This window comes from Streptomyces sp. NPDC058864 (assembly GCF_042742985.1).
GTDB lineage: Bacteria > Actinomycetota > Actinomycetes > Streptomycetales > Streptomycetaceae > Actinacidiphila.
The window spans coordinates 29,751-75,565 of the sequence record NZ_JBHYMQ010000037.1; the positions used below are offsets into that span (position 1 = coordinate 29,751).

Genomic DNA, 45,815 nt, shown 5'->3' on the forward strand with positions numbered 1-45,815 from the left:
GGCGCACGGTCGGTCCCACCCTGGGCGCGGGGGGCGGGCCCGGCGGCGGCGGGGGCGCGGGCCACGGGCCCGGGGGGGGCGCGGGGGTTGTGCTAGCCGGGGTCCCCCCCGGTGGGGGCCCGGCGGGGGGGGGGGGCGGGCCGGGCCGCGCCGGGTGGGGGGGGGGCCCCCGGCCCGGGCCGGACGGACTCCCACGCCAGGGGCCCATGCTTCCCGGCCACCGCGCCGTGGCACAATCCACCCGGTATCCGCGGTGCGACTGGAGTGCGATGAACCCCCGTACGTCTCCCGGCCGACGGCGGTCCTCCGCTGCGGCTGAGTGGGCGCTCGCCGTCGCCATGACGGCCGTCGCGTGGTCGCCGTCGATCGGTGGGGCTCTCGTGTGGGGGGCGTTGGTGCTGTTCCTGTCGTGGGGCCTGTGGCCGGGGGCCGGGCTGCTGGCGCTCTGGGTGCTGTCCGGCCTGATGCGAACGGCCGGCCGGGCGCCGCTGCCGGGCCGCGCGGTGCGGCCCGGCGATCAGCCCGAGTTGACGGCGCTCGTCAAGGACGTCGCCGAGCGGATCGGATTCCGTGCGCCCCTTCTGGTCAGGATCGTCCCGGAGCCGAACGCGGCGCTGGGACCGGCGAGGGTCTCCGGCGTCCGCAGCCACGTGCTGCTGCTCGGGCTCCCCCTGCTGCGGACGATGACCAGCGCGCAGCTGACGGCCGTCGTCGCCCACGAACTGGCGCACGAGCGGGAGGTGGGCGACCGGCGCACCGTGTGGCTGACGCGGGCGAGGGCGGCCCTGCAGGAGCGGCTCGACGGCCGGCTCGGCCTGCTGACGCCCCTGGTGGCGCCGCTGCTGCGGGCCTCCGGGCAGCGGGCCTGGGAGACGGAACTCGCCGCCGACGCCGTATCCGTCCGGATCGCGGGTGTGGTGGCGGTCCGCGGTGCGCTGGAGCGTACGAGCCTGCTCGACGAGGCGTTCCACGGGCTCGGCGAGCGGTGGTTCGCGGAACTCGCGGAGGACGACAGCTACCCCGAGGACTTCTACGCCGCCTTCGATGCCGTCCTGCGCGACCCGCACGTGGCGCGGCGCTCCGCCCGCCTGGCGTCCGAGGCCGCCGACCCGTACGGGCTGGCGAGCCATCCCCCGATCGCGCGGCGGCTGGCCGCGCTGCCGGACGCCGGCGACGAGGGGCCGGACGGGACGGAGCCGGTGACGCTGTACGGCACCGAGGCGCTGGAGCGCTGGTGCGTCCGCGAGCTGGCCGGGTTGCGGGGACACGACGGCGCCGGCGATCCGCCGGGAGCGCCGCGCCCGGTGCGCCTGCTCGGACCGGACGGCCGCCGGGCTCCCGGTACGGCGGACGACGGTGGCCCGCTCCGCGAGGCGACGGGTGCCGGCTCGGCGGCCGAGGCGGTCATGGGCGCGCTGGACGCCGTGGCCGAGGGCGACTGGCCCCGCCTGGCCCGCCGCATCGAGCCGGGACTGCGGTGGGTACCGCGCGCCGAACGCCCCTCCGCCGCGCGCGCCGTGCTCGTCGGATCCATGGCGGTGGCCCTGTCCGCGGTCCTGCGCGGGTCCGGTTGGCGGCTCGCGGGACGCTGGATGGACACCGTGGTCACCGCGCCGGACGGAACGGTCCTGGACCTCCGCGACATGCTGGCCGCCACGGTGGACGGCGGCGACCCCGGCGCCGTACGGGTGCTGCTGCGGTCCGCGGCGCCCACCGGGGTGGCGGCGTGAGGCGCCCCGGGCCCGCGCTGCGCGTCGCCCTGCTGGGCACGGCCGCCGCCGTGGTGGGGTTCCTGCTGCTCGGTGCCTGGCTCGGCCTCCACGCCCGTGCGTACACCCACGCCCGTGACCGGGCCACCGCCGTCGCCGACGGACTCGTGATCGAGGACGGCATCGGCGCATCGGAGGACATCCGCGTGCGGTGGACCGACCGCGCCGGGCGGGCGCACGTACAGCGCTTCGAGGTCTACGCCACCGGTCGCTACGCCCGCGGACACCGGTTCCCCGTCGCGTACGCCCCCGGACAGGCGGACCCGCGCGGCTTCCCGGCCGACCCGGGCGAGACGGCGACCGAGGACGACCTCCTGGTACCGGTCGCCTTCGCAGGCCTGATCGCTGCCTTCTTCTGCGGTGCCTGGGCCGTACGGGGGCTGCGCTTCCGCCGGGCGACCCGGTCTCCCGGTCGGCCGATGACCGCAACCGTGCTCCACGGCGCACGGTTGCGCGCCGTGGCCTGGCAGCCGGACACCACCTGGCTCGCGCTGTCGGACGCCGGTGCTCCGGAACCGGTGGTGCTCTGGCAGCGGGTGATGTGGCATCCGGCCCTCGGCGATCTGCCGGGTCCCGTAGGGGTGACCCTCCGCGGCGGCGGCCGCCGCCCGGCTGTGGCCGAACTGCCGGACGGCACGCGCCCCGTGCCGCTGGGCCGGCCGCGCCGGCGGGCGCCGCGCCATGTGCTTCTCGACGAGCACATGACCGTCCGCGCCGATCTGCGGGACGCGTTCGTCCTTCCGCCGGGTGCCGGGGCGCCGGCCGGCCGCCGCTGGTGGCGGCCGGGCGCGGCGGCCGCGGTGCTGGGTGCGGCCGCGGGCGCCGCGGCGAGCCTCCCGCTGGCCGGTGGCACCCCCGTCGCGGCGGTCGGGTTCGCGCTGAGCGGGGCGGCCCTGGTCCTCGCCGCATGGGCCCTGTTCGCCCCGCAGCCCTGAGGGGCGGGCACCGCGCGTCGGTCACGCGGCCAGGTACGCCCGCCAGCCGCCGTACTCCGTGATGTCCCGGGCGCCCGCCGGCGCGGCCGGCTCGCACAGGAAGCCCGGGACGGTGGTGCCGTCCACGAGACGGACGGGGCCGAGGGCCATCGGGTGGGGGAGCGCGGCGAGGAGCCGGCCGAGGCCCTCGGCGGGGAGCTCCCACACCTCGCACTCCACGGTCGCGCCCTGGTCCGGGGGCACGCGGACCAGGCCGGGCTTGGGCGGCGTCGTCGGCAGGGCGTACAGCCGGTACTCGGCGGCGGTCGTGGTCGTACGGAGCAACCGGGCGCCCAGGGAGCGCAGTTCGCCGTTGAGCGGCTGGCCGGACAGATGGGCCCCGACGACCGTGAAGGGGACGGTGGGGCGCAGCAGGCCCGCGATGGCGCTCTGGCGCTCCTCGGTGCGGGCCCGGCCCAGCAGCATCACCCCGAACGGCAGGCCGCCGACCTCGCCGGCGGGGACCGCGACCCCGCACATGTCCAGGAGGTTCGCGGAGTTGGTGAATCGGCCCAGGCGGGCGTTGGCCCCGACCGGGTCGGCGGCGACCTCCGCGAGAGTGGGGTGCCCGGGGGCCGTCGGCAGCAGCAGCGCGTCGGCGTCGCCGAGTGCGGCCATGGCACGGTCCGTGAGCTCGGCCAGCCGCTCGCGGTCGGCGAGGAGGCGGTGCGCGGGGACGTCGCGGGCGGCGGTGATGATGCCTGCGACGGTCGGGTCCAGGTCCGCGCTCCCGGTGTGTTCGTCGATGAATCCGCCCACGGCGGTGTAGCGCTCCGCCACGAACGCGCCCTCGTAGAGCAGCGCTGCCGCGGCGGAGAACGGCGTCAGGTCCACGGGGCGCAACTCCACGCCCGCGGCCGCCAGGCGTCCGGCCGTCCACGAGAACGCCTCCGCCCATCCCGGGTCGAGCTCGCCGAGCTGCTCCAGGGGCGGCACCGCCACGCGCCACGGCCCCGGGCGGCGGGCGGGCGGCGCTGCCTGCGGCACGTCGGCGACGACGCCCAGCGCCCGCTCCGCCTCCGGGAGCGTGCGGGCGAACACCGTGACGCAGTCCAGGCTCGCGCAGGCGGGCACCACACCCTGCGTCGGCACCAGCCCCCGGGTCGGCTTGATCCCCACGATCCCGTTGAACGCGGCGGGCACCCGCCCCGATCCCGCCGTGTCCGTGCCGAGGGCGATGTCCACGATCCCGAGCGCCACGGCGACGGCCGAGCCCGAACTCGAACCGCCGCTGACCCGTGCCGGGTCGTGCGCGTTGCGCACTGCCCCGTACGGGCTCCTGGTGCCCACCAGGCCCGTCGCGAACTGGTCCAGGTTCGTCGTCCCGATCACCACCGCGCCCGCGGCGCGCAGGCGCGCCACGGCAGGTGCGTCGGCGTCCGGTTCGTACGCGTACGCCGGGCACCCGGCGGTGGTGGGCAGCCCCGAGACGTCGATGTTGCCCTTGACGGCGACCACCGTCCCGGCGAGCGGCAGCGGGTCCGCGGCGTCGAGGGCGGCGGCCTCCGCCTCCACGTCCGCCTGCGGCCGCAGCGTGATCCACACCTCGGGGCGGTCCACCTCGGCAATGCGCGCGTAGGCGGCCCGGACCCGGTCGAGGGCGGGAGTGCCGGAGGGGGTCGGAGTGGGCATGTGTCGGTTCTCCTTTACGGGTGTCTTCCCGGCCCGCCACCCCCTACCCGGGACGGTGGCGGGATCAGGGGGGTGGGTGGCCGGGGCGAGGTGGGTGCGGCGGATGCGGTGCGGCGGATGGCGGTGGGGCGGACACCGGAGTCGGGCGCCGCGGGGGCGGGCTACACCGGGCGCAGCGTGACCAGCACGGTGCCGGCGTCGATCTGGTCCCCCGGGGTGACCAGGACCGCGTCCACGACGCCGTCCACGGGGGCCTCGACCAGGGACTCCATCTTCATCGCCTCCAGCGCCAGCAGTCGCTGCCCGGCCCGTACCCGGTCACCCGGACGGACCGCGACCTGCCACACCGACGCCGGGAACTGCGCCTCGACCGCGCTGCCGCCCTCGGGCACCGCGACACCGGCCGTGTCCGCGCCGACCGCCGGGGACACGGCCGCCTCCGCGCGGGCGAACTCCCCGGCCGCCTCCCACGCGTCCCGCTCGGCGGCGAACGCGGCCGCCTGGCGGGTCCGGAAGGCGGCGATGGAGGCGGCGTTGGCGTCGAGGAAGCGCTGGTGTTCGGCAAGGGCGAACTCACCCTCCTCCACCTGCAGTTCCAGACGCCCCGCGGCCATGTCGGCCCGCATCTCCAGCAGTTCCCCGGCCTCGACCGGATACCACCTGATCCGGTCGAAGAACCGCAGCAGCCACGGCCGCGGCCCGGCCGTCGCGCCCCGCCCCCAGACCTGGACGGTGCGGCCCACGAACTGGTAGCCGCCGGGCCCCTCCATGCCGTACACACACAGGTAGGCGCCACCGATGCCGACGGAGTTCTCCGCGGTCCAGGTCCGTGCCGGGTTGTACTTCGTGGTCACCAGCCGGTGCCGCGGGTCGAGCGGGGTCGCGACGGGCGCGCCCAGGTAGACGTCGCCGAGCCCCAGCACCAGGTACTCCGCGTCGAAGACGGTGCGCCGGACGTCCTCCACCGTCTCCAGCCCGTTGACCCGGCGGATGAACTCGATGTTCCAGGGGCACCAGGGCGCGTCGTCCCGTACCCCCGCCATGTAGCGGGCGATGGCCTCGCGCGTGGCGGGGTCGTCCCAGGACAGCGGCAGGTGGACGGTGCGGCTGGGCACCACCAGCCGCTCGGCGGGCGGCAGCTGGCCCTCCGCCTCGCGCACGCAGTCCAGCAGCTTGGCCGTGGACAGCACGTCCGGGTCGACGTGCACCTGGAGCGAGCGGATGCCCGGTGTGAGGTCGACGACCCCCGGCAGTCCGGCGGCGGCCAGGTGCTCCGCGAGGGCGTGGACGCGCATCCGCAGGGCGAGGTCGAGCTGCATCGGCCCGTACTCGATCAGCAGGTTGTCGTCGCCGCTGCGCCGGTACGTCACCGACGGGCGGCCCTCGCCCTCGGTAAGGCGTCCGAGGACGCCGCCGTCGCCGAGCACGGGCCGCGAGGCGCGCGGAGCGCGAGCGGGGGAGTGCCGCAGGGCGGCCGCCGTGTCCTCGGTGACCGGCACGAACCGTACGGTGTCGCCAGGACGGAGCTGCCCCAGCTTCCAGCGCTGGCCGGTGACGACGGTCGCCGGGCACACGAAGCCGCCCAGCGAGGGCCCGTCCGGGCCGAGCAGCACGGGCATGTCACCGGTGTAGTCGACGGCGCCGACCGCGTACGGGGTGTCGTGGATGTTGGACGGGTGCAGCCCCGCCTCGCCGCCGTCGGCGCGGGCCCAGCGCGGTTTGGGCCCGACCAGGCGGACGCCGGTCCGCGCCGAGTTGAAGTGCACCTTCCACCGCGCGGCGTAGAAGTCGCGGATGTCGTCCTCGGTGAAGAACTCGGGCGCGGCGTGCGGCCCTTCGACGGCGGCGACGTCCCACGCGGTGGTGAAGGCCGGCCGCCGGTCCGCGGGCACGGGCGCGCCGCCGCAGGTCCCGCCCCCGTGGAGCACGTCCCCGGCGCGCAGCGCCCGGCCGCCGTGACCGCCGAACCGCCCGAGGGTGAAGGTGGCCGCGCTGCCCAGGTACGCGGGGACGTCGAGGCCGCCGTCGCCGAACAGCACGTACGTCCGCAGCCCCGGGCCCTGCGGAGCCGGTACGTCCAGCTCCCCGCCGGCCGGCACGGTGACCGGCTCCCACTGCGGCACCGGCCGTCCGTCCACGGTCACGGCGACGGGCGCGCCGGTGACGCAGACGGTCGTGGCGTGCGTGAAGCGCAGCCGCGGGCCGAGCAGGGTGCACTCCAGGCCGGGGGCGCCCTCGTCGTTGCCGAGCGCCTCGTTGCCGAGCCGGAACGACAGGTCGTCCATGGGCCCGCAGGGCGGCACACCGACGTGCCAGAGCCCGGTGCGCCCGGGCCAGTCCTGGACGGTGGTCAGCGTGCCCGGCCGCAGCACCTCGACGCGCGGCGTCGGGTCGGCGACGCCCTCCAGGGTCGCGGTGGTGTGCGCGGCCGCGCGCAGCGCGGGCTCGGCGACGGCGGCGCGCAGCAGACCGAGGTTGGTCTCGATGCCGCCCACCCGGGTCGCGGTGAGCGCGCGGGCGAGCCGGTCGAGGGCGTCCTCGCGGTCGGTGCCGTGCGCGACGACCTTGGCGAGCATCGGGTCGTACGCGGTGGTCACCTCGGTCCCGGTCTCCACCCAGGCGTCCACGCGGACGCCCTCGGGGAACGCGACCTCGGTCAGCACGCCCGCGCCGGGCCGGTGCCCGCGGCTGGGGTCCTCGGCGTAGACGCGGGCCTCCACGGCGTGGCCGCGCGGCGGGCCCGGCTCGGTGACCACGCCGGTGTCGCCCTGCGCGAGGCGCAGCATCCACTCCACGAGGTCGACGCCGTACACCTCCTCCGTGACCGGGTGCTCCACCTGCAGGCGGGTGTTGACCTCCAGGAAGTACGCCTCGTCGCGGGCGGCGTCGTACACGTACTCCACCGTCCCCGCCGAGCGGTAGCCGACGGAGGCGCACAGGGCGCGGGCGCCGTCCGCGAGCCGGAGGCGCACCGCGTCGGGCAGACCGGGTGCGGGGGCCTCCTCCAGGACCTTCTGGTTGCGGCGCTGCAGGGAGCAGTCGCGGTCGCCGAAGTCGACGACCCGGCCCCGCCCGTCGCCGAAGACCTGCACCTCGACGTGGCGGGCCCGCTCCACCAGGCGTTCGAGGAACACGCCCGCGGAGGAGAAGGAGGCCGCGGCCACGCGCCGCACGCTCTCCCAGGCCTCGGTGAGTTCGGCGGCGGAGCGGCAGGCCCGCATGCCGATGCCGCCGCCTCCGCCGGTGGCCTTGAGCATCACCGGGTAGCCGAGGGCCCGCGCCGCCTCCAGGGCGGAGCCGAGGTCCGCCAGCAGTCCGGTGCCCGGCAGCAGCGGCACCCCGGCGGCCTCGGCGGCGGCGCGGGCGGTGTGCTTGGTGCCGAAGAGCGCCAGCTGCTCCGGCGTCGGCCCGACGAAGACCAGGCCGGCGGCCTCGCAGCGGCGCGCGAAGTCCGCGTCCTCGGAGAGGAACCCGTAGCCGGGGTGGACCGCCCCGGCGCCCGTGACGCGTGCGGCCTCCAGGACGGCGTCCACGTCCAGGTAGCTGGCCTTGGCCGCGGCCGGGCCGAGCCGCACGGCGTGGTCGGCGAGGCGTACGTGCGGGGCGGAGCGGTCGGGGTCGGAGAAGACGGCGACCGTGCGCAGGCCCATGCGCCGGGCGGTGCGGATGACGCGGACGGCGATCTCGCCGCGGTTGGCGACGAGGAGGGTGTCGAAGGCGGCGTGGGTCACGGCGCCGGTCATGAGCGGCCCCCGGAGACCGTCATCTCGACCGGGGTCGGGTCGAAGCCGTTGCAGGGGTTGTTGACCTGCGGGCAGTTGGAGACCAGGACGAGGACGTCGGTCTCGGCCCGCAGCACGATCCGGAGCCCGGGGGCGGAGATGCCGTCGACGATGCCGAGGGTGCCGTCGGGCTCGACGGGCACGTTCATGTACCAGTTGACGTTGCTCACCAGGTCGCGCTTGCCGAGGCCGTACCGCGCGCCCTCGGCGAGGAAGTTCTCCACGCAGGCGTGCTGCGACCAGGTGTGGTGGCCGTAGCGCAGGGTGTTGGACTCCTTGGAGCAGGCGCCGCCGATGGTGTCGTGGCGGCCGCAGGTGTCCTCCACGACGGTCATCAGCGGGGTGTGCTCGTTGGACAGCAGCACGCTGCCCGTGGTCAGGAAGATGCCGCCCTGGGCCTGGAGGGTGTCCGGCGCGCTGTAGCGGACGGCCGTGTTGTGGGCGTCGTACACCAGGAAGTCCACGGCCTGGTTGCCGCCGAGGTCGGTGACGGTCAGGTGCTCCCCGGCGCGGACCACCGCGGACCAGGGCGCGCGGGCGGGGACGACGGTGGTCTCGCTGGTCACTGCAGCCCCCGGGCGGTGAGGTGGTCGGCGGTGTTGAGGAAGGCGCGGCGGCCCTCGGGGGTGGCGTCCCACAACGGGTCCCCGGGCGCGGTGGCCGCGGCGCGCCAGGCCAGCACCTCAACTGGCGTGCAGACGTACTCCGGCCGCGGGTCCAGCGGGTGCGGCACGTTCGCGATCAGCACGGTCAGCGGCTGCTCGGCACGCAGGGTGACGGACGCCCCGGGGCCCGCGGAGCCGGTGAACTCCAGCTTCCCGTCGGCGACGACGCGGACGCCCTGGAAGAAGGAGACGGACGGCGGCAGGTCGCGCGGCTCCAGGCCGTTCTTCAGCGCCGCCAGCTTCAGCAGCTCGCGGCCGGCGGGAGAGGGTCCGTGCGCCGAACCGTCCCCGTACAGGCCGGTGTTGCGGACGGCGGTCGAGGTGCCGCAGAGGGCGTCGTGCCGGCCACCGGTGTCGGCCACGAGCGAGGCGAGCACCCGGCCCTGGTCGGACAGCAGCAGGTGACCCGCGCCGAGGTAGGCGTTCCACAGCACCTTCACCGTGTCGGCGGTGTTGAGCCGCTCCCAGGGGCGGTCGGCGACGTACAGCAGCAGGTGGGCGCAGGCGTCGCCCGCCAGGTCGGTGAGCCGCAGTTCGGTGCCGCGGGCCAGCACCTTGTGCGTGTAGGTGCCCCCCGCCACGGTCTCCGCCCAGACCAGGTCCGGCGGCTCGATACCGGACGGCGGCTGCGGCCAGTCCGCGGCGGGCAGCACGGGCATGGCGTCCGCCCGCGTCCCCTCCTGCGCGCGGGCGTGGTCCCGGGCTCCGTGAGGCGTCCCTGTCGGCACGGCGTTCCACCTCCAATTTCTGTCGTGCGACAGAAATTAGGGGGCGGTGGATTCGGCGCCGTTGCCCGTGCGTTTCCCGGCGGTTACCGGGTGCTCACGCCCGCTCGGCGGGTGATCCCGGGGCCCCGGACCGGAACCGGGGAGCCGGGCGCCTGTGCGAGGATCGGGGAGTGAGCACCACGGGACGGCGCGTCGGGCGGCCACGCGCGCAGGCGCGGCCGGACAGCGGACTGACCGCCCGCGAGGAACTCCTCGCCGCCGCGTCCGAACTGTTCAGCACGCGGGGCTACGCGGCCACCACGACCCGCGCCGTCACCGAGCGCGCCGGGATGCGGCAGGCGTCGATGTACCACTACTTCGGCGGCAAGGAGGACCTCCTCGCCGCCCTCCTGGAGGGCACCGTCCGCCCGTCCCTGGACCTCGCGCACGCGCTCGTCGCCCGCACGGACGCCCCCGCCGAGGCCCGGCTGTGGGCGCTGTGCCGGGCGGACGTCGCCCTGCTGTGCGGGGGGCCGCACAACCTCGGCGCGCTGTACCTGCTCCCCGAGGTCAGCGCCGAGCGCTTCGCCGCTTTCCGCGCCGTCCGGGACGAACTGAAGGCCGCCTACGCCGCCCTGCTGGCCGCGACGGCGCCGGGCGCCGCGCTCCCCGCCGCCGATCTCGCGGTCCGCGCCGACCTCGTCTTCGGTCTCATCGAGGGCGTCATCCTCATCCGGCGCGACAGCCCGATCCCCGACGCGTCGGCCTTCGCCTCCGCGACCGCCGACGCGGCGCTGCGCGTCGCCGGCTGCCCGGACGGCGGCCTGGCCGCCCTGCACCGCGAGGGCGAGGCCCTGCTGGCGGTGTGACGCGCCCCCGGGAGGTCGGTCCCCGGTGAGCCGTCGTGCGGGTCGTGCGGGTCGACGCGGGTGCAGAGGCTGCGGCTGTTCGAGGCGAAGGTCGGGCGGGTCCACCGTCGAAGGCCGGCCTCGGGCGGCCGCCGAGGACCGCAAGTGCCTTCTGTGCGGCCGCTGTGGCCGCTCCTGCCGGTGGCCGTCGCCGGCGCCGTGTCGGGCCGGCGGGGGCACCGGGGTGCTCACGTCCCCGGCAACTGCTCCTGCTCGACGTCGAATCGCCCGATCCGTGGTGCCGTGTCGAGTCCGTGTTTCCGCCGGCAGCCGCGGCCCCGGCCCCACAGCCGGGCGTCGTGCGCGGTGAGGGGCCGGTGGCAGTCGGCGCAGAGGACGACGGGGCGCTCCTGCGGTGGCTGCCCGTCGGGGGACAGGCCGGGCAGGGGCGACGGCTCGGGTGCGGGTACGGCCATGCGGCCAGTGTGGCAGCGCCGGGCGCCGGCCGTTGTCGGAGGCCGGTGCCACACTGGTGCCGCACGCCCCTCCCCGAGGTCGAGACGGGGAGGGGCGTCGTGCTGTCGAACTGCCGGTACTACGAGGTCGGTTCCGGCACGGTCTCCGTGAGGCGGGCGTTCTCCGCCGGGCGCTCCGGACGCGCCCTCAGCAGCCGCCACGCGACCCCCGCGCCTACGCTGCTCAGCAGGAACAGCACGGTGAACCACTGGAAGTACCAGTGCCCGCCCGCCGGGTCGTAGACCGCGGCCCGCGGCCAGGCGAGGTTGACGGTCATGGCCAGCCCGTAGAGCAGGGCCAGCGCGTTGACGGGCAGGCCCCAGCGGCCGAGGGAGAACAGCGGCCGGCCGCGCTCGTCCGTCCCGCCCGCCCCGAAGCGGTCGCCGCGCAGGCGGCGCAGCAGCATCGGGCCGGTGACCATGGCGTAGGCCAGGTACAGCATGGCGATGCAGGTGGTGCCGATGGCCAGGAAGGCGTCCGGGGAGAGGAGGTTGAGCAGGCACAGCGCGGCCGCCGCGACGCCGACGACGAGCGCGGGCGCGACGGGCATGCCGGTACGGGGCGAGACCCGGGACAGGCGGGCGGAGAACGGGAGGACGCCGTCGCGGGCCATGGAGAAGAGCATGCGGGTGCCGGCGGTCTGGATGGCGAGCGTGGCCACCGCGATGGCGACGGCGACGTCGGCGAGCAGGGCCTTCCCGACGCCCGCGCCGAGGCTGCTGGTGAGGACGTAGCTCAGGCCCTCCGTCGCGAGCCGCCCGTCGGTGAGGCTCGGGGCGGCGAGCAGTCCGCCGAGCAGGAGCAGTCCGCCGAGAGCGCCGGCCGCGGCGAGGGCGCTGAGGATGGTGCGCGGGGCGGTGCGGCGCGGCGCGCGGGTCTCCTCGCTCATCTCGCCGGCGCTGTCGAAGCCGATGAGGACGTACGCGGCGGTGAAGGAGCCGACGAGGAGCGCGCCGACGGCGCCGCCCTGGCCGCCGGTGTGCAGGGTGACGCCCGGGCCGCGCTCGGCGTGCGTGAACAGCAGGACGACGATGAGGCCCGCGCCGATGATCTCCGCGGTGACGCCGACGCGGTTGACGGCCGACATGACCCGGTTGTCGAGGGTGTTGACCACGGTCGTGAGGGCCAGCAGCACCACGCCGAGCAGCGCCGCGTTGGCCGCCCCGGTCGCGGTGGTGGGCGCCGGATCGCCGCCGAGGACCTGGAAACCCGACCAGATCGCTGGCAGGACGACCTGCAGGGCGAGCGCGGCGGCGGCCACCACCACCACCTGGCCGATCACCATGATCCACCCGGCGAACCAGCCCCACGTGGGTGTGCTGAGCCGGGTCGACCACTGATAGATCGCCCCGGACAGCGGGTACCGGGCGGCGAGTTCGGCGAAGCAGGCGGCGACCAGCAGTTGCCCGGCGAGTACCGCGGGCCAGGTCCAGAAGAAGGCGGCGCCGCCGAAGGAGAAGCCGAAGGCGAAGAACTGGAAGACGGTCGTCAGGACGGAGATGAAGGAGAAGCCCGCGGCGAAGGAGGCGTAGCGGCCCATGCTGCGGTGCAGTTCCTGGCGGTAGCCGAAGCCGGCGAGGGTGCCGTCGTCGGAGGCCGGCGGGGGCGGCGGGGGAGCGGAGGGCGCGGACGGTGCGGTGGTGGTCATGGCGGACCCCTGTCGCTGGATTCCTGTCGGGTGACAGAAATTAGAGGTGGTCCATTTCGCCCCCGTGTCACGTTCATGTCCGCGACGCTCCAAGGTGCTCACCGCCGCCGACGTCCCGGACGCCGGGCGCGGGCCGTTCGGCGGCGGTGGACCGCCTCGAGCGGGGCGGCGTGCTCACCCGTGGCGGCGCGCTGCCGCTGGTCGCGGTGGCCGCGGTCCGTCTGTCGGCCCGCGCCTTCCGCTCGTACCGGGAGTCCGTCCGGGGCCGGGCCGGAACGACGACGAGGCGTGACCCCGCCGCGGGGTCACGCCTCGTGCGTACGCAGCCGAGCTCAGGAGGCGAGTGCCCGCGGGGGCGTCTCCTGCTCCTCCTCGATGCGGCGGTTCCACTCCGGCTTGGAGGCCTGCCAGCCGTCCTCGTCGTGACCGGTGCGCCAGTAGCCCGAGATCGACAGCCGCTCGCGCGGTACGCCGAGTTCGACCCGCAGCAGACGACGGAGCCGCTTCACGAAGGCCGCCTCCCCGTGGACGAAGGCATGCACGTCGCCCGGCGGGAACTCCAGGCTTTCCACGAGCGGGACCAGGGCCTCTCCCACCCGGCCGGAGCCGCGGTGCACCCAGACGACCTCGGCGTCACCGGGCGTGGAGAGCTTCTGCTCCTCCTCCGGGCCGGAGACCTCGACGAACACCCGGGCCGGAGCGCCCTCGGGCAGCCGCTCCAAGGAGGCGGCGATCGCCGGCAGAGCGCTCTCGTCGCCCACGAACAGATGCCAGTCGGCGGCGGGGTCGGGAGCGTAGGCACCGCCGGGGCCGAGGAAGAGCACCTCCTCGCCGGGCTGGACGCGCGCGGCCCACGGGCCGGCCAGGCCCTCGTCGCCGTGGAGGACGAAGTCGACGGTCAGCTCGCGCGCCTCCGCGTTCCACCGGCGCACCGTGTACGTCCGGATGCGCGGCCACTGGTCGCGGGGGAAGTCGGCGCGGATCCGCTGGATGTCGAACGGCTCGGGGTAGCGCACGCCCTCGGCCGGGAAGAGCAGCTTGATGTAGTGGTCGCTGTACTCGCCCACGGGGAAGCCCGTGAGACCCTCGCCGCCGAGCACCACGCGGATCATGTGCGGGGTCAGCCGTTCCACGTGCTGCACCCGCGCGCGGTTGAGCTGCGGCTTCCTGCGCACCGGACGGTCTGCCATGAGCACACTCCTCGCATCAAGTTAGGCAAGCCTAACCCATCTGTGCCGTCCTGCGCAGCCCGGTCCCGGAAAGATCACGAGATCTTCGAAGGCCGGTTCCGATCCGTCGTTCTGCGATTTCGATGGGACGGACGCGATCAGACGCTACCCGGGGGGCCGCCGCACATGGGTTCCGACACCGCCACCACCGTCACCTGGGCCTGGTACCTGCTGTCCCGCAACCCGGGGGCGCGCGAGGCGCTGACCGGGGAACTGGACCGGGTGCTCGGCGGCCGCACCCCCGGCCTCGACGACTACGCGCGGCTGCGCCGGACCGAGGCCGTCGTGAAGGAGACCCGGCGCATGCGGCCCACGGTCTGGCTCGACCTGGCCGTCGCCGAGGAGGGCGCCACCCTCGGCGGGGAGCCCGTCCCGCCCGGCACCCAGGTCTGGATCAGCCCCTGGGCCACCCACCGCGATCCGCGCAGGTGGCCGGAGCCGGAGGAGTCCCGCCCCGAGCGCCGGCTGGACGGGGCTCCAGAGGCGATCAACGACCACACCTGGTTCCCGTTCGGCGGGGGCACCCGGGCCTGCCTCGGGGCGCGCTTCACCATGGTCGAGGCGGTGATCGTGCCGGCCACCCTCGGCAGCCGCTTCCACCTCGACACCGGCGACGAGGAGATCCACCCGACCGTCGGCCCCACCCTCCGGCCCGACCGCGACGTGCTCGCCGTCACCCGGCCCGTTCCGGCCCCAGCACGCTGAGCAGGCGCTGCAGCGAGCCGCCCAGCCCCCAGCGCTCGGCCAGCGCCGCCAGTTCCCCGGGCCGGCGCGGCTCACGCGGCAGCTCCGGGGTGAACTCCGGCAGCGGCACGTCCGAGGCCACCCGGACGACCTTCGGAGCGACGGCCACGTAATCCCCCGCCTCCTGCAGCCGCTTGCGCTGCGCCGGGGTGACCTTCGAGGCGGGGTCGTGGGCGGCGGCCATGATCCCCGCCAGGTCGCCGTACGCCTCCAGCAGCTTCGCCGCCGTCTTCTCCCCGATGCCCGGCACGCCCGGCAGGCCGTCGCTCGGGTCCCCGCGCAGCAGCGCCAGGTCCGCGTAACCGGGGCCGTCCACACCGTACTTGGCGCGCAGCCAGGCCTCGTCCACCACGTCGAGCGAGCCGACGCCCTTGACCGGGTACAGCACCCGCACCCCGCGGGCGTCGTCCACCAGCTGGAACAGGTCGCGGTCGCCCGTGACGATGTCCACCGGACCCTGCGCCAGACCCGTCAGGGTGCCGATCACGTCGTCCGCCTCGTACCCGGCGACGCCCACCCGGGCGATGCCCAGTGCGTCCAGCACCGCCTCGATCACCGGGACCTGGGGTGAGAGGGTGTCCGGGACCTCCTCGACGTCCGAGCCGCCGGGCACCTCCTCGGCGACGCGGTGCGCCTTGTACGAGGGGATCAGGTCCACCCGCCACTGCGGCCGCCAGTCCGCGTCCATGCAGGCCACCAGGTCGTCGGGGGAGTGGTCGGCGACCAGGCGGGCGATGAAGTCCAGCAGCCCGCGCACGGCGTTGACCGGCGTGCCGTCCGGCGCGCGCACCGAGTCGGGCACGCCGAAGTACGCGCGGAAGTAGAGGCTGGCGGTGTCCAGGAGCATCAGGCGTCGAGTCACATGCCGATGATGCCGCACGCCGCCGACACCCCGGCCGCCGTGACCTCCGTCACGGAACGGTTTGCTCCGCTCGGGCCGGGGCAGCCGCCGACCCGGAGCGGGACAGGAGCGCTCCACGACCAGCGTGCGGGGGCAGCCGGTCGTCCTCCCTACGACACGTGAGGTGTATGTGTACAGGCTGCAGGCAGAGCATCTGTACAAGGTGTTCGGTGCCGACCCCGAGGACGGCGTGCGCCGTCTGGAGGCCGGAGCCGGACGCGACGAGCTGCGCGCGAGCGGTACGACCGCCGCGGTGATCGACGCGAGCTTCGACGTCCGCGAGGGCGAGATCTTCGTCGTCATGGGCCTGTCCGGATCGGGCAAGTCCACCCTGCTGCGCACGCTCAACGGGCTCAATCCGCCCACCGCGGGACGGGTGCTCTTCGACGGCCGCGACCTCACCGCACTCAGCCCCCGCGAACTGCGCCGCGTGCGCTCGCACGGCATCAGCATGGTCTTCCAGCACTTCGCCCTCTTCCCGCACCGTAGCGTGCTCCAGAACGCCGCCTACGGCCTGGAGGTGCAGGGCGTCGCCCGCAAGGAGCGCGAGGAGCGTGCCGCGCACGCCCTGGAACTCACCGGCCTGTCCGGCTGGGGCGACTCCTGGCCCGACGAGCTCTCCGGCGGCATGCAGCAGCGCGTTGGCCTGGCCCGCGCGCTCGCGACCGACGCCGACGTGCTCCTGATGGACGAGTCCTTCAGCGCCCTGGACCCGCTGATCCGCCGCGACATGCAGGACCAGCTGCTCGAACTGCAGCGCAGCCTGAAGAAGACCATCGTCTTCATCACCCACGACCTCAACGAGGCCATGCGCCTGGGCGACCGCGTCGCCGTCATGCGCGACGGGCGCATCGTGCAGATCGGCACCCCCGAGGACATCCTGCTGCGCCCCGCCGACGAGTACGTCAGCTCCTTCGTGCACGACGTCGACCGCTCCCGCGTGCTGACCGCCGGCACCGTCATGGAGCCGCCGCAGCGCCCCGACGCGGGCGACTGCCGCTGCGACACGGTCACTCCGCGCACCCCGCTCGCCGACGTCCTGCCGGTCAGCGCGCGCGTCCCGCACCCCGTGGCCGTCCGCGACGAGGCCGGCTACGTGGTCGGCGTCATCGCCAAGGACCGGCTGCTGGCCGCGCTCGGCGACCACGACGGCCCGGCGACGCCCTGCACCGACGGCACGGCCCCGGCCGTGGACCCCGCACCCGCGAAGGGCGCCGCGCCCAGGGTGCCGGGCCGGCCGCGGAAGGAGGCGGCGCGTGCCTAGGCTGCCCCTCGGCGACTGGACCGACAGCGCCGTCACCTATCTGCGCGACCACTTCGGCCCGCTCTTCGACGTCATCAGCGCCGTCGTCTCCGGCATGTACGACGGCCTGGACGCCGTGCTGCGGGCCCCCGCGCCACTGCTGCTCGCCGGCATCCTCGCGATCCTCGCGCTGTGGCTGCGCGGACTGACCGCGGGCGTGCTCGCCTTCGCGGGCCTGGCCGTCGTCGTCTCCGTGCAGCAGTGGGACGAGGCCATGGACACCCTGTCCCTGGTGCTCGTCGCCACCGTGATCACCATCGTGCTCGCCGTGCCGCTCGGCATCTGGTCGGCGCGCAACCGCACCGTCTCCGCCGCCCTGCGCCCGGTGCTGGACTTCATGCAGACGATGCCCGCCTTCGTCTACCTGATCCCCGGCATCTTCTTCTTCGGCGTCGGCCAGGTGCCCGGCATCATCGCCACCATCGTCTTCTCCCTGCCGCCGGGCGTGCGCATGACCGAACTCGGCATCCGGCAGGTCGACGAGGAGCTCGTCGAGGCCGCGGAGGCCTTCGGCACCGCCCCGCGCAGCACCCTGATGCGGGTGCAACTGCCGCTCGCGCTCCCCACGATCATGGCGGGCGTCAACCAGGTGATCATGCTGGCACTGTCCATGGTCGTCATCTCCGGCATGGTCGGCGGCGGCGGTCTCGGCGCCTCCGTGTTCACCGCCATCAGCCAGGTCGACATCGGCCTCGGCTTCGAGGCCGGCCTGTCCGTGGTCATCCTCGCCATGTACCTCGACCGCGTCACCGGCGCCCTCGGCACCCGCGTCTCCCCGCTGGGCCGGCGCGCCATGGCCGCGGCCGCCTCCCCGCGCGGCCTGCAGCTGTGGAAGTACCGCCCGCAGACCTCCGTCGCCGTCGTCGGCATCGTCGCCCTCGCCCTGGTCGCCGGCGGAATGGGCGTCTTCGCCGGCGGCGACGAGGGCACCGCCGTCCCCGAGGCCGACGATGTCGGCAAGGGCCGCCGGGTCGACATCGGCTACATCCCCTGGGACGAGGGCATCGCCTCCACCTACCTCTGGAAGGAACTGCTGGAGCGGCGCGGGTACGAGCCGAAGGTCACCCAGTACGACGTCGGCGCCCTGTACACCGGCATGTCCGCGGGGCGCGTCGACTTCGAGACCGACTCCTGGCTGCCCGTCACGCACCGGTCGTACTGGGAGAAGTACAAGAACGAGCTGGACGACTACGGCTCCTGGTACGGCCCCACCTCACTCGAACTGACGGTGCCCTCCTACGTCAAGGGCATCGACTCACTGGCCGACCTCAAGGGCAGGGGCAAGCAGTTCGGCGGCCGGATCATCGGCATCGAGCCCGGCGCCGGGATGATGAAGATGCTCAACGACACGGTGCTGGAGAAGTACGGGCTGGAGGGCGAGTACAAGGTCACCACGGGCTCGACGGCGAGCATGCTCGCCCAGCTCGACCGCTCCATCAAGGCCAAGGAGCCCGTCGTCGTGACCCTGTGGTCCCCGCACTGGGCCTACAGCGAACACAGCCTGAAGAAACTGAAGGACCCGCTCGGCGCCTGGGGCAAGGGCGACGGCATCCACACCCTCGCCCGCAACGGCTTCGCCGGCGACGAGCCGAAGGTCGCGAAGTGGCTGGCGGACTTCAAGCTGAGCGAGAAGGAGCTCACCGGCCTGGAAGGAGCCGTCCACAAGGCCGGCCACGGCCACGAGCAGGACGGCGTCCGCGACTGGCTCGACGCCCACCCCGGCGTCACGGACCGGCTCGCCCCGGTCGGCTGACCGGCATCCCGGCCCCGGACGGCGCGGCACCGGCACTTCCCCTCCCTCGTGCCGGAGCCGCGCCGTCCGGCCCTCCCCGCCCGGCGCGGATGGATACGGTGGGCACATGACCCGTCGCGACTCCGGCCCCGCACGGCGTGTGGTCTCCCTCGTCCCCTCGCTCACCGAGGCGGTGGCGACCACGGCGCCCGCCCTGCTCGTCGGCGCGACCGACTGGTGCAACCAGCCGGCCGACCTGCGCGTCACGCGGGTCCGGGGAACGAAGAACCCCGACATCGCGGAGATCGTCCGGCTCGCTCCAGACCTGGTGATCGCCAACGAGGAGGAGAACCGCGCCCCCGACCTCGACGCGCTGCGCGCGGCCGGGCTGACGGTGCTGGTCACCGAGGTGCGCAGCCTTCCGCAGGCCTTCCGGGAACTGCACCGCGTGGTCGTCGAGGCCTGCGGGCTGCCGCGCCCGGCCTGGCTCGACGCCGCGGAGAAGGCCTGGGCGTCGCTGCCGCCCGCCACCCCCCTCCGCAGGGCCGTCGTCCCCGTCTGGCGCCGCCCCTGGATGGTGCTCGGCCGGGACACCTTCGCCGGCGACCTGCTGGCCCGGCTGGGCGTCGAGAACGTTTACGGGAACCACCAGGAGCGCTACCCCCGGGTGCCCATCGGCGAGCTCACCGGCAGCGGGGCGGACCTCGTCGTGCTCCCGGACGAGCCGTACCGGTTCACGGCGGACGACGGGCCCGAGGCGTTCCCGGACATACCCGCGGCCCTGGTCAGCGGCCGCCACCTCACCTGGTACGGCCCGTCCCTCGCCGAGGCGCCGGCCGTGCTCGCCGCCGCCCTCGCCCCGCCGGCCCCGGCCGGGCCGGCCCCCGCCCGGCGCGGCGGCTGAGCCCGGTGGCCCGCGCCGTGGACGCCCCCGGCGCACGCGGGGCCCGTGGCCGTCGCGTGCGCCGGGGAGGAACCGGGGTCAGCCGCGCGACACGGCCGTGAAGACCGTGCGGCCGGATCCGACCCGGTAGAGCGCCCGGCCGTCCTGGACGCCCAGGTACGTGGCGTGGCTGCCCGCCGCCGTGTAACGGCCGCCCGCAACCACGGGCAGCGCGACCGTCGCCGTCACGTTGACCGGCACCTCGACCGTCGTGTCCACCCCGTGCCGGTTCCGCCGCCAGTCGACGCCGACCGTGCCGCGCTCGGTCCACTGGCTGCCCGAGGCGTGGCTCACGCCCGAATCCGCCGGGGCGATCCGCACCGACGCGCCGCCCGGGCTGGTCACCGTGAGGCCGAGCACGCTCTCCAGCACCCCGACGACACCCGCGCCGCCCCAGCCGTGCGACATGCTCTCGCTGCTGCTCTGCGAGACCTGGCCGGGCGCGCAGTCACTGCTCGCGCACCCCGGAGTCCACTGCTCCCACAGGAAGGTGCCGCCCTCGGCCAGGACCTGCGCGGGCCCGTCGGCGGAGGGATCGGTGAGGATCCGCACCAGCGTGTCCGGGCGGTCGACGACGCGCAGCGCCTCCAGCAGGGTCCGCAGCGTCATCGGCCCCTGCCGCATCCCCTGGCGGGTCAGCTCCGCGCCCAGCGCGGCGTACTCGCCGGGCTCCGCGACGCCGTAGGCGACCGGGAAGCTCTGCGCGTGCTCGCTCTGATGCGCGATCAGGGTGCCGTCCGAGGACAGACCGTCCGACCACAGGCCGGTGCCGCCGTCCCGCAACCGCTCCCGCATCGCCGCCGTCAGCTGCTCCGCGCGGTCGTCGTAGACGTCCCGGGTGGAGTGGTCGCCGAGCGCGTCGGCGGCCTCGGCGACCGACCGCATCGCGCCGACGCCCAGGGCGTTGACGACGGTGCGGTTCACGTTGCCGTCGGTGACGTAGCCGTACCGCATCGGGGAGGGCCAGTCGATGATGCCGTGCAGGTAGGCGCCGCTGCCGCCGGGCAGGTCGGCGACCAGGCCGCGGTCGTCCACCGCCGCGGAGATGTAGTCGGCGACGTTGCGCATCACGGGCAGAGCCCGGGCGAGCAGTTCGCGGTCGCCCGTCGTGCGGTAGTAGCGCATCACCCACTCGGGGAACATCTCGGTGTAGTCGGGGATGTCCCGCTTGGCGTCGCCGTTGGGGTAGACGGAGTTCAGGGCGCCGTTGGGCCAGTAGCGCGCCTGGGAGTTCATGAAGGACACGATGGCCTGGCGGGTCAGGCTGCGTTCGCCCGACGCCGCCATCGTCGCGAAGGACTCGTCGACGGTGTCGCCGAGGAACTGGCCCTTCTCACGGGTCGGGGTGTCCAGGAAGACGTTCTGCGCGGACTGCAGCGCGGAACGCTGCATCAGGGAGAAGACCCGGTCCAGGGTGCCGTCGCTGCTGCGGAACGTGGCGGGGTGCGCCGCGTCGGTGTTCTGGACGACGGCGGTGACGTCCCGCGTGGTCAGCTTCTCGCCCGGGTCGCTGATCTGCAGGTAGCGCCAGCCCCAGTAGGTGAAGGCCCGGGCGGTCTGGGGTCCGTCCTTCTCGGTGTAGTAGAAGCGCATGTTGCTGCCCTGGGTGTCCAGGCCCGAGGTTCCCGCGCGGGAGTTCTCCACCCAGCTCGCGGCGGCGTGGTCCTTGCCCAGGGGGCGGTCCAGGGTCACCGTCGTGCCGTCCACCGCGTTCACGGTGCGGGTCTCGGGGTGTCCGGCGCCGTACCCCGTCGCGGGGGCGTCGACGACGATCTCGTCGCCCGCGTGGACGTTCGCCGTGTTCGCCAGCGTCACCGAGGCGTCCCCGGCGCGCACGGCGGCGCTCAGCGTGGAGTTGCTGCGGCGGTAGCTCGTGGTGAACGTCAGCTGCCGGCCGGCGGTGCCGGCGCGCAGCCGTACCGAGGGCACCGCGGCGTACACCTTGCCGAAGTCGGCGAGGACGGTGCCGTCGGGCAGGTGCAGCAGCGACACCGGGTGGACGGTCCGCTGCGTGAGGTGGGCCTCCAGCGCCGACAGGTGGGTGAAGGCGCACGGGGACGAACCACCCTCGTACGGCGCGCAGTTGTCCGGGTTCGGCCGCGGGTGGGCGCCGACGACGGTGGCGGCGGCCCAGCCGGAGTCGTCGTAGCCGGGGGTGTTCCAGCCGGTCGGCTCGACCGTGGCGTCGTAGTACTCCACCCGGTCGCCGGCGTCGCCGTTGCGGTACGTCAGGGTGTCGACCCGCTGCGGCTCGTAGCGGTGCACCTTCCAGGTGCCGTCGGAGACGGCCACGTCACGGGTGCCGTCCGCGTGCTCGACCACCACCTTGACCAGCAGCCCGGAGGGGCCCTCGGGGGCGTTCGGGCCGTTGGCCCGGCCCTGGCACTTGCAGGACCAGTAGTGCGTCAGCACGCCCACGGCCAGGTCGCGGCCCGCCTTGACGCCCTTGACGGCGGCGACGTCGTAGAAGCCCTCGCCGGCGTACTCGTAGGACGAACTGCGCTGCACGGTCTCGCCGTTGACGTCGAGCTGCCAGTCGCCGGAGGCCGCGACGTACACCCGGGCGCCGACCACGGGGCTGCCCGCCGACACCGGGACGACCTTGCGGGCCGCCGTCCATTCGTTGCTCGCGTCGTTCCCGGTGGCGGGACGGCGGATCCACTGGGCGCCGGACCAGTCCCCGTCCGTCAGGCCCGTGCCGAAGGACGCGCCGGCCGAGTAGGGGGAGGCCGCGCCGGCGCGGTCCCAGGTCCGCACCTTCCACTGGTAGACCGTCCCCGGTGCCAGGGCGGGACCGCCGTACGGCACCCAGGACTGCTCGGACCCGTGGACCTTGCCGCTGTCCCACAGCGCGCGGCCGCCGGGGACCCGCACGACGACCTGGTAGGCGGTCTGGACCTCGTCGGAGTCGCCGTCCCGGGGCAGCCACCCGAAGCGCGGCGAGCCGTCGAGGGCGAGCGGTTCCGTGCGGTCGTCCACCGTCAGGCCCGTCGGCGCGTCCGGGGCGTGGTTGCGGGCGGGCGCGTGGTCGGCGAAGGCCTGGGGCGTCGCCGCGGCCAGCGTCAGGCCGAGAGCGAAGGCGAGGACGGTGAGTCGACGTCGTTTCATGGGCACCTCTGAGTGGGGTTTAAACGTTTCAATCCGCGTGCGTAGACTATTGATACGTTTCAATCCTGTGAACGGGGAGCCTATGGAGGCCCCTGGTGCGCTGTCAACGCCTCCGGCGCGGAGCGCCGTTGAACCCGGGACGCGTTCGGCTGCGGGCCGGTTGTCCGTGTGCGGGCCGTTTGTGGTTGCGGTTTGGTTTTTCCCCGCCCGCCCGCCCGTTGCCCCGGGGACGGTTGGTGCGGGTCTCGCCGGGTTTCGTGGGTGGGCCGGGGGCGGCGCCTCCGGGGTGGGCATTCTGTACCGCATATTTATGTGCATGGCGGGCAATCCGGATCGGTGCCGCTCTGCCGCACAACAAATACACGTCAGCGTTCAGAACGCCCACCCCTACGACCCCACCCCCCTCCGTATCACCGGCGACCAACGCCCGGTGGGGGGATGAAGCGGTCCGGGGTGACCTCGGATTGCCTCTTCACCCCCACTGGCGTCAGTCGCCTACTCAACAGGAGGGGGTGTGGCGGGGTGCGCCCATGGGGGTCCCCCCGGCCGAAGGCTGGGGGAGACGAGCGGTGATGCCGGTGACGCAACGGCCCGGCGAATCCGCGAGCGCTGAGGACGTGCGCCGGCGCGCCACCGACCCACAGACGGACACAGCGAGACCCGCACTGACCGACCGGGACCACGGGCGGGCGGCGGGGAAACCGCCCGCCGCAGGCGCAACGGACCCGCACACGAAAACAACCCGCACACGGACAACCGCCCCGCACGGACAAAACCCGTTGGCCCCCGCGGGCGCAGCCCGCGATCCTCGGGAGATGACACGCGCCCCCTGGACCTCCCTCCCCCGCGGCCTCGCCACCGCCGTGGAGGCACGCCTGCGCGCCCCCGTGGCCCGCGCCGACGACCAGACGGGCGGATTCTCCCCGGGCGTGGCGGCCCGCCTCACCCTCACCGACGGCCGCCGCGCCTTCGTGAAGGCCGTCGGCCCGGAGCAGAATCCGGATTCCCCGCACATCCACCGGGCCGAGGCCCGGATCGCCGCGGACCTGCCCCGGGACATCCCGGCACCGCGTCTGCTGCACTCCTTCGAGCAGGACGGCTGGGTCGTCCTGGCCTTCGAGGACGTGCCCGGCCGCACCCCGGCCAGCCCCTGGGACGCGGAGGAACTGCGCCGCGTCATGGACGCGCTGGCCGGCCTGGCCGTCCGGCTGACGCCGAGTCCGGTCGCCGCGCCCCCGGCCGCCGAACGCCTCGCGGGCAGCTTCGGCTGCTGGGCGGAGCTGGCCGCGGACCGGGACGCCGGGACGGACGACCTGAGCGGCCTCGATCCCTGGGCGGCGGCGCATCTGGACGACCTCGCCGCCCTGGAGTCGGGCTGGCCGCAGGCGCTGGCCGGCGACACGCTGGCCCACGGCGATCTGCGGGCGGACAACATCCTGCTGACCCCGCACGGCCGGGTCGTGTTCGTGGACTGGCCGTGGGCCTGCACGTCCACCCCGTGGTTCGACCTGCTCTGCATGCTGCCGAGCATCGCGATGCAGGGCGGTCCCGAGCCGGACGGCCTCTTCGCCGCCCACCCGCCGGCGCGTGACGCGCACCCCGAGGCGGTGGACGCGGCGCTGGCGGCGCTCACCGGGATGTTCCTGGTCCACGCCCGCCGGCCGGCGCCTCCGGGGCTGCCCACGCTGCGCGCCTTCCAGCGCGCGCAGGGGGAGGCGGCCCTGTCGTGGCTGCGCACCAGGCTGCGTCCTACGCTGCACGCATGAGCGACCTCCACTTCCGTCCCGTCACCCGCACCGACATCCCCGCCGTCGTCGCGATGTTCGCCGACGACGGCCTCGGCCGGGGCCGGGAGACCCCGGACGACCTGGAGCCGTACTACGCGGCGTACGAACGCGTCGCAGCCGACCCCGGGCAGCACGTGGTCGTCGCGGAGCGGGACGGCGCGCTCGTCGGGGTGCTGCAACTGTCGGTGATACCGGGGCTGTCACGGCGCGGCACGACGCGCTCGGTCATCGAGGCGGTACGGGTGCACCGCGACGCCCGCGGCGGCGGTCTGGGGACGCTGATGATCGAGTGGGCGGTCGAGGAGTCCCGCCGTCTGGGGTGCACGCTGGTGCAGCTCACCTCGGACCGGGCCCGCGCCGACGCGCACCGCTTCTACGAGCGGCTCGGCTTCACCGCCTCGCACGTCGGCTTCAAGATGCAGCTCTGACCGCCGCGGCGACCAGCGCCCGCATCACCCGCTCGTCCTCGTCCATCTCCGGGTGCCACTGCACGCCCAGCACGAAGCGCTCGCCCGGCAGCTCGACGGCCTCCGGGGTGCCGTCCTCGGCGTGGGCGGCGACCACCAGGCCGCGGCCGAGGGCGTCCACCGCCTGGTGGTGGTACGTGGGGACGGTCATGGCCTCCGGCACCGCCTCCGCGTAGCGCGTGCCGGGGACGGGCTTGACGGTGTGGCCGCCGAACACGCCCACCCGGGGGCCGCGGTGGCCGTCGATGTGCTGGGTGAGCGTGCCGCCGAGGGCGACGTTGAGCAGTTGCATCCCCCGGCAGATGCCCAGCAGGGGCAACCCGGCGGCGAGGGCGGCGTCGATGAGGGCGATTTCCCAGGCGTCGCGCTCCCGCGCGGGCGGGTCGGTGCGCGGGTCGGGCTCGGCGCCGTAGCGCGCGGGTTCGACGTCCGGGCCGCCGGAGACCACCAGGGCGTCCAGCCGGGCCACGGCGTCCGCGGCGTGGGCCGGGTCGTCCGGCGGGAGCAGCGCGGCGAGGCCGCCGGAACGCCGTACGAGCAGCGGATACCCCGCGGGGATCAGGGCGGAGGGCAGGTCCCAGCCGCCCCAGCGGGCCGAGTCGACCCAGTAGGTGCTGACACCGATCAGCGGACGGGCCACGGGAGCCTCCCTGCGACGCGCGGATTTCTTCTTGCACCGTACCCAACTGGGCCCCGGGCCCGTACTTTTGGATCACCTGTCGGCCGGTAGGAGAGGTGATCACCCGTGGTGCACCGAACAGCCCCGCTCAGCACCGACGACCTGCGACGTCGCGTCGACTCCGGAGAGATCGACACGGTGGTCGTCGCCTTCACCGACATGCAGGGGCGCCTCCAGGGCAAGCGCTTCGCCGCCCGGCACTTCCTCGACGACGTCCTGGAGCACGGCACCGAGGGGTGCAACTACCTGCTCGCCGTCGACGCCGACATGAACACGGTGGACGGCTACGCCCTGTCCTCCTGGGAGCGGGGTTACGGCGACTTCGCCATGCACCCCGACCTCGGCACCCTGCGGATCACCCCCTGGGACGCCGCCACCGCGCTCGTCATCGCCGACCTGCGGCTGCTCGACCACGGTTCCACCCCGGTCGCCCCCTCGCCCCGGCAGATCCTGCGCCGCCAGACCGAGCGCCTCGCCGAGCGCGGCTGGTCCGCGTACGCGGGCACCGAGCTGGAGTTCATCGTCTTCAAGGACAGCTACGAGCAGGCCTGGACGAACGGCTACCGCGACCTGACCCCCGCCAACCAGTACAACGTCGACTACTCCCTGCTCGGCACCGGCCGCGTGGAGCCGCTGCTGCGCCGCATCCGCAACGAGATGGGCGCCGCCGGGATGCGCGTGGAGTCCGCCAAGGGCGAGTGCAACCTCGGCCAGCACGAGATCGCCTTCCGCTACGACAAGGCCCTGGTCACCTGCGACCAGCACAGCGTCTACAAGACCGGCGCCAAGTCGATCGCCGCGCAGGAGGGCTACTCCCTCACCTTCATGGCGAAGTACAACGAACGCGAGGGCAACTCCTGCCACATCCACCTCTCGCTGCGCGACGAGGAGGGGCAGCCGGTCTTCGCGGGCGACGAGCCGGGCGGCATGTCGGAGACGATGCGGCACTTCCTGGCCGGGCAGCTCGCCGCGCTGCGCGACTTCTCGCTGCTGTACGCGCCGAACATCAATTCCTACAAGCGGTTCCGCCCCGGTTCCTTCGCCCCCACCGCCGTCGCCTGGGGCCCCGACAACCGCACCTGCGCCCTGCGCGTGGTCGGGCACTCCCCGTCGGCGCTGCGCCTGGAGAACCGGGTGCCGGGCGGCGACGTCAACCCCTACCTCGCCGTCGCCGGGATGATCGCCGCCGGGCTGCACGGCGTCGAGCAGAAGCTCACCCTGCCCGAACCCGTCACGGGCAATGCCTACGCCAGCGACGGCGCGGCGCACGTGCCGGCCACGCTGCGCGAGGCCGCCGAGCTGTGGGAGGCCAGCCCGATCGCCCGCGCTGCCTTCGGCGACGAGGTCGTCGAGCACTACCTGAACATGGCCCGCGTCGAACAGGACGCGTACGACACCGCCGTGACCGACTGGGAGCGCTACCGCTCCTTCGAACGCATGTGAGGCAGCGAGTGCCCGAAGCACCCGAACCGCTCGAAGCGCTGGACGTGCTGAACCCGGCCACCGAGGAGGTGATCGCCACCGTCCCCGCGGCGGGCCGGGAGGACGTCGACGCGGCCGTCGTCCGTGCGGCCCGCGCCCAGACGGGCTGGGCGGCCCTGGCCCCGGCCGACCGGGCGCGGCTGCTGCGCCGTTTCGCGTCCGCCGTGGACGCCCACGCCGGTGAACTGGCCGCCCTGGAGGTGCGCGAGGCCGGGCACGCCGCCGGCAACGCCCGCTGGGAGGCCGGCAACGTCCGCGACCTGCTCGACTACGCGGCGGGCGGCGTCGAACGGCTCAGCGGCCGGCAGATCCCGGTGCCCGGCGGCATCGACGTCACCTTCCTGGAACCGCTCGGCGTCGTCGGCGTCATCGCGCCCTGGAACTTCCCCATGCCCATCGCCGCCTGGGGGACCGCCCCGGCGCTCGCGGCGGGCAACGCGGTGATCCTCAAGCCCGCCGAGACCACCCCGCTGACCGCGCTGCGGCTGGCGGACCTGGCGCTGGAGGCGGGACTGCCGGAGCACCTCTTCCAGGTGCTGCCGGGCGAGGGACCGGTCGCGGGGGCGGCCCTGGTCGAGCACCCGGGCGTCGCGAAGATCGTCTTCACCGGATCGACCCGCGTCGGCAAGCAGATCATGGCCACCTGCGCCGGCACGCTCAAGCGGGTCACCCTGGAGCTCGGCGGCAAGTCGCCCAACATCGTCTTCGCCGACGCGGACCTGGAGAAGGCCGCGGCGACCGCCCCGATGGCCTTCCTCGACAACGCCGGGCAGGACTGCTGCGCCCGCACCCGGATCCTGGTCCAGCGCCAGGCGTACGACCGCTTCATGGAGCTGCTGGAGCCCGCCGTCCTGGCCGTCGGCGTCGGTGACCCCGCCGATCCCGCGACCGACATGGGCCCGCTCATCTCCGCCGTGCAGCGCGACCGGGTCCGCGCCTACGTGGCCCCCGACGCCCCCGTCGCGATCCGCGGCACGGCACCGGAGGGCAAGGGCTTCTGGTACCCGCCGACCGTGCTGACCCCCGCCGACCCGGCGGGGCGCGTCGCGGTGGAGGAGGTCTTCGGCCCGGTCGCCGTCGTGCTGCCCTTCGAGGACGAGGCCGACGCGCTGCGCCTGGCCAACGCCACCCCGTACGGCCTGTCGGGCTCGATCTGGACCCGCGACGTCGGCCGCGCGCTGCGGCTGGCCCGGGGCACCGCCGCCGGCAACCTGTCGGTCAACTCCCACAGCTCGGTGCGCTACTGGACACCGTTCGGCGGGTTCAAGCAGTCGGGGCTCGGGCGCGAGCTCGGCCCGGACGCGCTGGCCGCCTTCACCGAGACCAAGAACGTCTTCATCAGCACGGAGGAGTGATCCCGGCAATGACGCAAGCAGAAGCAGTGGTGTGCCGCCGCCTGGTGGGCCGGACGGCGGTGGTCACCGGCGCCGGCAGCGGCATCGGTCTCGCCTCGGCCCGCCGGCTCGCCTCCGAGGGCGCGCACGTGGTGTGCGCCGACATCGACGAGGCCGCGGGCAAGGCGGCCGCCGAGGAGACCGGCGGGCTGTTCGTCGAGGCCGACGTGACCGACGCCGAACAGGTGGAGGCGCTGTTCCGGACGGCGTACGACACCTATGGCTCGGTCGACGTCGCCTTCAACAACGCGGGCATCTCGCCCCCGGACGACGACTCGATCCTCACCACCGGCATCGACGCCTGGCGCCGCGTCCAGGAGGTCAACCTGACCTCGGTGTACCTGTGCTGCAAGGCGGCCCTGCCCTATATGCAGCGCCAGGGCAAGGGCTCGATCATCAACACCGCGAGCTTCGTGGCCGTCATGGGCGCGGCGACCTCGCAGATCTCGTACACCGCGTCCAAGGGCGGCGTGCTGGCGATGTCCCGCGAGCTGGGCGTGCAGTTCGCCCGGGAGGGCATCCGCGTCAACGCGCTGTGCCCGGGGCCGGTCAACACCCCGCTGCTGCGGGAGCTGTTCGCCAAGGACCCGGAGCGCGCCGCGCGGCGCCTGGTGCACATTCCGGTGGGCCGTTTCGCGGAGGCGGAGGAGATCGCCGCCGCCGTGGCCTTCCTGGCCAGCGACGACGCCTCGTTCATCACGGGGGCGGAGTTCCTGGTGGACGGCGGCATCGCGGGCGCGTACGTGACCCCTCTGTGACCGGATGACTGACGGGAATCTTAAGGCCCGGGCCTTAGGGTGACGCCGTGACCATGACGACCCCGCCCGGCTGGTACCCAGAACCCGGGCAGACAGGCAACGGGCCCGCTCTGGAGCGCTGGTGGGACGGGACCGAGTGGACCGAGTACACCCGCACCGCTCCACCCCCCGCCCCGGCGTTCGGCGCCGCGGCGGGGGCGCCGGGCTACCCGCAGTACCCCGGCGCCTTCCCCACCGCTCCCCGCAAGCGGCGCGGCGGTCTGATAGCGATCGCCGTCGTCGCCGCGGTCGTGGTGGCCGGCGCGGTGGTCGGAGGAGTCGTCGCCCTCGGCAGGGGCGGCGGCGGCAGCGCGGACTCCGCCCGGCCCGCCCCCTCCCTCTCAGCCCCCGGGCAGGGCCCGGAGGGCGACGACGCCGGCCCGGACGGCGGTGGCCCGGGCGGCGGTGGCCCGGACGATGGCGCGCCGAACCTGCCCAAGAGCGAGCCCGGCTTCGCCCTGGACGCCGTCGACGGCGTCAGCCTGCCCGTGCCCGACGGCTGGACCGGCGCCACCAGCCGGTACGGGCTCGCGGAGCTCACCGTGGGCGAGTACGCCTGCCCCGGCGACACCTCCAGCACCTGCCTGCGCGGCGGTGTCTTCTCCATGCCCGCCTCGTCGGTGAAGCTGAAGTCCACCACCGCCGAGGCCGCGGCCAAGGAGGACATCTCCGGCAACGCCGAGGGTGCCTACGGCGGCAAGATCTACGGCGACATCACCTCGCACACGCAGCTGCTGTCGCAGAAGGTCACGGTCGCCGGCGAACAGGGCTACCTGGTGCGCTGGAAGGTCGTCACGGAGAAGGGCGACGACGGCTACGTCCAGTCGCTGGTGTTCCCCTCGCCGTCGGACCCCGACAGGCTCGTCCTGGTCCGCTACGGCTTCGACATCAACCCCAAGGCGCCCGGCCTCGCCGTGATGGACGAGATCACCAAGGGCATCAAGGCCTCGGGCTCCGGTGGCGGCACCGGCGTGTGACCCCCGTCCCCGCAGGCGGGCGCCCCGGTCCGGTCCGTCCGGCCGGGGCGTCCGCGCGTCACAGGAACGTCCTGCCCTCGCCGCGGTAGGTCGGCACCGCCCGCACCACCCGGTCGCCCTCGACCAGTTGCAGCGTGTCGAAGCGCTCGCACAGCTCGCCCGCCTTGGCGTGCCGGAACCACACCTTGTCGCCGATCAGCAGGTCGTCGGCGGCCGTACCGATCAGCGGCGTCTGCACCTCGCCGGGCCCCTCCTGGGGGTCGTAGCGCAGCCCCTGCGGCAGGTGGGGGACGGGCAGCCGGTCCCGGCCCGCCGCGCCCGAGGCCGGATATCCGCCGCCGAGGACGGTGACGACGCCGACGCCCGGGCGCCGCACCACGGGCTGCGCGAACAGCGCCGCCGGACGGCCCCGGAAGGACGTGTAGTTGTCGAACAGCCGCGGCACGTACAGGCCCGACCCGGCGGCGATCTCCGTCACCGCGTCCTCGGCGGCCGTGCTCTGCACGCTGCCCGTCCCGCCGCCGTTGACGAACTCCAGCCCGGGCGCCACCTCCCGCACCGCCCGCACGACCTCCGCGCGCCGCGCCGCCAGCTCCCGGCGCGCCGCGGCCTGCATCATCCGCACCGCGCGCGAACGCAGCGGCCGGCCGCTGACCGAGTCGCCGACGCCGGCCACATGGCCCTCGTACGCCATGATCCCCACCAGCCTGAAGCCGGGCCGCCGGGACACCTCGCGGGCCAGCGCGGCCATCTGCTCCGGTTGGTGCAGCGGGGAGCGCAGTGCCCCGATGCGGAGCCGGCCCCCCAGCATCCTCAGCGAGGTGTCCAGCTCCAGGCAGACCCGGACGATCTCGGAGCCGCCCGCCCGTGAGGAGTCGATGAGGTCGAGCTGCGCCACGTCGTCGACCATGACGGTCACCGCGGCGGCCAGCTTCGGGTCCGCGGCCAGCTCCGCGTAGCAGGAACGATCCGCCGACGGATACGCCAGCAGGACGTCGTCGAAGCCCGAACGCGCCAGCCACAGCGACTCGGCGAGGGTGAACGACATGATCCCCTCGAAGCCGTCCCGCTCCAGCACCCGTTCCAGGAGCGCGCGGCAGCGGACCGACTTGGACGCCACCCGGATCGGCTTGCCGCCCGCCCTGCGGACCAGGTCGTCCGCGTTGGTGTCGAACGCCTCCAGGTCCACGATCGCCACCGGCGCGTCGAGGTGGGCGGTGGCCCGGTCGTACCGGGCGCGAGCTGCTCCGCGATCAGACATGCGCGAAGCTTGCCAGAATGGCCCTACCGAGCGGTAGGGGCAAGTGATCCGTACTGAAGCGTCCAGACGTCGCCGCGCCCAGTAGAGTGACGCCGCAGTCCATCGCGTGAACGGGCCGTCCGCCGTGCGGCCGTGAGGGGGCACCGGGTGAGCGCCGGTTTCGACAACGGGGGAGCGAGCCCCCGGCCGAGCTGGTCCCCTCCGCGCCCGATACCGCCGCCCCACGGCACCGCCCCGTCCGCCCCGCACACCTCCGCCCCCGCCCACTGGGCCGCCACCTCCGCCCCCGGCCGGGCAGCCGCGCCCTGGGCCGCCTCGGGTCCCGCCGGCGGGGAGCCGGAGGGCGGCCTGCCCCAGGAGCTGTACGGCACGGCCCCCGTACCGGCGCCCCCGTATCCGCGCCCCGCGGGCGAGCGGGGCCCCGTCGGCGTCGCCTATCCCACCGGGCCCGTACCGCCCCCGCCGCCCGCCGCCGTTCCCGGTGTGCCGCCCGCGCCCGTGCCCGTGCACCCCCCGGCCGCGGCCTGGTCCTCGCCCGTACCGCCCTCCGCGCCGCCGCCGTACCCGCCCCGGCCGCCGCACGCCCCCGCGCACGCCGCCCAGGCGCGGCCCCGCACGGCCGCCGCCGCGCTATGCCTGGTGCTGGGCCTCGGCCTCCTCGGCGGCGCGGGCGCCGGCCTGTGGATCAACCACGACCCGGCCGCACCCACACCTACGGCGGCGGAGGCGAGCAAGCGCGACTTCGCCCTCGCCCGCGGCCTGTGGCACAGCACCCCCGTCGACACGCTCTTCCCGCCCACCCTGCACGGCAGGGGCCTCGGTCCGGGCGGCGCCGAGCGCACCTGGACGCGGATCGGCGTGGCACCGGCGAGCGACTGCCAGGAGGCCTTCGACCCGCTGCTGGCGAAGGTGCTGCGCCCCGCCGGCTGCGTGAAGCTGCTGCGCGCCACCTACACCGACGCCACGTCGAGCGCGGTGACCACGGTGGGACTGCTCGTCACCAAGGCCGATGCCCCCGCGATGCGCAAGCTGCACGACCGCTGGACGACCGAACGCCTCGGCTCGCGGGGCGATCTGATGCCCCGTCCGGTCGCCTTCCCCGGCACCGTCTCGGACGGCTTCGGCGATCGCCAGCGCGCCAGCTGGACCGTCACGGTCGCCGCCGACCTGCCCGTCGTCGTGTACGCGGTGAGCGGCTTCGCCGACGGCCGCGAGGTCGCCGTCCCGCAGCCCGCCGCCTCGGCCGTCACCACGGGCGCCACGGCCGCGCCCGCCCAGGCCGGTCTGGGCCACGAGGCCGACGCACTGGCCGACGCCGTCGGCAGCCGGGCCCGCAGTGCCGCGCGCTCGCTGACCGCCACCCCGACGGGAGGTTCCGGATGAGGCGACTGGCCACCGGGATGGCCGCCGCGGCCCTCGTGCTGCTGCCCGTCGTCCCGGCCCACGCCGACGCCGTACGCGACGCGGACTGGGCGCTGGACGCACTGCACGCGCAGGAGGCCTGGCAGCGGACGAAGGGTGCGGGCGTCACCGTCGCCGTCCTCGACACGGGCGTGGACGGCACCCACCCGGACCTGTCCGGGCGGGTCCTCGAGGGCAAGGACATGGTCGGCTTCGGGGCCCGTCGCGGCGACAGCGCCTGGGCCCGGCACGGCACCGGCATGGCCGGGATCATCGCCGGGCACGGCCACGGCCCCGGCGGTTCCGACGGGGTGCTGGGCATCGCCCCGGAGGCCAGGATCCTGCCGGTGCGGGTGATCCTGGAGGACAAGGACCCGCAGCGGAAGAAGGCCCGCACCACCCGAGGCAGCGCCCTCGCCGACGGCATCCGCTGGGCGGCCGACCACGGCGCCGACGTCATCAACCTCTCCCTCGGCGACGACAGCCGAACCGCCCACCCCGAGGCGCAGGAGGACGACGCGATCCAGTACGCCCTGCGCAAGGGCGTGGTCGTCGTCGCCTCCGCGGGCAACGGCGGCGAGCAGGGCAACCGGGCCTCCTACCCCGCGGCGTACCCGGGCGTCATCGCGGTGGCCGCCGTGGACCGCTACGGCTCCCGCGCCGCGTTCTCCACCCGCCGCTGGTACGCGGCGGTCGCCGCGCCCGGCGTCGACGTCGTGATCGCGGACCCCAACCGCCGCTACTACGAAGGCTGGGGCACCAGCACCGCCTCCGCCTACGTTTCGGGCACGGCCGCGCTCGTCCGCTCCGCCTACCCCCGGCTCAGCCCCGCGCAGGTGAAGCGACTGCTGGAGGACACCGCCCGGAGCACCCCGGCGGGCGGCCGCGACGACGCCGTCGGGTACGGCCTGGTGGACCCGGCGGCCGCGCTGAAGGCGGCGGCGAAGCTCAAGCCCGAGGGCACCGTGCCGAGCGTCGTCCCCTCCACGCGCAAGTACTTCGGCGCCGGTCCCGACGCGGCGAAGGCGGCCGCGGCCGCCGACGGGGACGCCCTGGGCGACGGCATCGCCGCGGCCTTCGCGGTCGCCGGCACCGGACTGCTCGCGGCGGCCGCGCTGTTGTGGCTGCGGCCCCGGCTCACGAACTCCCGGAACGGCCGCCGGCGCGGCTGAACGCGGCCACCGCCGCCCGCGCGGCCCGCTCCACCAGCGTGATGCCCGAGGCCTGCGTCGTACTGCCGCGGGAGACCACGGCGACCAGGTACGTCCGGCCGCCCGCCCGGACCCGCCCGATGCTGTTGACGTCCCACAGCCCGGTCGTACTCCGCTGCAGCCAGCCGTTCTTGACCTCGTAGGAGCCGTCGGCGGCGGTCGGCACGCCCCAGGCCTGCGCGGCCGTGACCCGGCCCATCAGCCGCCGCACGTACGCGCGGGACGCCGCGTCGAGGGCGCCGTCGGAGCCGAACACCCGTTGCAGCAGCGTGAGCTGGTCGGCCGCCGTGGTCCGGGTCAGTCCCCACAGCATTCCGCTGCCGGCCGTGGTCGAGGTGAGCCCGAGGCGGCGGTTGGCGGCTTCCAGCCCGGGGCCCCGGCCTATCGCCCGCCACAGCGCGGTGGCCGCCGCGTTGTCGCTGTCCTCGATCATCACCTCGGCCCGGGCCTCCTCCTGCGCCGTCAGATCGCGTCCCGCGTCCTGGGCCTGGAGCAGCAGCGCCGCCAGGATGTCGACCTTGACGATGCTCGCCGTGTCGTACAGCCCGTCCCCGTGCACCGCCCTGGCGCCCGAGGCGGTGTCCAGGACCGCCACCGAGTAGCGCGCCCGCGGGTCCCCGGACACGTCCCGCAGCGCCGTCGCCAGCACCTCGCTCCACACCACCCGGGGCTCCTCGCTCACCTTCACGATCGCCACGTTCGCCGCCCGGCCGGGCCCGGCCGCGGTCATCACCGCCGTCCGCGGCGGCGCCGCCGCCCCGTACGTCACCGTGCCGAGCACGGCGCACGCCAGCAGCGCTGTCGCCGTCACACCGCGCACGATGCCGCGCGGCGCGCGGGGGACACGGTCGGTGACGCCCGTACGGCCGGGACGCCGTGCGGCGGGGTTCTCGGTGGCCATGCCCAGGGAAGCTAGGGACGGAAACTGCGCGGTCCGTGAGAGGCGGATGAAGGGGGCGTAAGAAATCCCCGCCCGGCGCCCCCGATACCCTCGGGAGGTGGCTCTCAAGAACATCCCCGACCCCGGCTTCTCCGACGACGACGGCACCGCCGACCTCCGGCTCGCGGCGGCGCTCGCCGCGTACGACGCCGACCCGTCGGCCGAGCCCGAGGTGCTGGCGGCCCTCCCGGGCGCGCGCTTCCTGGTGCCGGTGGTGGCGCTGCTGGGGGAGGTCGAGGAGGGCCCGGACGGGCTGCGCCGCGAGAAGACCAGCGACATGGCGGTGCCCACCATCCAGGCGGCCGACGGGCGCAGGGCGCTCCCGGCGTTCACCTCCACCGAGGCCCTCGCGCGCTGGCGTCCGGACGCCCGGCCGGTCGCCGTACCGCTGGGCCAGGCGCTGCAGGCGCTGGCTCACGAGAAGGCCGGCACCCTGCTGATCGACATGGCCGGGCCCGTGCCGTACGCGCTGACCGGTGCCGCGCTGCGCGCCGTCGCGTCGGGTCGCGCTGGCGCGGACCCGCTGGCCGACCCCGCGGTCCGCGCGGCCCTGCGGGCCGCGGCGCGGACGGCGCCGGAAGTGGTCCGCGCGCACCTCGTCCCGTCCGCCGACGCCGACGGCACGCTGGGGCTGGTCCTGGACCCGGGCGCCGACGTGGGCCGGGTCGCGCAGCGCGTCTCGGCGACGCTGGCCGCGGACGAGGTGCTGCGCGGCGCGCTGGTGCGCGGCATCGAGCTGGCCCTGCTCCCCGCCGGCACCCGGCTGCCCGGCGAACCGCTCTTCACGCGCTGACGGCGCCGCCCCACCGGGGGCGACGCCGTCGTGAGCACTCGGCTGAGGGGCGGGGTCCTGGGCCTGGCCTAGCCGTGGACGGGACCGGTGAACTTCTCGCCCGGGCCCTCGCCCGGGGCGTCGGGGACGACGGACTCCTCACGGAAGGCGAGCTGCAGGGACTTCAGGCCGTCCCGCAGCGGGGCGGCGTGGTAGGAGCCGATCTCGGTCGCGCCGGCGGTGACCAGGCCGGCCAGCGCGGTGATCAGCTTGCGCGCCTCGTCGAGGTCCTTGTGCCGGTCGCCGTCCTCCGCGAGGCCGAGGTTCACCGCCGCCGCGCTCATCAGGTGCACCGCGACCGTGGTGATCACCTCGACCGCCGGGACGTCCGCGATGTCGCGGGTCATCGTGTCGAAGTCGGGGCGGTCCGCGGAGGGGGACTCGTGCTGGGGGCTGGCGTCACTCATGCCTCACACGATAGGGCCACGTCGGCCGATTACGGTCTGCGGTCGGACACTGGTATGCTTGACGATCGACCGGCTGGACACCCCGTGGACGTTACGGAAACGGAGCGCTCCAGCCCACAAGTGGAGGCTCCGATCTCCCACCTTGCCGGCCCTCGAGGGCGGCGGGTCACCGGTCAGGTGCCGTGTCCCCGGACGAGGACGCGGCTCCCGACGCGCCCCGCGGGAATGCCGCGGCGGTGCTCCCGGTTGTGAGGAGCATCCGCCTGTGACCCGTACGGGGCGTTTTTCGCGCCTCCTCACGGGTCGGACCAAGTTTCAGACGTTACGCGCCTGTCAATCCAGGCAGTCGCGTGGTGCTACCGAGGAGGCCCCATCAGCGCCGAGCCCCGCATCAACGACCGGATTCGCGTCCCCGAGGTGCGACTCGTCGGTCCCAGTGGCGAGCAGGTCGGCATCGTGCCGCTTGCCAAGGCACTGGAGCTTGCGCAGGAGTACGACCTCGACCTGGTCGAGGTGGCGGCGACCGCACGTCCGCCGGTCTGCAAGCTCATGGACTACGGCAAGTTCAAGTACGAGTCGGCCATGAAGGCCCGTGAGGCGCGCAAGAACCAGGCGCACACGGTCATCAAGGAGATGAAGCTCCGGCCGAAGATCGACCCGCACGACTATGACACCAAGAAGGGTCATGTCGTCCGGTTCCTCAAGCAGGGCGACAAGGTCAAGATCACGATCATGTTCCGCGGTCGTGAGCAGTCGCGCCCGGAACTGGGCTTCCGACTGCTGCAGCGGCTCGCCGACGACGTCCAGGACCTGGGCTTCGTGGAGTCCTCGCCGAAGCAGGACGGCCGCAACATGATCATGGTCCTCGGTCCGCACAAGAAGAAGACCGAGGCGATGGCCGAGGCCCGCGAGGCGCAGGCCGCCCGCAAGGCCGGTCGCCTGCCGAAGGACCCCGACGAGCAGGAGCAGGAGCAGCAGCTCGAGCACGAGCAGGACGCTCCCGCCGACGCCAGCTGACGCCGTCTGACGGCGTTGCCAGGACCCGGAGTTCCCTCCGGGTGACGCAATGAAGGACTGACGCTCTCCGTCCGCCCCCGGGCGGACGGGAGGGCCAGCGACGAGGAGACTACGGCGCATGCCGAAGAACAAGACCCACAGCGGTGCGAGCAAGCGATTCAAGATCACCGGTTCCGGCAAGGTGATCCGCGAGCGCGCCGGCAAGCGCCACCTGCTTGAGCACAAGCCGTCGACGAAGACCCGTGCCCTCACCGGCACTGTCGTCCTGGCCAAGCCCGACGCCAAGAAGATCAAGAAGCTTCTCGGCAAGTGACGGCACGCCCCCTTCCACCAGGGGGCGCGATGCTGGACCGGGACCCATTCGTTTTCGGGCCGTGTGAGCACCCCCACGGTCCCTTAGAAGGAGTTATCTAGTGGCACGCGTCAAGCGGGCAGTCAACGCCCAGAAGAAGCGCCGGGCGATCCTCGAGCAGGCCAGCGGTTACCGCGGCCAGCGGTCCCGCCTGTACCGCAAGGCGAAGGAGCAGGTCACCCACTCCCTCGTCTACAACTACAACGACCGCAAGAAGCGCAAGGGCGACTTCCGTCAGCTGTGGATCCAGCGCATCAACGCCGCTGCCCGCGCCAACGGCATCACCTACAACCGCTTCATCCAGGGTCTGAAGGCCGCCAACGTCGAGGTGGACCGCAAGATCCTCGCCGAGCTGGCCGTGAACGACGCCAACGCGTTCGCCGCGCTGGTCGAGGTGGCCCAGAAGGCCCTGCCGAGCGACGTCAACGCCCCCAAGGCGGCCTGACCCACGCTCCTCCGGACCCGCAGGCCCTGCGCCTGCGGGTCCGTGCTGTGTTCCGGAGCGCCGCGCCGCGCCTCCGGCCGGACCCCGACCGAAGTGAGTGCACCCCCCATGCACGGCCCCGAGCTGACCTCCCTGCAATCCCCCCGCGTCGTCGCCGCGCGGCGCCTGGCCAAGCGCAGCTTCCGCGGCAAGGAGCGGCGCTTCCTCGCCGAGGGGCCGCAGGCCGTGCGCGAGGCCATGGCCCACCTGGTCGAGGTCTACGTCACTCCCGAGGCCGCCGCCCGGCACGAGGGGATCGTCGCCGCGGCGCACGCCGCCCGGGTGCCCGTGCTGACCGCGACCGACGAGGTCGTCGTGGAGATGTCGGACACCGTCACCCCGCAGGGGATCATCGGCCTGTGCCGCTTCCTGGACACCCCGTTCGAGGAGGTGCTGCGCGCCCGGCCGAAGCTCGTCGCCGTCCTGGCCCACGTGCGCGACCCCGGCAACGCCGGCACCGTGCTGCGCTGCGCGGACGCCGCCGGTGCGGAGGCGGTCGTCCTCACCGACGCCTCCGTCGACCTGTACAACCCCAAGGCCGTACGTGCCTCCGTCGGCAGCCTCTTCCACCTTCCGGTCGCCGTCGGCGTCCCCATGGAGACCGTCGTGGACGGCCTGCGCGGGGCCGGCGTGCGGCTGCTCGCCGCCGACGGCGCGGGGGAGCGCGACCTCGACGCCGAGCTGGACGAGGGCACGATGGGCGGCCCCACCGCCTGGATCTTCGGCAACGAGGCCTGGGGCCTGCCGGAGGAGACCCGCGCACTCGCGGACGAGGTGGTGCGCGTCCCCATCCACGGCCGCGCCGAGAGCCTCAACCTCGCCACGGCCGCCGCCGTGTGCCTCTACGCCTCCGCGCGCGCGCAGCGTGCTGCCGGAGGGTGCCGCACGGTAACAATGAGCTAGTAATGTGACGCCCTCGGGGACCGCCCTGGAGAGGGGGTTACGGGGATGGACGTCAGGACGAACGGCGGCACGCCTCCGCGCGCGCCGGAGGGCTGGCCGGCTGTCCTGACCGGTCTCGGGATCACACCCGACGAACTCCCGGACGGCCTCGTCGTCGCCGACGAGCACGGGCTCGTGCTCTGCTTCAACGCCGCCGCCGCGCGGATCACCGCGCTGGACCCCGCCGACGTCCTCGGCCGCCCCATCGCGCAGGCGCTGCCCCTGGAGGACCTGGACGGACGCCGCTGGTGGCAGCTGACCGACCCGTACGAGGGCCTGGCCACCCGCACCGGGCAGCCCGAGCGCAACCTGCTCCTCCCCGGCGGCCGCGAGGTGCTGGTCTCCGCCAGGTACGTCCGCGACCACCCCACCGGCCCGGTGCGCCGGCTGGTCGTCGCGCTGCGCGGCACCGAGGCGCGTAGGCGCACCGAACGCAGCCACGCCGAGCTGATCGCCACCGTCGCGCACGAGCTGCGCTCCCCGCTCACCTCCGTCAAGGGCTTCACCGCCACCCTGCTGGCGAAGTGGGAACGCTTCACCGAGGACCAGAAGAAGCTCATGCTGGAGACCGTGCACGCCGACGCCAACCGCGTCACCCGGCTGATCGCCGAGCTGCTCGACATCTCCCGCATCGACTCCGGCCGCCTGGAGGTGCGGCGGCAGCCGGTCGACATCGCCGCGGCGGTGCGACGCCACGTGGACGCCCTCGTCGCCGCCGGACAACCCGCGGACCGCTTCGCCGTCCGGGTCGCGGGGGCGCTGCCGTCGCTGTGGGCCGACCCCGACAAGGTCGACCAGATCCTGGGGAACCTGCTGGAAAACGCCGTGCGCCACGGCGAGGGAACTGTCACCATTGACCTGGCACCCTCGTCGTCGCCGCGCGAACGCGGATGGTCCGGAACGGCAGTGACCGTGAGCGACGAGGGACCCGGCATCCCGGAGGAATCCATGAACCGCGTCTTCACCCGCTTCTGGCGGGGCAGCAAACGCGGTGGCACGGGCCTGGGGCTCTACATCGTCAAGGGCATCGTCGAGGCCCACGGCGGCACGATCACGGTGGGTCGCGCGCCCGGCAAGGGCGCCCAGTTCCGATTTATCCTGCCCGTCGGGGCGCCGGCCTTCACGGCCTGAGCATCGCGTGGTGATCCACCGGCCCCGACGGGCGTGACCAGCCTTTCCCCGTGGCCCCGATAGACTCGACCCTTGGCATTCAGCGGTCGGGCAGGCAGGTCGGCCACGCCACCACCCACATCGGAACGGGAAGAAATGTCGGCACCGAACAAGTCGTACGACCCTGTCGAGGTCGAGGCACTGAAACCGGAAGAGATCGAGCGCCGGCGCGACGAGGCGCTCGCCGCGATCGCCGAGGCCGCCGACCTCGACGCGCTGCGCGAGGTCAAGGTGGCCCACACCGGGGACCGCTCGCCGCTCGCCCTCGCCAACCGCGAGATCGGCGCACTGCCGCCGCACGCCAAGGCGGACGCGGGCAAGCGCGTCGGCCAGGCCCGCGGCGCGGTCAACCAGGCGCTCAAGGCCCGGCAGGAGGTGCTGGAGAGCGAGCGCGACGAGCGCGTGCTGGTCGAGGAGGCGGTGGACGTCACCCTGCCCTACGACCGTGTCCCGCGCGGCGCCCGGCACCCGCTGACCACGCTCTCCGAGCGCATCGAGGACGTCTTCGTGGCCATGGGCTACGAGGTGGCCGAAGGCCCCGAGGTCGAGGCGGAGTGGTTCAACTTCGACGCCCTCAACATCTGGGCGGACCACCCGGCCCGCACCATGCAGGACACCTTCTTCGTCGAGGGCGACAAGCCGGCCGGCTCCGGCCCCGAGGAGAGCGGTGTCGTGCTGCGCACGCACACCTCCCCGGTGCAGATCCGCTCCCTGCTCGACCGCGAGCCGCCGGTCTACGTGATCTGCCCCGGCCGGGTCTACCGCTCGGACGAGCTGGACGCCACGCACACCCCCGTCTTCAGCCAGGTCGAGCTGCTCGCCGTCGACGAGGGCCTGACCATGGCGGACCTCAAGGGCACCCTGGACCACATGGTCCAGTCGCTCTTCGGCGCGGACATCACCACCCGGCTCCGCCCGAACTACTTCCCCTTCACCGAGCCGTCCGCCGAGATGGACATGGTCTGCTACGTCTGCCGCGGCGAGTCCGTCGGCAACCCGGACCGTCCCTGCCGCACCTGCGGCAGCGAGGGCTGGATCGAGCTCGGCGGCTGCGGCATGGTCAACCCCCGGGTGCTCACCGCCTGCGGCGTCGACCCGGAGAAGTACAGCGGCTTCGCCTTCGGCTTCGGCATCGAGCGCATGCTGATGTTCCGTCACAACGTCGAGGACATGCGAGACATCGTCGAGGGTGACGTGCGCTTCACCCTTCCGTTCGGGATGGAGATCTGATGCGGGTCCCGCTTTCTTGGCTGCGGGAGTACGTCGACCTGCCCGCCGGCGAGTCCGGCCGCGACGTCCAGGCCAAGCTCATTTCCGCCGGTCTCGAGGTCGAGACCGTCGAGCAGCTCGGCGCCGGGCTCAAGGGCCCCCTGGTGGTCGGCAAGGTGCTCACCATCGAGGAGCTGACCGGGTTCAAGAAGCCGATCCGCTTCTGCACCGTCGACGTCGGCACCGCCAACGGCACCGGCGAGCCCCAGGAGATCGTCTGCGGCGCGAACAACTTCGCCGTCGGCGACAAGGTCGTGGTCGTCCTCCCCGGCGGTGTGCTGCCCGGGAACTTCGAGATCGCCGCGCGCAAGACCTACGGCCGCACCTCGCACGGCATGATCTGCTCGGGCGCCGAGCTGGGCATGGGCGACGACGGCTCGCACGGCATCATCGTGCTGCCGCCGGAGCACGAGGCCGGCACCGACGCCGTCGAGCTGCTGGAGCTCGTCGACGAGGTGCTGGACATCGCGGTCACCCCCGACCGCGGCTACTGCCTGTCGATGCGCGGCGTCGCCCGCGAGGCGGCCATCGCCTACGGTCTGCCGCTGCGCGACCCGGCGCTGCTCGACGTGCCCGGCCCGAACTCCTACGGCTACGAGGTGAAGGTCTCCGACCCGGTCGGCTGCGACCGCTTCACCGCACGTACGGTCACCGGCCTGGACCCGGAGGCCGGCTCGCCGATCTGGCTGCAGCGCAGGCTGCAGAAGGCCGGCATGCGCCCGATCTCGCTCGCCGTGGACATCACCAACTACGTGATGCTGGAGCTGGGCCAGCCCCTGCACGCCTACGACCGGCACCGCATCGAGGGCGCCATCGGCGTCCGCCGGGCACAGCCGGGCGAGAAGCTGACCACGCTCGACGGCCAGGTCCGCGTCCTCGACCCCGAGGACCTGGTGATCACCGACAACCGCGGGCCGATCGGCCTGGCCGGTGTCATGGGCGGCGCCAACACCGAGATCGACGACACCGGCGCCTCGACGACCGACGTCGTCATCGAGGCCGCCCACTTCGACCCGGTCGCCATCGCCCGCACCGCGCGCCGCCACAAGCTGTCCTCCGAGGCGTCCAAGCGCTTCGAGCGCGGCGTGGACCCGCAGGCAGCGGCCGCCGCCGCGCAGCGCACCGTAGACCTGCTGGTGCTGCTCGCGGGCGGCACCGCCGAGGCGGGCGTCACCGAGGTCATCGCGCCCTCCGCGCCGCACACCATCACCATCCCCGCCGACCACCCCGACAAGGTGGCGGGCATGGCGTACGGGCGCGAGACCGTGGTCCGCCGGCTCCAGCAGGTCGGCTGCGACGTCTACGGCGCCGACGAGCTGATCGTCACCGTGCCGTCGTGGCGGCCCGACCTGCGCGACCCCAACGACCTCGCCGAGGAGGTCATCCGGCTGGAGGGCTACGAGAACCTGCCCTCCACCCTGCCGAACCTGCCCTCCGGCCGCGGTCTGACCGAGTCGCAGAAGCTGCGCCGCCGGGTCGGCCGGGCGCTCGCCGGGGCCGGCTACGTCGAGGTGCAGAACTACCCGTTCCTCGGCGAGGCCGTCTTCGACCAGCTCGGCCTCGACGCGGACGACCCGCGCCGCATCACCGTCAAGCTGGCCAACCCGCTGTCGGACGAGGAGCCCGCGCTCCGCACGACCATGCTCCCCGGCCTGCTCGGCGCCCTGCGCCGCAACGTCGGGCGCGGCGCGCACGACCTCGCGCTCTTCGAGACCGGCCTGGTCTTCCGCCCCAGCGGCGAGGAGCCCGCGCCGCCGCGGCTGCCCGTCGACCGGCGTCCGACCGACGCCGAGATCGCCGCGCTCGACGCCGCCCTCCCGCGGCAGCCCCGGCGCGTCGCGGTCGTCCTGGCCGGCGCCCGCGAGCAGGCCGGCTGGTGGGGCCAGGGCCGTCCCACGCAGTGGGCCGACGCCGTCGAGGCCGGGCGGATCGTCGCCGGTGAGGCCGGGGTCGAGCTGATCGTCCGCCAGGACCAGCAGGCCCCCTTCCACCCCGGCCGCTGCGCCGCGCTCCTCGCGGTCGTCGACGGCGAGGAGGTGCTGGTCGGCAACGCCGGCGAGCTGCACCCCCGGGTGACCAAGGCGCTGCACCTGCCGGAGCGCACCTCCGCCATGGAGATCGACCTCGACCGCCTGGAGCGTGCCTCGAGCGGCCCGGTCGTCGCGCCCCGGGTGTCCACCTTCCCGGTGGCCACCCAGGACGTCGCCCTGGTCGTCGACACCTCCGTCCCGGCCGCCGAGGTGGAGGGCGCCCTGCGCTCCGGCGCCGGTGAACTGCTCGAATCGCTGCGGCTGTTCGACATCTTCACCGGCGAGCAGCTCGGCTCGGGCAGGAAGTCGCTGGCCTACAGCCTGCGCTTCCGCGCGCCGGACCGTACTCTCACCGCCGAGGAGGCCTCCGCGGCCCGTGACGCGGCCGTCGCCGCCGCGGCGGAGCGCACGGGAGCGGTCCTGCGCGGCGCCTGACGCCCGCGACGTCGCGTTCCTGTGGGGCGCCCCCCGTCCGCCGGGGGCGCCCCACCTGCGTTCCCGCCGGTCACGTAGTCCGATCGGGTGAAATGGTTCCGCTGGGTATCCGGTTCGTCGCGCCGAGTCGCCACAATCGTTCGGAACCAGGGCCCACTCGACGCGGGGGCTGTGTCGTCGCCGGCCGCGTCAACGGCTTCAGGGGGAGCCCCGAGGCATGATCCGACCCAGGGCGGTACGCCGCCGGAGCGGCGGCAGGGCGCGGGGGCTGGCGATCCTGGCGCTGCCCGGTCTGTGGGTGGCCGCGGTGCTGGGCCTGGTGTACGCGGTCCCCGGGGGCGTCCAGTGGGCGCCCGCCGCGGTGGCGGCCCCCGTGATCGCCTGCGCCGGCACGGGACGCCGCCGCTGCGTCCTGCTCAGCGGCGGGCTCGCCGTGGCGGCCGTCGCGGTGCCCGACACCGGGCAGCGGCTGGGCACCGAGGTGGCCGTCCTCGCCGTCCTGGCCCTCTGCTTCCGGCTCGTCGACCGCAAGGCGCGGCTCGCCGCCGAGCTCGACCGCACCCGGGAGATCGCCGCCGCCACCCAGCAGGTGCTGCTGCCCCCGCTGCCGCAGCACGTGGGCGGCCTCGCGGTCGCCGGCGACCACCTCTCGGCCAGCCGCGGCGCCCGCGTCGGCGGCGACCTGTACGAGGTGCTCGCCACGCCCCACGGGGTGCGCGCGGTCATCGGTGACGTACGCGGCCACGGCCTCGAGGCCGTCGGCACCGTCGCAGCGCTGCTCGGCAGCTTCCGCGAGGCCGCGCACGACGAGCCGGAACTCGGTGGTGTGCTGCGCCGCCTGGACCGCGCGCTCCACCGGCACCTGCGAGGGCGTCCGCACGCGGCCGAGGAGTTCGTGACCCTGATGCTGCTCGAACTGGACGAGGACTGCGGCGTCCAGGTCATCAACTGCGGGCATCCGCAGCCCTACCGGGTCTGCCCCGACGACGCCGACGACGCCGACCGCCCCGACCGCCCCGACGGCGACGGGCAGCCGAGCGCGCGTCCGCTGGAGGCAGGCGAACCGTTCCCGCCGCTCGGCCTGTTCGACCCCGGTCCCGAGGCGAAGGCCGTCGCCTGCGGGGAACTCCTGCCCGGCCAGGCGCTGTTCCTGCACACCGACGGGGTGACGGACGCCCGGGACACCGCAGGGGAGTTCTTCCCCCTGCCGTCGGTCCTCGAAGGGGCCGCCCGGACGGCCGCCCCCGGCGGCGCGTTGTCCGCCCGCGTCCTGGTCGACGCGGTCCGGGCCTCGTTCCTGCGGCACACGCGGGGGCGGCTCACCGACGACATGGCGCTGCTCGTGCTCCACCGGGACGCCCCTCGCGTTCCCGCGCAGGCGGGTGCGCAGGCGGGTGCCGCCCGTACCGCAACGGGTGTTCCCGGAGTGCCGCGCCCTTGATCCCGCCCGATCCTTGGTAAACCTGGGTCGGTCCCCGAGCGAAACACCCATTGCTCGTATACCGGCCAGAACGAGGAGAGGGGCAGGCATGGCAACCCCCACCGTCACCGGAGCCGATCTGTCCACGCCCACGGGAGAGCTGATCGCCGTGGTCGGGCCGCCCGGGCCGCAGCGGTCCGCGCTGCAGCTCGCCCTCAACAACGCACCCTGGAGCCGGGGTCCTTCCGTCACGACGACCGTCATCAGCCGCGGCGCGTGGAGCGAGCTGCGGCGGGTCGCGGCGGCGGGGATCACGGTCGTCGCGGCGTGCGACAGCGTGGTGGCGGTGGATGCGGGGGCGCACCGGGTGGTGCTGCTGCCGGATCCCGACGGGGTCGGCTGAGCGCGCGTCCCCGTGTGCGGGTGTTGTTCGTGGTTGCGGGTGGGGTTTTTCCCCGCCGCCCTCCCGTGGCCCCGGTCGGTCAGTGCGGGTCTCGCATCGTGTGCCTGGGTCGGTGGCGCGCCGGCGCACGTCCTCAGCGCTCGCGGATTTGCCGGGT

General features: G+C 74.4%; 38 protein-coding genes. 25 read left to right on the top strand and 13 right to left on the bottom strand.

The window, feature by feature from the left end; all coding sequences use genetic code 11:
* The first annotated feature begins 395 nt into the window (after nt 1–395).
* Together ACFW3D_RS25440 and ACFW3D_RS25445 are read left to right on the top strand one after the other, a co-directional pair.
* On the top strand, nt 396–1,730 hold the full coding sequence (locus tag ACFW3D_RS25440) for a M48 family metalloprotease (RefSeq protein ID WP_500507406.1): 1,335 nt from the start codon (nt 396–398) through the stop codon (nt 1,728–1,730).
* The gene (locus ACFW3D_RS25445; RefSeq protein ID WP_500507408.1) at nt 1,727–2,704 is read left to right on the top strand and encodes a hypothetical protein; all 978 of its coding nucleotides are present in this window, start codon (nt 1,727–1,729) and stop codon (nt 2,702–2,704) included. Before ACFW3D_RS25440 ends, ACFW3D_RS25445 begins: the two co-directional genes overlap by 4 nt.
* Nucleotides 2,705–2,725: 21 nt before the next feature.
* On the opposite strand, the gene ACFW3D_RS25450 is transcribed toward ACFW3D_RS25445, so the two are convergent.
* From ACFW3D_RS25450 to ACFW3D_RS25465, 4 genes are all read right to left on the bottom strand, one after another.
* Nucleotides 2,726–4,375, bottom strand: coding sequence for an allophanate hydrolase (locus ACFW3D_RS25450; protein ID WP_500507410.1), 1,650 nt, complete (start codon nt 4,373–4,375; stop codon nt 2,726–2,728).
* Between the two features lie 161 nt (nt 4,376–4,536).
* Nucleotides 4,537–8,118: an urea carboxylase gene (gene uca, locus ACFW3D_RS25455; RefSeq protein ID WP_500507412.1), complete on the bottom strand. Its 3,582-nt coding sequence runs from the start codon at nt 8,116–8,118 to the stop codon at nt 4,537–4,539.
* Nucleotides 8,115–8,723 (bottom strand): urea amidolyase associated protein UAAP2, encoded by a 609-nt coding sequence (locus tag ACFW3D_RS25460; RefSeq protein ID WP_500507414.1) that lies wholly within the window; start codon nt 8,721–8,723, stop codon nt 8,115–8,117. Before ACFW3D_RS25460 ends, uca begins: the two co-directional genes overlap by 4 nt.
* Nucleotides 8,720–9,550 carry an urea amidolyase associated protein UAAP1 gene (locus tag ACFW3D_RS25465; RefSeq protein WP_500507416.1) on the bottom strand — a complete coding sequence of 277 codons (831 nt, stop codon included), beginning with the start codon at nt 9,548–9,550 and terminating at the stop codon, nt 8,720–8,722. The genes ACFW3D_RS25460 and ACFW3D_RS25465 overlap by 4 nt, the downstream gene beginning before the upstream one ends.
* A gap of 170 nt (nt 9,551–9,720) precedes the next feature.
* On the opposite strand from ACFW3D_RS25465, the gene ACFW3D_RS25470 reads away from it, so the two are divergent.
* On the top strand, nt 9,721–10,398 hold the full coding sequence (locus ACFW3D_RS25470) for a TetR/AcrR family transcriptional regulator (RefSeq protein WP_500507418.1): 678 nt from the start codon (nt 9,721–9,723) through the stop codon (nt 10,396–10,398).
* A gap of 227 nt (nt 10,399–10,625) precedes the next feature.
* Here ACFW3D_RS25470 and ACFW3D_RS25475 read toward each other — a convergent pair whose 3' ends face one another.
* The 3 genes from ACFW3D_RS25475 to ACFW3D_RS25485 all read right to left on the bottom strand — a co-directional run bounded on the left by ACFW3D_RS25475 (nt 10,626) and on the right by ACFW3D_RS25485 (nt 13,731).
* Nucleotides 10,626–10,853, bottom strand: a complete 228-nt coding sequence (locus tag ACFW3D_RS25475; RefSeq protein ID WP_500507420.1) for a DUF6011 domain-containing protein — start codon at nt 10,851–10,853, stop codon at nt 10,626–10,628.
* 119 nt (nt 10,854–10,972) lie between these two features.
* On the bottom strand, nt 10,973–12,541 hold the full coding sequence (locus ACFW3D_RS25480) for an amino acid permease (RefSeq protein WP_500507422.1): 1,569 nt from the start codon (nt 12,539–12,541) through the stop codon (nt 10,973–10,975).
* A 332-nt stretch (nt 12,542–12,873) separates the two neighbouring features.
* Nucleotides 12,874–13,731 carry a siderophore-interacting protein gene (locus ACFW3D_RS25485; protein WP_500507424.1) on the bottom strand — a complete coding sequence of 286 codons (858 nt, stop codon included), beginning with the start codon at nt 13,729–13,731 and terminating at the stop codon, nt 12,874–12,876.
* A 165-nt stretch (nt 13,732–13,896) separates the two neighbouring features.
* On the opposite strand from ACFW3D_RS25485, the gene ACFW3D_RS25490 reads away from it, so the two are divergent.
* On the top strand, nt 13,897–14,475 hold the full coding sequence (locus ACFW3D_RS25490) for a cytochrome P450 (protein WP_500507426.1): 579 nt from the start codon (nt 13,897–13,899) through the stop codon (nt 14,473–14,475).
* Here the strand turns inward: ACFW3D_RS25490 and ACFW3D_RS25495 are convergent.
* Nucleotides 14,444–15,361, bottom strand: a complete 918-nt coding sequence (locus ACFW3D_RS25495) for a 5'-3' exonuclease (RefSeq protein ID WP_500507468.1) — start codon at nt 15,359–15,361, stop codon at nt 14,444–14,446. The genes ACFW3D_RS25490 and ACFW3D_RS25495 overlap by 32 nt on opposite strands.
* A gap of 184 nt (nt 15,362–15,545) precedes the next feature.
* Here ACFW3D_RS25495 and ACFW3D_RS25500 point away from each other — a divergent pair, with 184 nt between their 5' ends.
* The 3 genes from ACFW3D_RS25500 (at nt 15,546) to ACFW3D_RS25510 (ending at nt 19,354) form a co-directional block, all read left to right on the top strand.
* Nucleotides 15,546–16,679 (top strand): quaternary amine ABC transporter ATP-binding protein, encoded by a 1,134-nt coding sequence (locus ACFW3D_RS25500; protein WP_500507470.1) that lies wholly within the window; start codon nt 15,546–15,548, stop codon nt 16,677–16,679.
* Complete coding sequence (locus tag ACFW3D_RS25505) at nt 16,672–18,471, top strand: ABC transporter permease/substrate binding protein (protein WP_500507428.1); 1,800 nt, start codon at nt 16,672–16,674, stop codon at nt 18,469–18,471. The genes ACFW3D_RS25500 and ACFW3D_RS25505 overlap by 8 nt, the downstream gene beginning before the upstream one ends.
* A 106-nt stretch (nt 18,472–18,577) precedes the next feature.
* Complete coding sequence (locus tag ACFW3D_RS25510; RefSeq protein ID WP_500507429.1) at nt 18,578–19,354, top strand: helical backbone metal receptor; 777 nt, start codon at nt 18,578–18,580, stop codon at nt 19,352–19,354.
* 78 nt (nt 19,355–19,432) lie between these two features.
* On the opposite strand, the gene ACFW3D_RS25515 is transcribed toward ACFW3D_RS25510, so the two are convergent.
* Nucleotides 19,433–22,501, bottom strand: coding sequence for an alpha-L-rhamnosidase-related protein (locus tag ACFW3D_RS25515; RefSeq protein WP_500507430.1), 3,069 nt, complete (start codon nt 22,499–22,501; stop codon nt 19,433–19,435).
* A gap of 815 nt (nt 22,502–23,316) precedes the next feature.
* Here ACFW3D_RS25515 and ACFW3D_RS25520 point away from each other — a divergent pair.
* On the top strand, nt 23,317–24,267 hold the full coding sequence (locus tag ACFW3D_RS25520) for an aminoglycoside phosphotransferase family protein (protein ID WP_500507432.1): 951 nt from the start codon (nt 23,317–23,319) through the stop codon (nt 24,265–24,267).
* The gene (locus ACFW3D_RS25525) at nt 24,264–24,716 is read left to right on the top strand and encodes a GNAT family N-acetyltransferase (protein WP_500507434.1); all 453 of its coding nucleotides are present in this window, start codon (nt 24,264–24,266) and stop codon (nt 24,714–24,716) included. The genes ACFW3D_RS25520 and ACFW3D_RS25525 overlap by 4 nt, the downstream gene beginning before the upstream one ends.
* Here the strand turns inward: ACFW3D_RS25525 and ACFW3D_RS25530 are convergent.
* Nucleotides 24,700–25,395, bottom strand: a complete 696-nt coding sequence (locus ACFW3D_RS25530; protein WP_500507436.1) for a gamma-glutamyl-gamma-aminobutyrate hydrolase family protein — start codon at nt 25,393–25,395, stop codon at nt 24,700–24,702. The genes ACFW3D_RS25525 and ACFW3D_RS25530 overlap by 17 nt on opposite strands.
* Nucleotides 25,396–25,500: 105 nt before the next feature.
* On the opposite strand from ACFW3D_RS25530, the gene ACFW3D_RS25535 reads away from it, so the two are divergent.
* From ACFW3D_RS25535 to ACFW3D_RS25550, 4 genes are read left to right on the top strand one after another with little or no spacing between them, the layout of a single operon-like run.
* Nucleotides 25,501–26,877: a glutamine synthetase family protein gene (locus ACFW3D_RS25535; RefSeq protein ID WP_500507438.1), complete on the top strand. Its 1,377-nt coding sequence runs from the start codon at nt 25,501–25,503 to the stop codon at nt 26,875–26,877.
* A gap of 8 nt (nt 26,878–26,885) precedes the next feature.
* A complete protein-coding gene (locus tag ACFW3D_RS25540) occupies nt 26,886–28,271 on the top strand; it encodes an aldehyde dehydrogenase family protein (protein WP_500507440.1) in 1,386 nt (461 codons plus the stop codon).
* Nucleotides 28,272–28,279: 8 nt separating this feature from the next.
* On the top strand, nt 28,280–29,068 hold the full coding sequence (locus ACFW3D_RS25545; RefSeq protein ID WP_500507442.1) for a 3-oxoacyl-ACP reductase: 789 nt from the start codon (nt 28,280–28,282) through the stop codon (nt 29,066–29,068).
* A gap of 53 nt (nt 29,069–29,121) precedes the next feature.
* Entirely contained in the window at nt 29,122–30,084 is a 963-nt protein-coding gene (locus ACFW3D_RS25550) for a DUF2510 domain-containing protein (RefSeq protein WP_500507472.1), read from the top strand.
* Nucleotides 30,085–30,142: 58 nt separating this feature from the next.
* Here the strand turns inward: ACFW3D_RS25550 and ACFW3D_RS25555 are convergent, their stop codons facing one another.
* The gene (locus ACFW3D_RS25555) at nt 30,143–31,345 is read right to left on the bottom strand and encodes an amino acid deaminase/aldolase (RefSeq protein ID WP_500507444.1); all 1,203 of its coding nucleotides are present in this window, start codon (nt 31,343–31,345) and stop codon (nt 30,143–30,145) included.
* Between the two features lie 147 nt (nt 31,346–31,492).
* Here ACFW3D_RS25555 and ACFW3D_RS25560 point away from each other — a divergent pair, with 147 nt between their 5' ends.
* Both ACFW3D_RS25560 and mycP read left to right on the top strand, forming a co-directional pair.
* Nucleotides 31,493–32,728, top strand: a complete 1,236-nt coding sequence (locus ACFW3D_RS25560) for a hypothetical protein (RefSeq protein ID WP_500507446.1) — start codon at nt 31,493–31,495, stop codon at nt 32,726–32,728.
* A complete protein-coding gene (mycP, locus tag ACFW3D_RS25565; protein ID WP_500507448.1) occupies nt 32,725–33,918 on the top strand; it encodes a type VII secretion-associated serine protease mycosin in 1,194 nt (397 codons plus the stop codon). Before ACFW3D_RS25560 ends, mycP begins: the two co-directional genes overlap by 4 nt.
* On the opposite strand, the gene ACFW3D_RS25570 is transcribed toward mycP, so the two are convergent.
* Nucleotides 33,884–34,858, bottom strand: coding sequence for a serine hydrolase (locus ACFW3D_RS25570; RefSeq protein ID WP_500507450.1), 975 nt, complete (start codon nt 34,856–34,858; stop codon nt 33,884–33,886). The genes mycP and ACFW3D_RS25570 overlap by 35 nt on opposite strands.
* A gap of 97 nt (nt 34,859–34,955) precedes the next feature.
* Here ACFW3D_RS25570 and ACFW3D_RS25575 point away from each other — a divergent pair, with 97 nt between their 5' ends.
* The gene (locus tag ACFW3D_RS25575; protein ID WP_500507451.1) at nt 34,956–35,690 is read left to right on the top strand and encodes an SseB family protein; all 735 of its coding nucleotides are present in this window, start codon (nt 34,956–34,958) and stop codon (nt 35,688–35,690) included.
* Nucleotides 35,691–35,758: 68 nt separating this feature from the next.
* On the opposite strand, the gene ACFW3D_RS25580 is transcribed toward ACFW3D_RS25575, so the two are convergent.
* Nucleotides 35,759–36,136 (bottom strand): DUF1844 domain-containing protein, encoded by a 378-nt coding sequence (locus ACFW3D_RS25580; RefSeq protein WP_500507453.1) that lies wholly within the window; start codon nt 36,134–36,136, stop codon nt 35,759–35,761.
* 336 nt (nt 36,137–36,472) lie between these two features.
* Here ACFW3D_RS25580 and infC point away from each other — a divergent pair, with 336 nt between their 5' ends.
* The 9 genes from infC (at nt 36,473) to ACFW3D_RS25625 (ending at nt 45,658) form a co-directional block, all read left to right on the top strand.
* On the top strand, nt 36,473–37,153 hold the full coding sequence (gene infC / locus ACFW3D_RS25585) for a translation initiation factor IF-3 (protein ID WP_500507474.1): 681 nt from the start codon (nt 36,473–36,475) through the stop codon (nt 37,151–37,153).
* Between the two features lie 118 nt (nt 37,154–37,271).
* Nucleotides 37,272–37,466 (top strand): 50S ribosomal protein L35, encoded by a 195-nt coding sequence (gene rpmI, locus ACFW3D_RS25590; RefSeq protein ID WP_018564306.1) that lies wholly within the window; start codon nt 37,272–37,274, stop codon nt 37,464–37,466.
* Between the two features lie 100 nt (nt 37,467–37,566).
* A complete protein-coding gene (rplT, locus tag ACFW3D_RS25595; protein ID WP_018564305.1) occupies nt 37,567–37,950 on the top strand; it encodes a 50S ribosomal protein L20 in 384 nt (127 codons plus the stop codon).
* Between the two features lie 108 nt (nt 37,951–38,058).
* A complete protein-coding gene (locus tag ACFW3D_RS25600) occupies nt 38,059–38,892 on the top strand; it encodes a TrmH family RNA methyltransferase (protein WP_500507476.1) in 834 nt (277 codons plus the stop codon).
* A 45-nt stretch (nt 38,893–38,937) separates the two neighbouring features.
* Complete coding sequence (locus ACFW3D_RS25605) at nt 38,938–40,062, top strand: sensor histidine kinase (protein ID WP_500507455.1); 1,125 nt, start codon at nt 38,938–38,940, stop codon at nt 40,060–40,062.
* Nucleotides 40,063–40,197: 135 nt separating this feature from the next.
* A complete protein-coding gene (pheS, locus tag ACFW3D_RS25610) occupies nt 40,198–41,331 on the top strand; it encodes a phenylalanine--tRNA ligase subunit alpha (protein ID WP_500507457.1) in 1,134 nt (377 codons plus the stop codon).
* The gene (gene pheT, locus ACFW3D_RS25615) at nt 41,331–43,835 is read left to right on the top strand and encodes a phenylalanine--tRNA ligase subunit beta (RefSeq protein WP_500507459.1); all 2,505 of its coding nucleotides are present in this window, start codon (nt 41,331–41,333) and stop codon (nt 43,833–43,835) included. The genes pheS and pheT overlap by 1 nt, the downstream gene beginning before the upstream one ends.
* Before the next feature lie 217 nt (nt 43,836–44,052).
* Nucleotides 44,053–45,276, top strand: coding sequence for a PP2C family protein-serine/threonine phosphatase (locus ACFW3D_RS25620; RefSeq protein WP_500507461.1), 1,224 nt, complete (start codon nt 44,053–44,055; stop codon nt 45,274–45,276).
* Between the two features lie 88 nt (nt 45,277–45,364).
* The gene (locus tag ACFW3D_RS25625; RefSeq protein ID WP_500507464.1) at nt 45,365–45,658 is read left to right on the top strand and encodes a hypothetical protein; all 294 of its coding nucleotides are present in this window, start codon (nt 45,365–45,367) and stop codon (nt 45,656–45,658) included.
* Nucleotides 45,659–45,815: the final 157 nt, after the last annotated feature.

Coding starts and splice junctions, on each gene's coding strand:
- ACFW3D_RS25450 (WP_500507410.1), bottom strand. CDS start 4,375: ATGCCCACTCCGACCCCCTCCGGCACTCCCGCCCTCGACCGGGTCCGG.
- uca (WP_500507412.1), bottom strand. CDS start 8,118: ATGACCGGCGCCGTGACCCACGCCGCCTTCGACACCCTCCTCGTCGCC.
- ACFW3D_RS25475 (WP_500507420.1), bottom strand. CDS start 10,853: ATGGCCGTACCCGCACCCGAGCCGTCGCCCCTGCCCGGCCTGTCCCCC.
- ACFW3D_RS25480 (WP_500507422.1), bottom strand. CDS start 12,541: ATGACCACCACCGCACCGTCCGCGCCCTCCGCTCCCCCGCCGCCCCCG.
- ACFW3D_RS25485 (WP_500507424.1), bottom strand. CDS start 13,731: ATGGCAGACCGTCCGGTGCGCAGGAAGCCGCAGCTCAACCGCGCGCGG.
- ACFW3D_RS25490 (WP_500507426.1), top strand. CDS start 13,897: ATGGGTTCCGACACCGCCACCACCGTCACCTGGGCCTGGTACCTGCTG.
- ACFW3D_RS25495 (WP_500507468.1), bottom strand. CDS start 15,361: ATGCTCCTGGACACCGCCAGCCTCTACTTCCGCGCGTACTTCGGCGTG.
- ACFW3D_RS25510 (WP_500507429.1), top strand. CDS start 18,578: ATGACCCGTCGCGACTCCGGCCCCGCACGGCGTGTGGTCTCCCTCGTC.
- ACFW3D_RS25515 (WP_500507430.1), bottom strand. CDS start 22,501: ATGAAACGACGTCGACTCACCGTCCTCGCCTTCGCTCTCGGCCTGACG.
- ACFW3D_RS25520 (WP_500507432.1), top strand. CDS start 23,317: ATGACACGCGCCCCCTGGACCTCCCTCCCCCGCGGCCTCGCCACCGCC.
- ACFW3D_RS25525 (WP_500507434.1), top strand. CDS start 24,264: ATGAGCGACCTCCACTTCCGTCCCGTCACCCGCACCGACATCCCCGCC.
- ACFW3D_RS25545 (WP_500507442.1), top strand. CDS start 28,280: ATGACGCAAGCAGAAGCAGTGGTGTGCCGCCGCCTGGTGGGCCGGACG.
- ACFW3D_RS25550 (WP_500507472.1), top strand. CDS start 29,122: ATGACGACCCCGCCCGGCTGGTACCCAGAACCCGGGCAGACAGGCAAC.
- ACFW3D_RS25555 (WP_500507444.1), bottom strand. CDS start 31,345: ATGTCTGATCGCGGAGCAGCTCGCGCCCGGTACGACCGGGCCACCGCC.
- mycP (WP_500507448.1), top strand. CDS start 32,725: ATGAGGCGACTGGCCACCGGGATGGCCGCCGCGGCCCTCGTGCTGCTG.
- ACFW3D_RS25570 (WP_500507450.1), bottom strand. CDS start 34,858: ATGGCCACCGAGAACCCCGCCGCACGGCGTCCCGGCCGTACGGGCGTC.
- ACFW3D_RS25580 (WP_500507453.1), bottom strand. CDS start 36,136: ATGAGTGACGCCAGCCCCCAGCACGAGTCCCCCTCCGCGGACCGCCCC.
- rpmI (WP_018564306.1), top strand. CDS start 37,272: ATGCCGAAGAACAAGACCCACAGCGGTGCGAGCAAGCGATTCAAGATC.
- ACFW3D_RS25600 (WP_500507476.1), top strand. CDS start 38,059: ATGCACGGCCCCGAGCTGACCTCCCTGCAATCCCCCCGCGTCGTCGCC.
- ACFW3D_RS25605 (WP_500507455.1), top strand. CDS start 38,938: ATGGACGTCAGGACGAACGGCGGCACGCCTCCGCGCGCGCCGGAGGGC.
- pheS (WP_500507457.1), top strand. CDS start 40,198: ATGTCGGCACCGAACAAGTCGTACGACCCTGTCGAGGTCGAGGCACTG.
- pheT (WP_500507459.1), top strand. CDS start 41,331: ATGCGGGTCCCGCTTTCTTGGCTGCGGGAGTACGTCGACCTGCCCGCC.
- ACFW3D_RS25620 (WP_500507461.1), top strand. CDS start 44,053: ATGATCCGACCCAGGGCGGTACGCCGCCGGAGCGGCGGCAGGGCGCGG.
- ACFW3D_RS25625 (WP_500507464.1), top strand. CDS start 45,365: ATGGCAACCCCCACCGTCACCGGAGCCGATCTGTCCACGCCCACGGGA.